Origin of the sequence: Streptomyces tanashiensis (assembly GCF_014648895.1) — a bacterium.
Classification (GTDB): Bacteria; Actinomycetota; Actinomycetes; order Streptomycetales; family Streptomycetaceae; genus Streptomyces; species Streptomyces tanashiensis.
In genome coordinates, this window is record NZ_BMRZ01000021.1 from 115,343 (window position 1) to 156,575 (window position 41,233).

General features: G+C 68.0%; 38 protein-coding genes and 3 pseudogenes (1 of these 41 only partly in view). 19 read left to right on the top strand and 22 right to left on the bottom strand.

All coding sequences use genetic code 11. The annotated features are described in order from the left end of the window. On the bottom strand, positions 1-24 hold the beginning of the coding sequence (locus IE237_RS36605; RefSeq protein ID WP_189806500.1) for a recombinase family protein. It extends 582 nt beyond the left edge of the window; only the first 24 of its 606 coding nucleotides appear in the window; it begins with the start codon at positions 22-24; its stop codon lies off the left edge, out of view. A gap of 167 nt (positions 25-191) precedes the next feature. Here IE237_RS36605 and IE237_RS36610 point away from each other — a divergent pair, with 167 nt between their 5' ends. Further along, positions 192-785 carry a phosphohydrolase gene (locus tag IE237_RS36610; RefSeq protein WP_189806543.1) on the top strand — a complete coding sequence of 198 codons (594 nt, stop codon included), beginning with the start codon at positions 192-194 and terminating at the stop codon, positions 783-785. A gap of 60 nt (positions 786-845) precedes the next feature. On the opposite strand, the gene IE237_RS36615 is transcribed toward IE237_RS36610, so the two are convergent. Together IE237_RS36615 and IE237_RS41090 are read right to left on the bottom strand one after the other, a co-directional pair. After that, positions 846-1,205, bottom strand: coding sequence for a hypothetical protein (locus IE237_RS36615; protein ID WP_189806501.1), 360 nt, complete (start codon positions 1,203-1,205; stop codon positions 846-848). A 71-nt stretch (positions 1,206-1,276) separates the two neighbouring features. After that, positions 1,277-2,152 carry a hypothetical protein gene (locus IE237_RS41090; protein WP_229843901.1) on the bottom strand — a complete coding sequence of 292 codons (876 nt, stop codon included), beginning with the start codon at positions 2,150-2,152 and terminating at the stop codon, positions 1,277-1,279. 250 nt (positions 2,153-2,402) lie between these two features. Here IE237_RS41090 and IE237_RS36625 point away from each other — a divergent pair, with 250 nt between their 5' ends. The 5 genes from IE237_RS36625 to IE237_RS36645 all read left to right on the top strand — a co-directional run bounded on the left by IE237_RS36625 (position 2,403) and on the right by IE237_RS36645 (position 5,890). Continuing rightward, positions 2,403-3,083, top strand: coding sequence for a site-specific integrase (locus IE237_RS36625; protein ID WP_229843902.1), 681 nt, complete (start codon positions 2,403-2,405; stop codon positions 3,081-3,083). Then, positions 3,080-3,541: a hypothetical protein gene (locus tag IE237_RS36630; protein ID WP_189806502.1), complete on the top strand. Its 462-nt coding sequence runs from the start codon at positions 3,080-3,082 to the stop codon at positions 3,539-3,541. Before IE237_RS36625 ends, IE237_RS36630 begins: the two co-directional genes overlap by 4 nt. Positions 3,542-3,567: 26 nt before the next feature. Beyond that, a complete protein-coding gene (locus tag IE237_RS41430; RefSeq protein ID WP_189806503.1) occupies positions 3,568-4,662 on the top strand; it encodes a tyrosine-type recombinase/integrase in 1,095 nt (364 codons plus the stop codon). After that, positions 4,659-5,057 carry a tyrosine-type recombinase/integrase gene (locus tag IE237_RS41435; protein ID WP_268253845.1) on the top strand — a complete coding sequence of 133 codons (399 nt, stop codon included), beginning with the start codon at positions 4,659-4,661 and terminating at the stop codon, positions 5,055-5,057. Before IE237_RS41430 ends, IE237_RS41435 begins: the two co-directional genes overlap by 4 nt. 242 nt (positions 5,058-5,299) lie before the next feature. Beyond that, positions 5,300-5,890 (top strand): ATP-binding protein, encoded by a 591-nt coding sequence (locus tag IE237_RS36645; RefSeq protein ID WP_229843903.1) that lies wholly within the window; start codon positions 5,300-5,302, stop codon positions 5,888-5,890. A gap of 203 nt (positions 5,891-6,093) precedes the next feature. Here the strand turns inward: IE237_RS36645 and IE237_RS41670 are convergent. The 6 genes and pseudogenes from IE237_RS41670 to IE237_RS36670 form a co-directional block, all read right to left on the bottom strand. Continuing rightward, positions 6,094-6,917, bottom strand: a pseudogene (locus IE237_RS41670) (Tn3 family transposase); the annotation flags it as partial. Between the two features lie 1,270 nt (positions 6,918-8,187). Further along, positions 8,188-8,388 (bottom strand): annotated as a pseudogene (locus tag IE237_RS41440) (DUF4158 domain-containing protein); the annotation flags it as partial. 13 nt (positions 8,389-8,401) lie between these two features. Further along, a complete protein-coding gene (locus tag IE237_RS41445) occupies positions 8,402-8,638 on the bottom strand; it encodes a DUF4158 domain-containing protein (protein ID WP_189806507.1) in 237 nt (78 codons plus the stop codon). Positions 8,639-8,885: 247 nt separating this feature from the next. After that, the gene (locus IE237_RS36660) at positions 8,886-10,325 is read right to left on the bottom strand and encodes a glycosyltransferase (RefSeq protein ID WP_189806508.1); all 1,440 of its coding nucleotides are present in this window, start codon (positions 10,323-10,325) and stop codon (positions 8,886-8,888) included. Positions 10,326-10,479: 154 nt separating this feature from the next. Next, positions 10,480-11,193 carry a SpoIIE family protein phosphatase gene (locus IE237_RS36665; protein ID WP_229843904.1) on the bottom strand — a complete coding sequence of 238 codons (714 nt, stop codon included), beginning with the start codon at positions 11,191-11,193 and terminating at the stop codon, positions 10,480-10,482. Position 11,194: 1 nt separating this feature from the next. Then, on the bottom strand, positions 11,195-12,310 hold the full coding sequence (locus IE237_RS36670) for a beta-ketoacyl-[acyl-carrier-protein] synthase family protein (RefSeq protein ID WP_189806509.1): 1,116 nt from the start codon (positions 12,308-12,310) through the stop codon (positions 11,195-11,197). A 137-nt stretch (positions 12,311-12,447) separates the two neighbouring features. On the opposite strand from IE237_RS36670, the gene IE237_RS36675 reads away from it, so the two are divergent. Beyond that, on the top strand, positions 12,448-13,389 hold the full coding sequence (locus IE237_RS36675; protein ID WP_189806510.1) for a phosphotransferase family protein: 942 nt from the start codon (positions 12,448-12,450) through the stop codon (positions 13,387-13,389). Between the two features lie 127 nt (positions 13,390-13,516). On the opposite strand, the gene IE237_RS36680 is transcribed toward IE237_RS36675, so the two are convergent. From IE237_RS36680 to IE237_RS36700, 5 genes are all read right to left on the bottom strand, one after another. Further along, the gene (locus IE237_RS36680) at positions 13,517-14,479 is read right to left on the bottom strand and encodes an NAD-dependent epimerase/dehydratase family protein (RefSeq protein WP_189806511.1); all 963 of its coding nucleotides are present in this window, start codon (positions 14,477-14,479) and stop codon (positions 13,517-13,519) included. 73 nt (positions 14,480-14,552) lie between these two features. Next, a complete protein-coding gene (ectB, locus tag IE237_RS36685) occupies positions 14,553-15,821 on the bottom strand; it encodes a diaminobutyrate--2-oxoglutarate transaminase (protein ID WP_440862302.1) in 1,269 nt (422 codons plus the stop codon). After that, positions 15,797-16,747 carry an ornithine carbamoyltransferase gene (locus IE237_RS36690; protein ID WP_189806513.1) on the bottom strand — a complete coding sequence of 317 codons (951 nt, stop codon included), beginning with the start codon at positions 16,745-16,747 and terminating at the stop codon, positions 15,797-15,799. The genes ectB and IE237_RS36690 overlap by 25 nt, the downstream gene beginning before the upstream one ends. A 342-nt stretch (positions 16,748-17,089) precedes the next feature. Beyond that, entirely contained in the window at positions 17,090-18,214 is a 1,125-nt protein-coding gene (locus IE237_RS36695; RefSeq protein ID WP_229843905.1) for an inosamine-phosphate amidinotransferase 1, read from the bottom strand. A gap of 48 nt (positions 18,215-18,262) precedes the next feature. Continuing rightward, positions 18,263-19,243: a TauD/TfdA family dioxygenase gene (locus IE237_RS36700; RefSeq protein WP_189806514.1), complete on the bottom strand. Its 981-nt coding sequence runs from the start codon at positions 19,241-19,243 to the stop codon at positions 18,263-18,265. Positions 19,244-20,125: 882 nt separating this feature from the next. On the opposite strand from IE237_RS36700, the gene IE237_RS36705 reads away from it, so the two are divergent. Together IE237_RS36705 and IE237_RS36710 are read left to right on the top strand one after the other, a co-directional pair. Continuing rightward, positions 20,126-21,148 carry a ParB/RepB/Spo0J family partition protein gene (locus tag IE237_RS36705; RefSeq protein WP_189806515.1) on the top strand — a complete coding sequence of 341 codons (1,023 nt, stop codon included), beginning with the start codon at positions 20,126-20,128 and terminating at the stop codon, positions 21,146-21,148. 424 nt (positions 21,149-21,572) lie between these two features. Continuing rightward, the gene (locus tag IE237_RS36710; protein ID WP_189806516.1) at positions 21,573-23,039 is read left to right on the top strand and encodes a hypothetical protein; all 1,467 of its coding nucleotides are present in this window, start codon (positions 21,573-21,575) and stop codon (positions 23,037-23,039) included. A 98-nt stretch (positions 23,040-23,137) separates the two neighbouring features. Here the strand turns inward: IE237_RS36710 and IE237_RS36715 are convergent, their stop codons facing one another. The 4 genes from IE237_RS36715 to IE237_RS36730 all read right to left on the bottom strand — a co-directional run bounded on the left by IE237_RS36715 (position 23,138) and on the right by IE237_RS36730 (position 27,165). Further along, on the bottom strand, positions 23,138-23,929 hold the full coding sequence (locus IE237_RS36715; protein WP_229843910.1) for an ABC transporter permease: 792 nt from the start codon (positions 23,927-23,929) through the stop codon (positions 23,138-23,140). A gap of 14 nt (positions 23,930-23,943) precedes the next feature. Further along, complete coding sequence (locus tag IE237_RS36720) at positions 23,944-24,780, bottom strand: ABC transporter permease (RefSeq protein WP_189806518.1); 837 nt, start codon at positions 24,778-24,780, stop codon at positions 23,944-23,946. Beyond that, on the bottom strand, positions 24,777-25,790 hold the full coding sequence (locus IE237_RS36725; protein ID WP_189806519.1) for an ABC transporter ATP-binding protein: 1,014 nt from the start codon (positions 25,788-25,790) through the stop codon (positions 24,777-24,779). Before IE237_RS36725 ends, IE237_RS36720 begins: the two co-directional genes overlap by 4 nt. A 304-nt stretch (positions 25,791-26,094) precedes the next feature. Beyond that, positions 26,095-27,165 carry a hypothetical protein gene (locus IE237_RS36730; protein ID WP_189806520.1) on the bottom strand — a complete coding sequence of 357 codons (1,071 nt, stop codon included), beginning with the start codon at positions 27,163-27,165 and terminating at the stop codon, positions 26,095-26,097. 392 nt (positions 27,166-27,557) lie between these two features. On the opposite strand from IE237_RS36730, the pseudogene IE237_RS36735 reads away from it, so the two are divergent. After that, positions 27,558-27,931, top strand: a pseudogene (locus IE237_RS36735) (transposase); the annotation flags it as partial. 400 nt (positions 27,932-28,331) lie between these two features. Here IE237_RS36735 and IE237_RS36740 read toward each other — a convergent pair. From IE237_RS36740 to IE237_RS36755, 4 genes are all read right to left on the bottom strand, one after another. After that, complete coding sequence (locus IE237_RS36740) at positions 28,332-29,015, bottom strand: FadR/GntR family transcriptional regulator (protein ID WP_189806521.1); 684 nt, start codon at positions 29,013-29,015, stop codon at positions 28,332-28,334. An 84-nt stretch (positions 29,016-29,099) separates the two neighbouring features. Beyond that, complete coding sequence (locus IE237_RS36745; RefSeq protein ID WP_189806522.1) at positions 29,100-30,131, bottom strand: ABC transporter permease; 1,032 nt, start codon at positions 30,129-30,131, stop codon at positions 29,100-29,102. Next, positions 30,115-31,671, bottom strand: a complete 1,557-nt coding sequence (locus tag IE237_RS36750; protein ID WP_189806523.1) for a sugar ABC transporter ATP-binding protein — start codon at positions 31,669-31,671, stop codon at positions 30,115-30,117. The genes IE237_RS36745 and IE237_RS36750 overlap by 17 nt, the downstream gene beginning before the upstream one ends. Before the next feature lie 95 nt (positions 31,672-31,766). Beyond that, a complete protein-coding gene (locus IE237_RS36755) occupies positions 31,767-32,810 on the bottom strand; it encodes a sugar ABC transporter substrate-binding protein (RefSeq protein WP_189806524.1) in 1,044 nt (347 codons plus the stop codon). A 388-nt stretch (positions 32,811-33,198) separates the two neighbouring features. Between IE237_RS36755 and IE237_RS36760 the strand changes: the two genes are divergently transcribed. From IE237_RS36760 to IE237_RS36800, 9 genes are read left to right on the top strand one after another with little or no spacing between them, the layout of a single operon-like run. Next, positions 33,199-34,050, top strand: coding sequence for a fumarylacetoacetate hydrolase family protein (locus IE237_RS36760; protein ID WP_189806525.1), 852 nt, complete (start codon positions 33,199-33,201; stop codon positions 34,048-34,050). Positions 34,051-34,061: 11 nt separating this feature from the next. Further along, complete coding sequence (locus tag IE237_RS36765) at positions 34,062-35,399, top strand: L-fuconate dehydratase (RefSeq protein WP_189806526.1); 1,338 nt, start codon at positions 34,062-34,064, stop codon at positions 35,397-35,399. Further along, positions 35,396-36,157, top strand: a complete 762-nt coding sequence (locus tag IE237_RS36770; RefSeq protein WP_189806527.1) for an SDR family NAD(P)-dependent oxidoreductase — start codon at positions 35,396-35,398, stop codon at positions 36,155-36,157. Before IE237_RS36765 ends, IE237_RS36770 begins: the two co-directional genes overlap by 4 nt. 2 nt (positions 36,158-36,159) lie before the next feature. After that, entirely contained in the window at positions 36,160-37,152 is a 993-nt protein-coding gene (locus IE237_RS36775) for an aldo/keto reductase (protein WP_189806547.1), read from the top strand. Next, complete coding sequence (locus IE237_RS36780) at positions 37,152-37,892, top strand: (Fe-S)-binding protein (protein WP_189806528.1); 741 nt, start codon at positions 37,152-37,154, stop codon at positions 37,890-37,892. The genes IE237_RS36775 and IE237_RS36780 overlap by 1 nt, the downstream gene beginning before the upstream one ends. Further along, positions 37,889-39,364: a LutB/LldF family L-lactate oxidation iron-sulfur protein gene (locus IE237_RS36785; protein WP_189806529.1), complete on the top strand. Its 1,476-nt coding sequence runs from the start codon at positions 37,889-37,891 to the stop codon at positions 39,362-39,364. The genes IE237_RS36780 and IE237_RS36785 overlap by 4 nt, the downstream gene beginning before the upstream one ends. Next, positions 39,361-40,011, top strand: coding sequence for a LutC/YkgG family protein (locus IE237_RS36790; protein WP_189806530.1), 651 nt, complete (start codon positions 39,361-39,363; stop codon positions 40,009-40,011). The genes IE237_RS36785 and IE237_RS36790 overlap by 4 nt, the downstream gene beginning before the upstream one ends. Continuing rightward, positions 40,008-40,319: an L-rhamnose mutarotase gene (locus IE237_RS36795; RefSeq protein ID WP_189806531.1), complete on the top strand. Its 312-nt coding sequence runs from the start codon at positions 40,008-40,010 to the stop codon at positions 40,317-40,319. Before IE237_RS36790 ends, IE237_RS36795 begins: the two co-directional genes overlap by 4 nt. Next, entirely contained in the window at positions 40,316-41,185 is an 870-nt protein-coding gene (locus IE237_RS36800) for an amidohydrolase family protein (RefSeq protein WP_229843911.1), read from the top strand. The genes IE237_RS36795 and IE237_RS36800 overlap by 4 nt, the downstream gene beginning before the upstream one ends. Positions 41,186-41,233: the final 48 nt, after the last annotated feature.

Genomic DNA, 41,233 nt, shown 5'->3' on the forward strand with positions numbered 1-41,233 from the left:
CGCGTAGCCGATGCGTTCGCTCATGCCCGGAGCGTACGATAAGCCCCCGCTCAGCGTACAAATCACCGGACACCTTAAATGAGACGCCGTCAGCGCAGGTCGATCTCTCCCGCCGGGCAAGATCATCATTGTTCGTTGGGGGTTCCTCTTACGGACGCAAGAGGGGGCGCTGTCAGTACCCTGACGCGGTGATGACCAACACCCACTTGTCGAGAGCCATGAGCGGCACCGTCAGTCCGCCCCTGCTCCCTCTGCCGGATCGTGTCGCAGAGCTTCTGTCGGAGCTGGGAAGTCCGCCGCGGCTGGCGGCCCACCTGCGCGCTGTCCATGACGTCGCGCACCAGCTGGTCGACTGGGTGGAACAGCGCTACCCCGCCGTGGTCTTCGACCGCGAGGCGGTGCTCTTCGGGGCGGCCACGCACGACGTAGGAAAGACGGTGCACCTCGCCGAGCTCTCCGGGCCCGGATCGGCGCACGAGGAGGCCGGGCAGGCTCTTCTGCTCGGTCACGGCATCAGCCCGGAGCTGGCGCGCTTCGCCGCGACTCACGCGTCATGGGTGGACGTGCGGGTCGGCCTGGACGACCTGCTGGTCAGCCTCGCCGACAAGATCTGGAAGAACAAGCGTGTTCCCGACCTGGAAGATCTCGTCGTGGCTCGGCTGGCCGAAGCGACTGGCCGGGCGGCATGGGAGGAATTCATCGCGCTCGACGGGGTTCTCGCCGACATCGGCGACGCGGCCGGCGAGCGTCTGGCGTTCCAGGCGTCCTTCCCGATCTACGCCTGAGGGCCTGGGGCTGCTGGGTCGCTTCAACTGGCAGGCCGTCGCTGCCCGGACGGTGCCGGGTCAGACGTCGAGGCGGTGAAGGATCTGCATGAAATCGTCGGACTCGATCAGACCGGTGAGTACCTGGGTCATGTTGCTGATGCCGGGATCGCGGACGATGAGACCGTCCGAGCACCAGAAGTAGCGGCCTCCCAGGGCTTCCCCGTTTTCGGCCCGTCTCGCCATGATGACCTCGACTTGTTCGAGGGTGATGATGGTCGCGCTCCAGCGGGATCCGTCCTTCAGGTCCACGAAGACGTCGACATTGTCCGCAGATTCCAGATCCTCGCCGGAGTTCGGCAGGAAAGCGGCTTCGAAGTGCTCAGTGCGAACCCGATACCAGGGCCCGTCCCAGCGGCCCGGCTGTGTGCTGTGGCTCATCGGGCGAGTGTGCCGGGCTGAACCGTGCAGCTCAACTGCGTTCTCCGGGCACCCCTCACGCCGGGTGTGGTTCACAGGTCAGGGTCGTACGGCGGGATGGTCCAGCGCAGTACCGCTTCGCCTGCGCGGGCTTCGAGGGTGGCGGAGTAGACCTGTCCGTGGGCCCGCTCTCCGCGGTGGCGTATGGAGTGGTCCCCGGAGTCCCAGCCGAGACCGAGCACTGGGCATCCGCTGAGGTCGATGGCACCCGCCAGCAGTGGGTGGCTCCAGCCGGCTCGGTTGAATCGGTGGAAGTCGGTGTGGGCGTCGACGGAGACCATCAGCCCATTGCCGGGGCCTTCTCGGGTCCAGGTTCGGAGCCGTTCGGCGACCGCTTCGGCCTCGGCCAGGGGGAGGTCGAGCCATCCGCGCGGCCCGTGGCCGCTGGAGTGCTGCGGGATGCGGTCACCGCCGAACTGCGCATGGACGGTGTCTTCGTACTTGCCCCAGTAGGTGACGTCCGCCAGGCCGTCGGTGGACTGTCCGTCCAGGCCGGTGAAGTCGTCCAGCGCCTGAGCGTCGCCGAGGACCATGCCACATCGGTCGACCGGCAGGTCGCCGAGCTGCACGGGTTCGCCGTCATTGGGGCCGGGCCACGGCAGGCCGAGGTCGACCTCCAGGACGGCGATCGTCGGTTCCCCGTCGAAGGGTGAGGCCGATGTCTGGGCCCGAACCCGCAGGGGCCGGTCTGCGGCAGCTGCTACAGCGATCGCCTCGCACATCCAAGCGGACGGCTCACTGTCCTCGGGTCCGTACAGGTGGCCGCCGCCGGTGGCTATTGCGGTCCGGGCCCGCTCGGACAGCGGTCGGCCCACCTGCGGCCAGTAGTCGATCCAGCCCGCCATCCCCAGCACGAGCGTCCCGGAGGGTGCGGTGACGGTGCCAAGGTCGACATCGGTCTCAGTCATCTGCTGATTGAACAGGCACGGAACCGAAAGGATCAAGGTGCCGTCGCGTCCGAGGTTGGCGTGGAGTGGTCCTGCGGGGTGCGCTGCTGCGGCAGGAGCGGGCCGAGGTGCAGGTGGCGGTTCATGTCCAGCTCGAACCTTCCGTAGATCTCCTTATCTGGACACCTTCGAGTGACGCCTGAACTGGCGCCGTGGCGGTGGAGGTGCGGGGTTCGTCGGGCCACCTGAGTGCAGGGTCGGGGAGGCCGGTGTGCGGGTGGTCAAGGAACGTGATGGCGGTGTCGTACGGCGCGTGCGGTTGGTCGACGGCGACGGTGAACAGGTCACGGCGGCCTGCCGGTTCCTGGATCATCTGGTCGACCGGGGCTTCTCGCCGCAGACGATCTGCGCGTACGCGTACGACCTGCGGGGCCTGTTCGCCTTCCTCGCTGGTGAGGGCACGGACTGGCGTGAGTTCCGGGGCCCGGATGCCTTGCGGCTGCTGGCGTTCTTGCGGCGGGCGCCCTCGCGCCGTCCGGCCCAGCGGCTGGGCCTGACGGTGGTGGTCGGCGGGCCGGAGGCGCCGGGCAGTCTGCTCGCTCCGGCGACGGTGAACCGGATCTTGGCTGCGGTTGCCAGCTTCCACGACTGGGCGGTGGTCGCCGAGGAGTACGACGGTGACTCCCCGATGCAGAAGCGCCTTGACCCGGCACCTTGCCCGGGTGCCGGACCGGCATCAGCCGTTCATGGGCCGCGCGAGCCGTCAGCAGCCGATGTGCCGCACGGTGACGGTCAGGCAGCCGCGGCGGCTGCCACGCCCCGCGGGATGCGGGAGTTGTCGCTGCAAAAGCGATTGGGGCACGCTTCGCCGGAGTCGACGAAGGCTTACACCCGCGTCTCCGACGAGGCCGTGCTGGCCGACTACACCCGCGCGCTGAAGAGCAACCGGTGACTGCCCTCGCCCTGGCACCCGCCCCGGAGCCGGACCGCCGCCGCCGGTGCCACGCGACGAGGGAGGAGTACTTCGCGTGGGTCCGTGCGACGTTCGCGGATGCTCCGGCGTCGGTCAAGTCTCACCGCTACTTCTACGACCGCTTCCTCAAGCACTGGCCGGACTTGGAGGACTGGTTCGCCGAGCCCCTGCTGGTCCGCCTGGACCTGCACGGACGCGATCCGCACGAGCCCGGCAAACGCATCGGGCCGTCCCACGAGGCAGGCCCCTATCTCGCCTACCTCTCGCTGGTGCACGGTCTCCGACTGAACGCCGACTACGTCCTCAGCCGCAACTTCGACAGCCTGTTCGTCCCCAAGGTCGCCGCCGGCCTCGGGCTCGACCTGGATCTGCTCGATTCGCTCTCGGCCCGCATGCTCCAGCTCGGTATGCGCCTGTCAGTGGCCGGTCCGTCCTGACCTGGACGTTCACCCGCCTTCTGCTGATGCGCGGCGATCCCGATCTGCGCGCGATCCGGCTTGGCGACCTCACCGCGCTCGCCGAGGAGATCAAGCGCTACTGCGCCCGGCCGGAGGCCGGGTTCGTGCGGGCCCGCCATGTCTCCAACGCACGCCGCCGGATGCCCATGGAGCAGCTCGCCGGGATCTACCAGAAGGCGTGCTTGACCAGGCTCCATGGCGTCCATGTGTTGCTGTTCAACATCGGACAGGTCCCCGAACCGCCGTTCCACGGCCTGAAAACCGCCGAACTCTGGCGAACCGAACTCACCCCTCCTGAGACCCCGCCGGCGCTCGCCGCTCCGGTGTCGCGCTGGCTGTCGGGACGGTTGCAGACCAGCGACCGCGCGGAGTCGGTCCGCCACTCACGCGACGCCTTCCGCTACTTCCTGCGCTGGCTCGCCCAGGCCCACCCCGACATCGACGCGATGACCCAGCTGGAGCGGCGACACGTCGAGGGCTTCATGACCCACCTGCATGAGCACATCAACGCCCGGACCGGACGGCCGCTGACGGCATGGTCCCGCTACACCTACCTCAGCCCGCAGCTTCAGTTCTTCCGCGAGACCAGCCAGTGGGGCTGGAGCGATGTCCCGGGCCGGCCCCTGCTCGGCCGCTCGGACATGCCCAAACTCCCCTCCGCACTGCCGCGGTTCATCCCCCGGGCCGAGCTGGGCCGCCTCATGGAGGCGGTCGAGGAACTCGAAGACCCACACCAACGTGCCGCTCTGCTTTTGCTGCGCTGGAGCGGTGCCCGGCGCGGGGAGATCGCACGGCTGACCCTGGACTGCCTGGACGCCTACCCCGACGGCTTTCCGCGGCTGCGGATCCCGGTCGGCAAGACCTACACCGAGCGCATGGTCCCCCTGCACCCCCAGGCGGCGGACGCCCTGCGTGAGCTGATCGACTCGGCGAAGGCCGCGAACGCCGCAGCCCGACATGACGCATGGGCCCAGCGGCCGGTCCGCTACGTGTTCATGTGGCGGGGCAAGCCCATGGCCGTCACTTCCTCTACGAGGACGCCCTGGAGATCGCCTGCCGCAAGGCCGGGCTCGTCGACGGCGACGGCAATCCCACCGTGACCGCTCACCGGTTTCGCCATACGGTCGGCACCCAGCTCGCCGAAGGCGGCGCCCGGATCCAGACGATCATGGCAATCCTCGGCCACCGCAACGCGCAGAGGTCCGCCACCTCCTCCCACATCGGCGATCCCGTCCTGAAGGAGCAGTACGAGAAGGTCATCGCCGCCGGCGGACGGATCGCGGGCCCGGCCGCGGAGGAGCTACTGACCAGCCGGATCGGCGAGGACACCCTGAACTGGCTCAAGACCAACTTCTTCAAGACCGAACTCGAACTCGGTCACTGCCTGCGGGCACCCGCCGATGGGCCCTGCGAGTGCGACCTCTACCTCCGCTGCTCGAAGTTCCTCACCACGAGCGAGTACGCCCCGCGCCTGCGGTCCCCGGCTCGCCCGTGAACAGCAGCTCGCCCAGGACGCCGTCGAACGCGGCTGGCCTCGCGAGGTCGAACGGCACAAGGCCATCGCCGAACGGATCTGCGGCCTCCTCGCCGATCTCGGAGAGAGCGCCGAGCCCGGCCCTGACGATCACTGCTGAGCGATTGTCTTCGGCAGCCTGAACAAGAGCCCCGAGGGATACTTGCCAGATGGATGGATCAAGGGCTTCTTGGGTCAACACCACACACGATTGGGCGGGCACCGTGGACGCGGACCATCTCGGTCAGATCCGCCGGGAATCTGCCCAGTTCGCTCCGGGCGGGCCGGGACACCTAGTTCTTGAGATCGTTGCTTATGCCGCTGACGAGGCAGCGAGCCGGGGCGGCGGACGGTGTGTGGTCACGCTGCATACCGATGGCTCGGTGTCGGTGAAGGATGACGGACGGGGCACCGACACTCGGGTCGACGAGCATGGCCGGGTGGTGAAGAAGCCGGTCATGGCCACGAAGGATCTTCGGTTCTTCGACTTCCCAGAGGCGGAGCGGCTTCCGGACGGACATCCGCGGCGCGGCATGTCCGTCGTCGCAGCGCTCAGCGAGTGGCTGATTCATACCAACCGCCGTCTCAACGGGTCCTGGAGCCAGCGCTATGAGCACGGCGTCCCGGTGACCGATCTGGTGCCCGTCGAAGCCGACGGGACCACGGGGACCTGCGTCCGCTTCCTGCCGGACGAAGCCCTGCGTTCGCGGTGGTCGTTGACCACGGGCGACCTGGCCCGTTGGTCCCAGCACTGGCCTGATCTGACTGCCCGCCTCGACGATCAGCGCGACAGCGGGGACCGGTCAGGCCCGTGACCACGGGCCGGCACGACCGCGCTGCACCGGAGAGAGCGGCCCGGTCGGATCCCGACCCGCGGTCCTGGTGCTCGGCCCCGGTGGCCTGGAGGCGGCAGGAGTCGGAGACAGTCTCGATCAGGGTGCACTTGAAGTTGAGCCAGCCCCGCGCACGGAATTCGTCCAGACAAGGGTTCACGTGGGTCCAGAAAAGCGGGGAGGGTCAGGTCGCCGTCCTTGCCAAAGAAAAGGTCGTGGTTGGCGGAGTTCCAGTTCTCCACCACCTGCAGGCCCTCGTGGATCTCCCGCCGCAGCTCGGGATCGGCCAGGTAGTCGCAGATGAACACCGTCCGCACCGCCCGGCCCAGTTCCTCGATCGCCCGGTAGGTCGGGTGCTTGGGGCCGCCCCGGGTGAAGCGGCGGAGCACCTGCTCGGCCTCCGCCGTGCCCAGACGCAGGGCGGTGGTGTACTTCACGATCTGGTCCCGACGAAGGACGCGCCGTGGGTGTCGGTGTACTGCCGGTCGACCACCATCTCGGTGCAGTGCCGCAGCATGCCCTCGATCATCGCCGCGACTTCGGAGGCCGAGCAGTTCTTCAGCTGCGAGTAGATGCATACCGACATCCGCTCGACGTGCCAGTAGATCATCACCCCCGGTCCCCGGTACCGCTGGTGCCACTCCGTCATGAAGTTGCTCGACCAGGAGCCGAACTTCTTGCTGTCCGAGGCGCACGAGGTGCCCTCGCCCCACCAGTCGGCATCCCGTACCGCGAAGGTGGCGTTCACCAGCTTTACCAGCGCCCCGTGCAGGTTGGTCCGGTTCACGAACAGGTGCCGGATGCGCCGCAGCACCGCCTCGCTCTCGCCGTGCTTGCCGGTGACCGCCACCCGCTTGATGCCCTTGTTGGTGCCCAGCGCGAACAGCACCAGCAGCAGCCGGCGCCGCAGGACCTCCCTGGGCAGGGCCTCCCGGGACGCGACCGAGGTGAACTCGCCAGTGAAGCCGGTGGCGAACTCGGCCTCCTTGAGGATGTCGATCAGGTCGATCGTCCCCCCAACGCCTTTCGATCTCGGCCTTCAGGGCAACCAGGTTCTCCGGCTCCTCCTGCTTACCCAGCGGGGAGACCTTGGTCCACGGCTCGCCGTGCTTGCGGGTGATCTCCGCCCCGCCCGTGGTGCCCCGCTTCAACGCGCTGTCGAACCGGGTCAGAGCCTCCCGGAGCTTCCTTTGCAGGGCATCGATGAACTCACCCGGGTCCAGCGGCTGGCGGATCGCCCCGTAGTGCACGTCCCGGTTGTCCTCGAAGTCCGGCGGCAGGTCGTCCTCCGGGTTGCGCCACCGGCTCGCGCCGGCCACCCAGATCTCCCGGCGCCGCAGCGCGTCCCGCAGGCTGACCAGCACGCACAGCTCGTACGGGATGCGCTCCACCCGACCCTTGTCGTCCACCACCGCCGCCCGCCACTGCTCAGGCACCACCCCGTCCAGCGGGACGCGCTCGGCCTCGTCGAAGTACGCCCCGTCCTTGATCGGCTGGTCCAGGTACCGCTTGAGCAGGTCGATCGCGTCCATCACCGGCCGGTAGGCGGTGTTATTGCACTTCAGCTCCAGCACCGACAGCAGCGGCGAGAGCATCCGCCGCCAGTGGTTGGAGTACGACGACCGCAGCACCGTGATGCGTGCCTTGTACCCGGCCTCGTTCGCCGCGGCCTCCGTCGCCAATGCCTTCAGGGTCTTCTCGCCGACCACGGGGAAGATGACCTTGCGGACCGTACCGCCCGGCTCGGCCAGCGCCGCCTCCGCGACCCGCAGCATCATCCCCTCCTTGCCGCGGACCTTCTTCAACTCCTTGATGAACTCGCCCTCGACCTTCTTCTCCGTCCGCGTGTTGATCTTCTGCACAATCTGGATGAACAGATCCACCAGCGAATCGGCGATCTCCGTCTGCCGCACGTGGCACAGCGTCGCCAGCAGCGTGTACCGAACCGAGTCGCCGGCCGCCAGCAGGTCGGACGGGTACTCCTTCGCGGCCCGCGCCCGCCACGCGGACACCAGCTTCTCCGAGACGTCCCCGAACAGCTCAGGCGGCAGCTCCAGCTGACGCACTCGCTGGAGCTTGTTCACCTCTGTCAGCAGACTCTCCAGGCCGAGCGCACCGGGGTCCGCCTTCAGCTCGGTGAAGAACGTCCGTCCGCCGCCCACGCTGCCCTCGCCGTCGTCTTCGGCGACCAGGTCGTCCAGCCGCGAGCGCGTCACCGCCGACAGCCGGTCCGTCGTCCGGCAGTACCGCTCCTCGAAGGTGTTCACCGCCGACGCCACCAGCCGGGTCACCTTCGCCGGCGCAGGCGGCTCCAGCCGGTCCTTGCGGCACCGGGCTGCCACCGCCTCCGCCAGCCGTTCCCGAGACAGCTCCACCCCGCACAGCTCCCCGGTCAGCCACTCCGCGAGCTGAGCCTGGTCCTCCACCGTGCACTCGCGGAACCCGAACACGCTCCGGATCTCCATCCGATGGCGGCTGATCGCCCGGCCCGCCCTAGTCGTACGCGGCGAACTCCTCCGGAGCCACCTTCACCTGCTGAGCCACGTACGCCACCGCCGACGCCGGGATCTCCGAGACGTTCTCCGGGAACCGGGCCTCCGCCTCGAAGAACTTCAGCAGCAGCGCGAATCCCACCCGGTTCGCCCCAGACTTGTTCCGCAGCCGCTTCTCGTCGTCGTCCAGCAATGTCCAGACCTCGATCAGGTCCTCCGGCTCCCAGTCCTGACGCACGCTCAACCCCTTCCCGATCACCACGAATGCCACCCAGGTGACGGGGCCACATCAGAGAAGGGACGAAAACGATCGAAGCCGGGACAACAGGCCCCCGGATCGACTACAGAGCGCTATTTGTCACTTCGCGGTAGCTTCGGGAGCACAGGGCCGGTTCGTGCGCGTCGGCAGCGAGGACTCGTTCGCTCCCGGCCGCCAGGCCACCGTCACCGAGCTGATCTTCAAGCTGGCCGACTGACAACCAGGCTCAGCCCGTCGACTCAAGTGAGAATGCGTACCCCTGCGTCACCAGTTTCCTCACAAGGCTTTCCGGTAGTCGGCACGTCTTCATGGAGGGGATCATCGTGACATCGCACGGTGTCGAGACTTCTTCGTCGACGTTGAAGCTTCGGTGTCCGCGATGCGGGTCGATGATGCTCACGACGTTGTCCGAGCAGCTGACCCACGGCGCCAGGGCGTAGCCGGACCGCTCATCGAAGCGGAGTGGCTTCTCCATGCCATAGGCCTCGAAGAAGATCTGCGCGACTGGATCCTCGTAGCCCGCATAGATCCTGCGCGCGCCGCCGAACAGGACCCTGTGTTCGTCGATGTGCTGTTGGATCGGCGACTTCTTCAGCGGCACAGGGGCGCGATCGGGCCGGCTGAGCATTTCCAGGGTGCGCACCGTCACAGCACCTTCCGAGAACGCTGCCCGTCCTCGCTCGATCGCGGCCTCCTCCACCACGGTCGACGACCTCTCCACCGCAGCCACTATGGCTCCAGCCAGTGCGGCAGGGTCCACGACCGGACCGAGGGTGGACGCGTGGACGGGCACCAGTGTCAGCTGCTGAGGAAACCACTCCTGGAACCCACGGTGGCCACCCCAGGATGTCGTCACCACCTGATGGCCGTTGACCAGGGACGCCAGCACGGATGAGCCGAAGTTCTCGTCGGAGTGCAAGGTCGGCGACACCAGGACGTGAGGCTCCTGATGCACGTCGTAGAAGACCCAGTCCCGAGGTTTGGCTCCGTGCCACGTCACCACGTCGTCCAATCCCAACGTCTCGGCGAGCCGTCGCAGGTACGTGCCGTAGTCGGGATGTTTGAGACCCATGTTGGGGCTGCCGAGATCGTCTTCACCGCCGTACACATCCAACGTCACCGTCGGCGCCCAGGCGTGGGAAGTGCGCATGACCCACAGGGCGAACAACAGGTTGTGCAGGTTCTTCTGCTCCGAGACGCGCCCGACGTAGGCCAACCGTGTGATCTCGTTCTTCGTACGCCGCTTCCCGCTGTTCACCTTGAAGAGGTCGACCAGGGGAAACGGAATCAGCTCGATCTGAGCCTTCGGGAAACAAGAACGGACCGTCGCCGCCTCCGCCTCGCACGTCACGACGAATGTGTCCCTCTCGGTGAGCACGTCCACGAGGGCGCCAAAGGCTTCGAACCCTTCGGGGCCGTCTCCGTGCACATAGAGCGTCATCGGCGCCGGCTCCTCCATCTGCGCGCGCAGAAGGAGTGCGGCCTTGACGGTCCCCGGCGTCACCGTGGTCAGGACAATGCGCTCCAACCGCGAAGCACGGGCATGGAGGCGCTTCTCCATCTCGGGCGGCAACGGGACGCACAGCGTGCTGACGGTCTTCCGATCGGACCGGCCGATGCGGTCCCAGACCCGCTCGATGGCGGGGATGATCTCCTGCAGGCTCAACCACCATTCCTTTTCCCTGGTCGTCAGCACTACGATGCCATCGCTACTCGACACGTGCCCTCCCTGAGGGTTGTCCCGTAACTGCAGGTCACGGGAGAGATGATCTTGCCGTTGTCCACCACGTCATGCTCGAGGGCTTCGGAAGGCGCCTGCGTCAGGTGCGGCCGATCACGATGGCGGTGGCGTCGTCCCTGACGCCGCCGGCCCCGGTCTCTGCGGCGGCCACCAGGGCGTCCGCGAGGGCCTGTGGTTCGTCCTCGTACCTGAGGGCCAGCGCCTCCATCGCGCCGTGCGGCACCTGGTCATGGACCCCGTCCGACGTGAGCACCACCAGGGGGGACTCGGTCCACGCCTCCGACACGGTGGCGACGACGGCACTCCGTACCGTCGTACGCACCCACCTCGCGGCCGGGCGCGGGATCTCGCCGGTGTACCCGCACAGGGCCAGTTGCTCCGCAAGGTTGTGATCGGCGGTCAGAGGCCGAAGTCGTCCACCCTCCAGGGCGTAGGCACGGCAGTCACCGACCCACGCGATACGGGTCTGGTCCCCCTCGGCGCGCGCCGTCGCGATCACCGCGACGGCGTCCGGCTCCGGCTCATCACCCGAGCCTCGATCGGCCACCAGCTCAGTACCGGTGAGAAGACCAGCGAGGCTTCCCCGGCGAGCCGCGACACGAGCGATGACCGTGGCCAACAGTTGGGCGACAGACGCGACTCGGCGACTGTGGCCGATGCCGTCGACCACGGCCGCAGCAGTGGTGCCGTCCTCCTGGACGTGGACGGCGACCGCGTCTCCGCTGGGGGCGGTGGTGCCTGCCCTCGTGGCTGTTCCGATGCGCACGTTCCCGTGGGCGGAAGCCATGGCCATCCTAGACAACCTCGACGAGCACGGCGGACTGGACGATCCCCACACCCTCGCTGAAGACAATGGCCAGGTCCCCCGTGGAAAGCTCGCCGTCCTTGATCGCGAAGTGAAAGGCCGCGATCGGGTCCGCCCCGCCCAGATGACCGATCTCGCGCCCTCGGTCCTCGCTGGATCGCGCGGGCTCAAGGTTTCCGAGGTACGGAAAGTACTCCTCTTCCAGCACTTGGCGTCCCCTGAAGGGCAGCACGATACGGGCCACTCGTTCGCGTTCGACGCCGGCATCGGCCAACACGCGCTCGATGGCGACGCCAATTCCGTTCCCGCGCATCTTCCAGGCTTCGTCGCGAGACAGGTCGGACGTCTCGTAGAAGGCCCGGGAGCGCTGCGAAAGGTTCACCGGAAGGCTGACCCCCTGACCGAAGACACGGGGGCCGCGGTGAACCCCTTCGAGGTTCGGCTGCGTATAGCTCACGGCCGCAAGCAATCGGGCGATCCCGCGCTCCCTGGACATGACCAGCGCCGCCCCACCGTCTCCGAATGGCGTGTCCGGGTCAACGGTCCACCGGTCGATGACCTCTTTGGGCTGCCAGCTTTCAGCGGCAGTGATCAGCGCGGCCCGATGTTCGACATTGCAGGTGAGATGAGCGGCAGCCCAGCGAATGCCGTTCACTACTCCATCGCATCCGTTCGACAACTGCGCCACGTCCCGGAATCCGCCCGCCCCGATTTCCCGCTCGAGCCACATCGCGGGATTCGACATCCGAGGGGACGGGTCCAGGACGGACGTATGAACGAACAGCCCGACGTCGTCGAAGCCGTGTCCCGACTCGGCCAGGGCCGCTTTCGCCGCGCGGGCGGCAAACGCGCCCGGAGGTTCGTCCTTCGGAGCAATGGTGACGGTGCGCTGCTCTGTGCGCGCCGCGAGTTTCGACGGATAACTGCCGTCTGCCACAGCCTCTGAAACCGGGACGGCGTGCGGCAGGTCCACAGCCGTCGCCGCGATAAAGATATTCTCCCAACGCGCCATGATGGACTCCGTCCACTTTATCGTGTGCGTTTCTGGTTGCATTTCTTCGGTCGGCCCGAGTTCCTCCACGGACAGTAGCAGGGGCTTCGTCACATCGCTTGCACAGTGAGGGAGTTGGGCCTGGACCCTGAAAGCCGCACCGACAAGCGGGAGTTGGGCGATCCGGGAGGCGCTTGCTTCTGCCGGCGTCTGCGTGATCACATGACACGGTGAATACATTCGATGAGGCGATGACTGTCCGACCGAAGACCCTGGCCTGGGTGAATCAGCACCTGGACAGCGGCGAACGGGTCGTCAAGACCGAGACCCTGCACGGCGGAATGACTGCAGAAATGCGCCGGCTGACTATCGGTACACGAGACGCGGTCACCCGCCACCTGGTGCTGCGGAGTTTCGTCGACTCGTACTACTTGGAGAATGCCGAAGAGTGGCTGAACAGGGAGGCCGGCGCCCTGACACTCCTCGCCGGGACCAGTGTGCTCGCTCCTGAGCTGGTCGCGCTCGACCCGACCGCCGCGCATTGCGAGTATCCCTCGCTGCTGATGACGCATCTGGAGGGCCGATCGGTCCTCGACGACGCAGGAGTCGAGACGCGCGCTCCCCTGCTGGCTCGTCAACTCGTGGCCATCCACGCGCTCCAGCCCGCGGAGCGCCCTCAGGAATTCAAGACGTTGACGACGGCCGAGTCCGTCGTCGTTCCGAAGGGCGGCGACGCGACCGCCTGGGCCGCGGCGATCGACGTGATCCGCAAGCCCGCACCGCCTTACGAAGGTCGCTTCCTGCACCGGGACTTCCAGCCCGGCAATGTGCTGTTCGACGTACCGCCTTCACGTCCGACGCAAGCCCGGATCACCGGCGTCGTCGACTGGTCACAGCCCTCCTGGGGCCCTGCGGACCTCGACGTCGCCCACTGCTGCACCAATCTTGCGCTGCTGCACGACCCGTCCTGGGGCCTGCGGTTCGCCGAGGCGTACGAGGAGGCGGGCGGGGCGCTGGCAGCGGCGCCGAGCGAGCGGCTGTACTGGCTGGTGCGGGATGCGCTGTCGTGCTCCGAGGAAGTCGAGCTGTGGGCGCAGGCCTACCAGGACGCGGGGAGGCGGGACCTCACGACGAGCGTCCTGGAACGACGACTGGACACCTATGTCACCGGCCTGATGAAGGCGCTGGGCTGACGCCGAAGGGTCCTGCGGTACGACCCTGATCTCAGGGTTCATCGTGCCCTCATCGCGCCGGCGAACGCGACGGGGGCACGATGACCGCACCATCCGGTTCCGTCGAGCACCGCCCCACGGAGGGGGTTCACGAGCCGATGAGGAGGCTGTCCTCCAGGAACCAGTCGATGGTCTTCTTGATCCCGGCTTCGATGCTCACCGCCGGCCGCCAGCCGAGGGACTGCTCGGCCTTGCTGATGTCCGGCCGACGCACGGCGGGGTCATCCTGGGGACGGGCAACGAACTCGATGGCCGAGGAAGAGCCGACGAGCCCGCAGATCAGCTCGGCGGTGGCGAGCACCGTCATCTCGTGCGTCCCGCCGATGTTCACCGGCCCCTGTTCGTCCTGCGCCCACAGGAGCCTGAGGATTCCCTCCACCGTGTCGCTCACGTAGCACAGAGAGCGGGTCTGGCTGCCGTCCCCGGCCACCGTCAAAGGCTCTCCGGCAAGAGCTTGGCGGATGAAGTTGGGGATCATCCGGCCGTCGTCGGCGCGCATGTGCGGTCCGAAGGTGTTGAAGATCCGGACGATCCGGGCGTCCAGGCCGCGTGCGTCTCGATGGGCGACGGTCAGCGCCTCGCTGAAGCGCTTGGCCTCGTCGTAGACGGCGCGCGGGCCCACCGGATTCACATGGCCCCAGTAGCTTTCGGGCTGGGGGTGGACCTGAGGGTCGCCGTAGACCTCGCTGGTCGACGCGAGCAGGAAGCGCGCTTCCTTGCTGCAGGCCAGGTCCAGGGCATGCTGCGTCCCCGTGGATCCCACCTGCATCGTCTCCAGGGGACGACTCAGATAGGCGACAGGGGACGCGGGGGAAGCCAGGTGGAGCACCGCGTCGACCGCGCCGCTGATCTCCAGGCCGGCCGTCACGTCGGCCCTCACCACCTGGAAGCCGGAGTGGCGGGCCAGCGGCTCGACATTGCGTACGGAGCCCGTACTGAAGTCGTCGACGCACACCACGGCGAAGCCCTCAAAGAGGAGCCGCTCGCACAGATGCGAGCCCACGAACCCGCCGCCGCCCGTGACCACTATGCGTCCCTCGTATTGCGTCATCACTCTTCTTTCCTTGATGTCGATATGCCGGAACTTCCGCGGCTGCTCCAGGAACAGATGACGGCGCCCCTGCTCAGACCTGCGTGACGAGGGCCGACTTCACGGATGCGTCGAGGATTTCCAGCGCGTGGTCGATGTCGCCGCTGGAGACGGTGAGCGGCGGCAGGAGTTTCACGACTCCACCGGCCGGGCCGCAGGTCTCCAGCAGAAGACCGCGTTCGAACGCCGCTGCGCTGATCCGGTCGGCCGTGGCGCCGCCGGCGGTCCTCAGGCCCAAGGCGAGGCCACGCCCACAGGCCGCCAGGCCTTGCCCGGGGTAGGAGGCCACGATCTGCTCGAGGCCTCGGGCGGCCTGTTCTCCCTTGGCCCTGGTGGACTTCTCCAGCTCGTCGTCGTTCCAGTAGAGGCGCATCGACTCGGCCGCGGTCACGAACGCCAGGTTGAACCCGCGGAACGTTCCGTTGTGCTCCGCCGGCTCCCACACGTCCAACTCGGGCCGGATCAACGTGAGCGCCATCGGAAGCCCGTAGCCACTGATGCTCTTCGACAGGCACACCATGTCCGGCTCGATCCCGGCATCCTCGAAGCTGAAGAAGGAACCGACACGACCACAGCCCATCTGGATGTCGTCGACGATGAGGAGCACGCCATGACGTCGGCAGACGGCGGCGAGTTCCCGCATCCACTCGGCGCGGGCGACGTTGATCCCGCCTTCGCCCTGCACGGTCTCCACGATGACGGCGGCCGTCCCGGTGAGACCGCCCGCGGAGGCCGCCAGCTGGGCCTCGATGTCCGCGACACCAAGGTGGTCCTCGTCGTAGGGCAGTTCCACGCAGTCCGCGAGAACCGTCCCGGCGCTGCGGCGGATCGCCGGATTGCCGTTCACCGAGAGGGCGCCCAGGGTCATGCCGTGGAACGCGTTGCTGAAGTGGGCCACCCACTTTCGTCCGGTGGCCTTCCGCGCCAGCTTGAGCGCCGCCTCCACCGCGTTCGCTCCGGCGGGACCGGGAAAGACGACCTTGTACTCCAGCCCTCGCGGAGCGAGGATCTTCTCCTCCAGCGTCTCCAGCAGGTTCTCTCTGGCCACGGTCCACATGTCGAGGGCGTGCGTGACCCCGTCGCTTTCGAGGTAGTCGACGAGCGCCCGCTTGAGAACGGGATTGTTGTGACCGTAGTTGAGGGTTCCAGCCCCGGCGAAGAAGTCCAAGTAGGGCCTGCCGTCCACCCCGTAGAGCCGGCTTCCCAAGGCCCGGCCGAACACCACCGGCCACCGTCGGCTGTAGCTGCGCACCTCGGAGTCGAGCCGCCCGGCGATACTCAAGACGACGCACCCGACGTCCACAGCAACGCCGCCGCGGCGGCGGACGCCTTGTGGTAGGCCTGCCGCTGCACGAGCGAAGTCACGCTGTTGCCGTCCAGGACGTCGGACGTCACCTCCTGGTCCCGGACTGCGGGCAGGTCGTGCATGAAGACCGCTTCAGCCGATCCGTTGAAGCGGTGCATCAATTCCTTGGTGACCTTGAAGCCCGCGAATCGCGACAGCCAGTCCTGATCGTGCCGAGCCGCACTCATCGACTGCCACCGCGTCGTGTACACCGCGTCGACCGGGTCCGGTGCGGCAGGCACTTCGTGGTGCTGGCGAACCATTTCTTCACCGCGTATGGCGTTCAGCGACTCGATCTCCTTCGCCGAGAATCCCGAGCCGTCCGGGCTGTAGACATCGAGGCTGCGGAAGGGCAGCTTGCAGACGAGCAGCGCCAGTGCCCGGGCGGTGTTGTTCACCTCACCCAGATAGGCCAGGCGCAGACCCTCGACGTCACCGAAGTGCTCACGCATCGCGCACAGGTCCGCGATCGCCTGGGTGGGGTGCTCCTCGTAGGTCAGGGCGTCGATCGTCGCCGGTACGTGCACCGCCAGCTCGGCCAGGTCGCGCTGCGGGCCGTTGGTGCGGGCGACGACGACATCGAGGTGGTTGGCCAGCATCGCTCCGGTGTCGCTCCAGGTCTCACCCGTGGAGACCTGGAGATCGGCCTGACCGAGATGCAGGACGTCGCAGCCCAGCGTCAGCGCGGCGCTCCAGAACGAAGTCCGGGTCCTGGTCGACGGTGCGGTGAACACCAGGCCCACCCTCGTCCCGGCCATGCGGCCCGCGAAGGATTCCGGCGCCTGTCCGTAGCGAAACGCGATCTCGCCGACATCCGTGATTTCTTCCGGGCTGAGATCCGCCAGACTCAGCAGAGGTCGCCGGTTCGGAAGTCCAGCAGTCATTGAATCCACCTACTTCTATAAAGGTTTGTCCCGGAACTGATCGGGCTGATGAGGCGTTGGTCGGCCATGGGTGGGGCGCACGGCCTGACACCCTCACGGGTGCTGCGGCCGTGCGCCTTGTCGGAGTCTCGAAGGCGGCCGCGGACCGGGTCCTGGACCACCGCTGCCGGCCATCTCCCCGGCCTGCCGCGAACGCACGGACAGTACGTCGTCGACGTCACATGGGGCGCCCGCCCGGGACCGCAGAGGCGCGGCCTCCGGGCAGGAACTACCGCTGCTCGACGAACCTCGCGGCGGCCATCGGTGCTGGAGGACTCCCACCCCATAGGGGGCTACGCCTCATCAGTCCAGATAGCGTTCGGGCCCGCCCTCGCGCACCGTGTCCAGCGTGACGCAGTGGAATCCGCCGCCGAGCACGCGCGAATGACGCAGCCGTCGCGGCACGACCGTGATGCCCTTTGCCTCCAGCGCCCGGATCAGATCGATCTGATGGGCATCGACGATGGCCAGCTCCGGACTGACCATCAGCAGGTTCATCCCCACCCAGGGCGTGCTCAGCGTACGCGTGAGCAGGGGTGCCACCGGCTCGTTGATCGGCGGGCACCAGATCACGTCCCATCCCCGCAGCGCCTCCGGGATGGTGTCCTGCTTCACGCGCTCGGGGTTGAGCAGCACCAGACCCGGCCGCAGGAAGCAGATCGTGCTGTCGATGTGTGTGCCCTGGTACAGGCCACGCAAGGGATGCACCCGGATGTCGCCCAGCAGCTGCAGGGTCGACTGCAGCCAGCGGAGGCCGATCTCGTTGCCGCTGCGGGAGACCTGATAGAAGACGTCCCGACCGAGCCGCAGGACGTTGGCCGCCTCGAAGGCAGGCTCCGCCTCGCCCAGTGTCGGGTTGCCCGCCTCGTCGGTGAGGAACAGCTCGTCCCGCAGCTGCGGCCGCGGAGCGCCCAGCCAGTGCGCACCGCGCTCCAGGTAGTCCTGGAACAGCTCCCTCAGATTGGACAGCTCGAAGTACCGGCCGCGTGACGGGCTCGGCGTCTCGATGATCGTCGAGCCGACGACCAGGGCGAGGTCGCGCGGGCAGTACGAGTGCCGGCCTCGGGTCTTCCAGCCGGGGCCGCCGAACTCCTGCTCGTGATCGGACGCGGGCGGTTGATGAACCACCACACCCATCTCGCGCAGCGTCGACACGAGATCGGCCAGATCCTCGTTCGTCTCCTCGATCACCCGCTTCGGGAACTGCCCGCCGACCTGTTCCCGTTCGGACGGTGAGAGTTCGGGGTAGTCGTTGAGCCAGGCCGAGAGGTCGGTCTGTGAAGGAACTCCGGCGCTCGTCGCGTCGCCGACGATGATCTCCCGCAGCGGACTGAACTCGTCCCAGGAGTTCACCGCCTTCGACCGGTACCCGGGTCGCGTCGCACTGTCGATGCCGAGGTCTGCTTCGGACTTCGTGTCCGGTAGCACTGTCATGTGTGTGGTCCTCCTGTGTCTTCTACGGCTCTTCTGGCTCGGCTACTCCGGTACGCGCGTGCCCCAGCGGCGGAACGTCAGGGCGCTTCCGCAGATCATGGTGCGCATCAGCCAGCGATCCGTTCCGTCGAAGCGCGCGGTGAACGGCGTGCGGGCATGGACGACCCGCTTGTTGTCGAAGATCAGCAGATCGCCCTTCTCCATCACATGGGAGATGGCGGCCTTGTCCAGCGCCACACCCAGCTCCCTCAGCGCGTCCGCCGCCTCGACGTCGGCCTCGTCGACCGGTTCCAGGTGGTGCGTGTCGTAGGCGATTTCCGGCGAGGCCTCCGATCCCGACAGGATCGCGAGAGGACGCATCGGCACGTCGTCCGGCAACACGTGCGCGGGGTCCGGCCGCACGTGGTAGCGCGGCTGACGGAGAACCGCGATCCGATCGCTCGAGAGGTCGACGTCCTTCACCTGGGCGTACTTGGACGCCGCAGAGGGGTCGCCCCTCAGACAGAGCAGGCCCGCGTAGTCGCAGCGGTCCTCGCGAAAGCTGTCCTCGCAGTGCCAGTCGAGCATGCCGGTGCTGCTCTGGCTGGTCTGGGTGAACTCCATCTTCCGCACCGGCACCATGTTCTGGACGATGCGCCCCTTGTAGAGGCTCGCGTAGTTGAAAGGCTCCCCGAGCATGACCGTCACCGCGGCGAGCAGCAGCGAGGCGTGCTGTGCCGGCCCGGGAGGCGGTGGTGCGTACGGGGCCGTCGCCGTCGCGGGAAGCTCTGCGCTGTCCGGCAGGAGCCCCCGCAGGAGGATCACGTCCCCCTCCGGGGCGTAGCGCCGGTACCCGATGACCTGGCGGCGCAAGGCGGCCGGCAGGAGCGAGTTCACTTCGAGCGCGTGATCGACGAATTCGTCCGGCGTGAGAGTTTCAAGGTCCCTGCCACCGACCAGCTTGCCGATCGCCGCCCAAAGCTCTTCGGCTTCGTGCGGCTGTATCTCGATCGTCGTTGTAGGCGAATTCGTTGTGGATTCCACTCCGATCCCCTCTCATTTCAGCGTTTCACACCCGAGCATGAATACATGGCGCTCACAGAAGGAAGGTGAAGAGAAGTTGCCTGCAACCGAAGACATCAGCGTATGCCGCCGCGAAAAGGGGACGCACAGTGCTCCCGCCGGCGTCCGCCGGTCAGCCATATCTTCGCTACACCATGACCCAAAGCGTTTCCCATTCAGGAAAACAATCAGCGGTAGTGATGTGTTGCGTGCTCGGCGTGATCAACATCTGAACATGCCCCGTCACGACATCGCAAGACCCGGCCGAGGCACACGGCTCCCCAGCGTGGAACACGATCGGGAATTCCGGGTACATGCCGCGGCAGTGCGGTGACGGGGCGCTGCGCCGGCCCCACCGGGAGGCCTTGGACAGGTGGGCGAGGGCGAGTTGGGCGGTGGTGATGTGGTCGGCGGCAGTGTTCGAGCCGGCGCTGCCCGGTCTGAGAAGGGCGGCGAGGGTACCGACACAGCTGCTCGGCATGTGCACCTGCGGAATTTCCGCGATTGCACGACCAACCCCGTGACATCTTGGGGAGCTTCCATGACCTTGTGCCGAAATAACCCCTTCTGGGTGACATCGTCAACGTTGACGGCGGTCGCGATGACGACCAGGGCCCTGCCGTCACAGTTCAGATGATGCCCGCCGCCCGCCTTCCGGCATCGGTTCGGGCAGCGCCGACAGCATCACATCGGTCCCGTCGGGCCCGGGCACCACAACGAGATCCCTTTACAAGCCCTTTAGACAACTACTCTGCAATATTCCGAGAAACAGAAGACCCATACGCCGGCCCGACCCTCCCGTTGACCTCATCCGAGTTCGTGATGCATGATCATCGATGGACGCACCAGTGAGGGAGTTACTTCATGGATATGCGTGAAATCGGGCTAACCTGGCATGACACCGAAGTCGTACTGAGGCAGTTTTCACCCAATGCAGATCTACCAGTGGTGGAACTTCCGGTCACTGAGCTGGTCCTCACAGAATCACCTCGTTCGCAAGGAATTTCCACAGCTCACGTCCACACCCTGAAGGAAACGGACGCTACGCTCCCCCCGATCCTCGTGCATCACGATTCCATGCACGTGATCGACGGTCTGCATCGAGTGCAGGCGGCCATCCTCAAAGGGAAGAAGAGGATCCGAGCCCGTCTTTTCAAGGGCAGCAACGACCAGGCCTACCTGCTGGCAGTAAAGCTTAACACTACGCATGGCCTCCCTTTACAACTGGCGGACCGCCGAAACGCCGCCTTACGCATACTCGACGTACACCCAGACTGGTCGAACCGAGCCATTGCCGAGGTCACCAACCTCTCCGACAAAACGATCGCGAAGCTGCGCGGTCAGAAATCAGGGGATTCCGAGAAGCAGAAGCACAGGATGGGCAAGGACGGAAGATCGCACCCCTTGGACGTCAACTACGGACGTCTGCGAGCAAGCCAGTTCATCACCGACCGCCCAGACGCCTCACTGCGTGAAATCGCAAAGGCCGCAGGTGTATCCCCGAACACCGCGAGAAGGGTTCGAAACAGCTTACGGGAGGGCGGGAATCCTCTTCTCGGGCCGGCCTCCACAAGCGCCGGCTCGCTCGTCGAAGCCGATACCAGGGACGGCTATCCGCCTTCCCCCGCGAAGGCTGTTCCGTCGATCCCTCATGACGTCCGACGACCGACCTGGTTCAAACTGAAACGCGACCCCTCCCTGAGGTCCACGGAGACGGGACGCTTCCTCCTTCGCAGCCTGAGCCTGCACGCACTTACCGCTGACACGTGGGACAAGCTGATCGAAACGATCCCTCCTCACTGCGTCAGCGCTGTGGCCGACGCCGCCCGCGAATGCGCTGCAGCATGGCAACAGTTCGCCGACAGGCTTGAAGACTCAGGGGATTAGGACGTTGACCGCGCCGCTTTCTGCCAGGGTTACTTCAGACCGCAATGCGGTGACCGTAGCTCCTGCCTCGACCTTGCGTATTGATGTGTCGTTTTCTCGTAGGTCCCGTCTCTTGAGGTCCGAAATGTGACTCTCGCCAGCGTGATGCGACGTGCATGCCGTCTGTTGTGTGCCGTTCTGGAACGCATCGGCCCCATGAGTGCCGATCTCCCGGTGGCTCGTCCTCGTCTGTTCGTTTCAAGGAGTCCGTATGACCCCCGCGATCGCCCATGAGGAAGAACAGAACCTTTGGCGCTCGGTGTACACAACCGCCGGCGGCTGGAGTAAGGACGGACTATTCGCCGACCACAGGAGCGCGGCCGCACCGGCTCTCGCTCAGGCGAGCGACACCCTGCTCTGTGTCCACCGGGGAGCCCGTCAGGGCGTGGAGAAGAACATCCCGCTTCGCTGGACGTCCCATACGCCGGTGGACGTCACGGGGCTGCTGGCCAAGGTCGACGAGGTGAAGAGCCGCTACAGCGAGAGCCTGTCGGCCGCCGACCGGGCATCCTTGGACGCGGACCTGGCCCAGGCCACCGCCGCGGTCGACGAGGCCCGCCGGTGGACTCCCGACGCCGATCTCGGCAACGGCAACCTCGCCTTCCACACCCCCGCCGTCGCCGCGTACGAGGGCAGCATCTACGCGGTGTACTACCGCTTCTGGGACGACGGCCGCGGCGGGCTCGGAACGACCTGCCGACCGGCAGGCGGCACATGGAGCAAGGTGAGGAAGCAGCGGGACGACCGAGGAATCGGGCCGGGACGCTGGCCGGGCCTGGCTGTCTACCAAGACCAACTCCACCTGGTCTTCGCCATCAATGCAACCGGCGAAGAACCCGAAGGCCTGGAGGGTGGGATCGTCCAGCACGCGACGCTCGCCGAAGGTGATGAATGGGTGCCTGTTCAGCAAGGGCGCGGCGGTGAGCACCTCGGAGTGGTGAACGCCGGCCAACGGGAGGCAGCGCAGGCAGCCACCATGCGGCCTCCGGGGAACTACGCCCTGACCGAGCACGACGGCCTTCTCCACCTGCTCTACCGCAAGGAGTACGACCTGCGCCTGTGGCACGCCACCTACGACGGCGACACATGGAGCAAGGCCATCGCCCTGGACGGCCTCACCAGCCGCCGCGGCGCATCCATCGCCTCGTACGACGGCAAGCTGCACGCCGTCTACCCTTCTCCGGACAGCGACCTGCTGCGCCATGCCGTCTACCAGGGTGGCAAGTGGAGCAAGGGCGAGATCATCGCCGGCCACGAGAGTCAGCACGACCCAGCCCTGATTGCCTACGCCGAGGCCGACGGCAGCCGGAGTCTGGTCCTGGTCCACCGCGGCCTCAACGCCTACGTGCCCCCGGCGCCGAAGCCCCATGTCCCGCCGAAGACCAACCTCACCCTCCACGAGAGCGTGAGCAGTCCGAAGGGCGAGGACTACTCCTCCTCAGGCGGCCTCACTCGCGCCGGCCACCAGATCACGCTTTACCGGGCCACCTCCAAAGAGGACGGCAGCCAAGGCATCGCGGCCCGCTGGACGGCCAACGTGCAGTACCAGCGGGGTCCTTTCTGGTACGACGACGACGGCTCCATCAGCGGCGAACTCCGGCTCCGTCACATCGACGACGAGGGAATCGGCTTCCTCGGAGCCCTGAGCGTCCAGGGCGACTTCAGCGGAGGCCGGTACGAGTCCACCAGTCTGTTCGAGGATCTCGCCCCCGGTACGTACGAGGTCGCCCTGGTCAACGGCCGCAAGACTCGCGGCTACTGGTCCAGTGTCGGCCCGGACCGCCCTGCCCACCACGCCGCTGCCGAGGTCGACCTCCACTCCGTCCGCACCACCATCACCATCACTGCCTGACCCGGCAGGCAGCAGGGCGACTGCCAGGGTCATCCCGGCGGCGACCAGATGGATCGAGGAACTCCTGGAGGCCCACCCTCTTCCCGCCGTCTCCCCGCTCAGGCTCCGACGCTTTGGTAGCCGCGCATCCGCACCCGCCACCACTTGTAAGCGGCACCGAACCACAGCACACCGATCAGGGGTGCGGCGACGGCCGCAGGGGCCGAGAGGTGAAGTGAATCGGTCTTGTCCAGGAGGACACTCGACGGGATGTACGCGACGACGGCCACGGGCAGCACCCAGGTGAGGCCCCACGTCAAGGCGCCGCCGAAGACGCGCGTCGGATAGGAGCCGAACATCAGGTAGATGTTGTCGACGAGTTGGCTGGCCGCCCACGTCTGCACGGAACGGAAGCTCAGGGACGAGACGACGACCGCGGCTGCTCCCTCGGCGAGGGCTCCCCCGACGACCGCGAGCACCAGGTACGCGACGCTGAGCGGGGAGAAGTCGATGTCGACCAGGTTCACGGCGATCGTGAACAGGATGACCGCAGCCATCACGTCGCCGATCACGTTCATCCGGAACCGACTGGTGATGATCTGGAGGAACGGATTCAGCGGCCGCACCAGGTAGCGGTCGAACCGGCCTTCGCGGATCGTGGTGTCCATGGACACGAGCTGGTGGAAGGGGACGACCCAGACGGCGTGCGCCATCAGGCGCAGCGAGTAGAGGAAAGCCAGCTCTCCGAAGTTCCAGCCGGCGATGGTGTCGAAGGTGCGCAGCACGGTCCACACGAAAGCGATGCCGCTGCCCTGGTAGACCAGGCCCAGCGCGAGCAGCATGACGAAGTTCAGCCGGTACTGCATCTCGCCCCGCACCGCCGCGCGGTAGAGCAGGAAGGTCATGCGCATACTTCCCACAGCCGTCATCCTCCCTGAACCACGATGCGGTGGAGCGCGCGCGACCAGATGAGTCGGACGGCGCCGGCCAGCAGGACGATCCACAGAAGCTGGATGCCGATCGCCTGGACTGCTTCGCTGCCCGCCAGTTGACCTCCGTACATGGCTACAGGGGTGAACGTCGTCGCCTGGAAGGGAAGGAGTTCGGCAACTGTCCGCAGCCAGTCCGGGAAGAAGTACAGCGGGATGAGCGCTCCCGCCAGGAACTGGCTGACGAGGGTGAAGAGCATGCCGAAGGCACCGATCTCGGTCGTCCAGAAGGCGCCGAGGCCGACGATCAGGTTGAGCAGCATGGAGATGCCGAACGCGAAGAAGAGGCTGAGCAGCCAATACCCGAAGGCTGCCGAGGAGGCGGGCGGCCCGAGCGTCCCGACGAGCGCCACGAGGGGAAGCGCCGCTGTCGCGAACAGCACCATGGACAGGGTTCCCCCCACCAGATGGGCCAGCATCTGCGGTACGAAGCCGGCGGGCCGCAGAATGTCGAAGGCGATGCGTCCTTCCCGGACCAGCGAGTACAGATAGGAACCGACGGCCAAGTCCTGCATCGCCCAGCTCTGGAGGTTGGCGATCGTCAGGTAGACCAGGACGTCCGCCAGCGCGACCCCGTTGACCACTCCCGCTTCGCCGTACAAGGCGGTCCAGACCTTGCGGAGGATGAAGATCTGGAGGATGACGACGGCCAGCATGAAGAGCGCGTTCTGACGGTAGGTCATCGCTATGCGCAGCCTGCCGCGGACGATCTGCAGGTAGGCGGGCAGGTTGCGGAGGGGGCCATCGGAGCATGTGGCCTGGCCGGCGTTCATACGGCGATCGTGCGGTTGCCGTACAGGGTGCGCATGACGTCCTCCAGCTCGGGTTCCACGAGCGAGAGGTCGGTCACGGGACAGCGGCTGGTCACCGCCGAAATGATCTCCTGGGCGGAGATCCGGTTCGCCTCGAAACGTATTCTCAGCGTCGGCCCCTCGTCCGCGATCACGTCGCCGGGGACTTCGGGACCGAGTAGTTCGGCGGCCCGGGCTGCTGTGAAGCCCGAGGCCAGCTGCACGACCAGCGTGCGGTGGGGCGCATAGGTGGCCTTCAGGTCTACGACGCTGCCGTCGTAGAGGACCCGCCCCTTGTCGATGAAGACGACACGGTTGCACAAGGCCTCCACATCCACGAGGTCGTGCGTGGTGAGAACGATGGTGGTGCCGCTCTCCCGGTTCATCTCGGCTATGAAGTCGCGCATCCGGTCTCGTGCCACGGCGTCCAGCCCGATGGTCGGCTCGTCCAGGTACAGGATCGACGGTTCGTGGAGCATGGCCGCGGCCAGGTCGCCCCGCATGCGTTGGCCGAGGCTCAGTTGGCGGACCGGCCGGTCCAGGAACGGGCCCAGGTCGAGCAGATCGATGAACCCGTCCAGTCTGCGGCGGTAGTCCGCCTCGGACATCCGGTACATCTTTCCCAGCAGGGTGAAAGAGTCCACGAGAGGTAGGTCCCACCAGAGCTGGCTGCGCTGGCCGAACACGACTCCGATGTGCATCGCGTTCTTCTCCCGATCCCGCCACGGGGCAGTTCCGTCAACCTCGATCAGACCGCCGGTGGGGACGAGTACCCCGGTCATCATCTTGATGGTCGTGCTCTTCCCCGCGCCGTTGGGGCCCAGATAGCCGACAAGCTCGCCATCCGACACGGTGAAGTCGACGCCGTCGACCGCCCGAACCTCGTCGTACTGCCGAGTGATCAGGGTCCGCAGGCCGCCGAACGCGCCCTCGTAACGACGCGGGCGCCGGTAGTACTTGGTCAGTCCCTCTGCTCTGATCAACGTCGGCATGCGACATCACCAAGCCCAGGAGCGAACGAGTAAGCGGCCGGGACGATGCAGTCGTTACGTACGGAAGCGCGGCCTGACGCCTCACGAATACCGTCCAGAGTCCGGAGCTTACGAGTCAGCGAGCGGGCCCGTAGGCCTTTCCTCCCCTTGCACGACGGAATGACGAGACTCATCTCCATTTTGTGCGCCTTCTATGCTATGCGTGGGCGGGTCCGCGGGAGCAGGCCCGCGCCGAGGACGAGAAACCAGGTGTGCACGACCTGCTGAGGAGGTCCTATTTGATCGACATCAAACAGAACCGCCGCTATACCGGTGCGTCAGCCGCAGCCGATGCACCGTGATCCGCCCCAGCCATTGCCAGGTGGTGCATCAGGGGTCGAGCTTCGTGAAGCTTGTGCCATTGCACCACTGGAATGAGGCCGCCTACTCCAAGGGTGTTCAATGCCGCCGAGCGGATATGGCTCACTGGCGTCCACCCGTGGGGACGCAATCGTTCGCTCGCGACGCCGAGCAGATAGGCCACGGCCCAAAGCTCACGGGCGGCGGACAGGCCGATGAGTCCTGCGACGTGCCGAGCCGCGGGATCACTCCTGGACCACTCGTCCCAACTGGAATCGACCCGAGCAGTGTCCAGGCCGAGCGCATCCTCGGCGTGGCGCCATGGTTTCCGTTGCCACACTCGGCGGTCGGCGGATTCTTTCTCCAGCACAAGAACGTAGGCTGCGCCCTCTCGATAGAGAGGAACGGCGTTCAATCCGGTGAGCACGTCAGAACCTGGTCGATCAGAGATTCCATAGCTGCACGCAGACCGCCATCTCTCAGCAGAGTTTCCGGCGATGCTTTCTGTCCCCTGATGCTCAATCAAGTTGGGGATCGACAACAGGACGGGAACTTGATGTCGCTGCAGGTAATCCAGCATCACCGCATCGTCCTCGGGGCGCGTTGAAACAAGAGAACGTGCTTCTTCGGAGAAACGGGCTGCGTGATCCACCGGCAACATCAGAGCCAAGGTCGGAGTATATATTTCATCTATTGCCGACACCCACCCAGCGCCGGCCATTGCACCCAGACGGACTGCCGCACCGTCGGGTCCGTCCCAATTCGTATAGAACGCTACGGCCGATCGAGGAAACCTTACGGCCGCCGATCGTGCAACGGACAGCAGATCAGCCGATGGCACGACATCATCCTGGAGTACGAGATGGTGAGTCGAGCCTTCTTCACATGCCGCCCATGCTTCGACGCTCGTACGCAGAGGATTGGGCGCCCCGCCGGGGTCCGGATCCACGACCACCGTGATATCGCCGCCAAGCAAGCCGACCAGGTTTCCTGCCATAGCGGAACGGGCCGGGTGAGTCATGATGGTTACGCTCAAGTGAACCGTTGTCACTAATCAGCCTCGACAATCGAACTAGGGGCACGTGGCATCCCATCGACCACATCGACTGTTCTGGTCAGCGGGCTTTCTTGGCGGACTTCGTCGCCCATACGTTTTCAAGTAGACCGTTCATATCCAGTTCCTTATTTCCGTTACCCCACCAGAGGCTTCACGCTTTGTCTACCCGTGCAGGGTGCACACGTGCCGCCGGCAAGAGAAGGAAACGGCCTCACGCTCTCGTCGCACGTGCACGTTCCAGCCGAAAGGAAGAGCCCATGACAAACCAGGTTTTCCACCCGAAGAAGGACCCAACAGCGCCTGACAGGCGAATACAGCACCCCATTTCCGGCATAGGTAGGCATCTCAATTGGCCCGGTAGGGTGGGAGCCATGGCGGGGATCGTTGAGCGGCTGGTGCCGGATGAGTTGTGGGAGCTGTTCCAGCAGGTGGTGCCTGAGGCCCCTTCGCGGCCTCAGGGTGGTGGCCGGCGTCGGCATGGCGACCGGGAGGTGCTGGCCGCGATCGTGTTCGTGGCGAGCTCCGGGTGCGCGTGGCAGCAGTTGCCCGCCGCGTCGTTCGGACCGTCCGGAGCCACGGCTCACCGCCGGTTCGCCGAATGGTCGAAGGCAAGGGTGTGGGCCCAACTGCATCGCCTGGTCCTCGACGAACTCGGCTCACGGGGTGAGCTGGACTGGTCGAGATACGCGATCGACTCGGTGACCATGCGCGCCGCGAAGAGGGGGTCCTGACGGCCCCGAATCCACCGCCGCTACGCACGCACAGCCGACCGCTTCCTCGCCTTCACCGGCATCGCCTGCACTCTCACCTGCACTCGCAGGCTCTCCAAATGAGATGGCTTCTCAGCATCGCCGTGGGCTGCCGGGGAGAGGTCGCACTCTCGGTACGCACACGGTAGGAGCCGCCGCTCCAGCCGGTATGTCGTACCGGCCAGGAAGGGCGGCCCTCCACTCCAGGATGCGCGGCCGCTCCATCGCCCAGAGCCCGACGGTGGCACCCCCACCACCATCCCGCGCAGGTATGCCGCCCAGGCCTGTGCGGTCGCGCCCGCTTCGGACTGGCCAGGATCGACCTTCACCTCCACTCCCGCGCCCGACCCCCTTGGGCTCGGTGGCGCAGCCTCGCAGTGCAGCACCTGGCGTCGGTCACTCGGCCGGCAGGCCGGATGCCAGCCAGTCCTCCACCGCGGCGACGTGCACCATGCTGGCAGCGGCCGCGAGTTGGGCGTCGCCCGCGGACAACGCGCGCCAGATCGCCTCGTGGTCACGGTGGGCCTGTTCGCGGGCCGGGGCGTCGTGGGTGCCGCGGACGATGCGGAGGCGCTGTGTGTGCGTCGAGAGGATGCCGAGGAGTGTCGAGAGCACCGGATTGCCCACGGAGTCGGCGATCGCACGATGGAACTCGATGTCCAGGGCGACAAACGCCTCGATGCCGATGCCCTCCTCCGCGCTCCGGTCGAGGATGCCGCGCAGCTCCTTCAGTTGTCCGTCCGTGAGGCGGCCGGCCGCGAGGGCCGTGACCTGCGGCTCCAGCAGCCGCCGTACCTGGAGGAGTTGGCCTGCGCTGTGGCCGTGGGAGACGTCCGCCGCGAAAGCGAGGGACTCCAGGAGCAGATGGGGCTCCAGGCCGGACACGTACGTGCCGTCGCCCTGCCGGGAGACGAGGATCCGCATCGCGGTGAGCGCCCGGACGGCCTCGCGCAAGGAGCTGCGGGAGAGGCCCAGCCGGCCGGCCAGATCGGCCTCGTTGGGGAGGCGGGCGCCCGGTTGCAGAGCGCCGGAGACGATCATTTCCTTGATCTTCTCGATGGCCAGGTCGGTGACCGCCATGCTGTGGTTCTCCTGAGGTGTGCGCCGAAGCGGCGTCGCCCGTACCCGAGGGACGGACAGCGCCGCTTCGCAGGGGGCGGATGTCTATTCCTGCTTCTCGCCGGAGACGAAGCGGGAGATGATCAGCGCGACGATGATGATCGCGCCGTTGAGGAACTGGTTCCACAGCGGCGGCACTCCGGCGAGGGTCATCACGTTGACCACGAGCTGGAGCGTGAGCACGCCGGTGAGCGCGCCGAAGAGGGTGCCCCGGCCGCCGTTGAGGCTGACGCCGCCGATGACGGTGGCGGCGAAGACCTGGAAGATCCAGCCGTTGCCCTGGTCGGCGGAGATGGACCCGTAGTGCCCGGTGTAGAGGATGCCGGCGAAGGCGGCGATCAGACTGCCGAGGATCAGTACGGTCCACACGACGCGGTCGACCCGGATGCCCGCGGCGCGCGCGGCCTCGGAGTTGCCGCCGATCGCGTACAGGGCGCGGCCGTGGCGCAGCCAGGCGAGCGCGCTGCCGGTGACGAGGAACAGGAGAGCGCAGATCCAGATGGCCGCGGGCACGCCGAGCCAGCTCGCGCGGCCGAGGTACGTGAAGGAGCCGGGCACGTTGACGATCGACTGGCCCTCGGAAACGGCGACCTGGAGGCCCCGGAGCAGGGTGAGGGCGCCGAGGGTGACGATGAAGCCGTTGAGGCGCAGCTTCAGGATGAGGAATCCGTTGACGGCTCCGATGGCCGCGCCGACCAGCAGGCACAGGGGGATCGCGGCCCAGTCGGGGAACAGGCCGAGGCCGTTGAACCGGGCGCCGTGGTCAGGCAGGACCAGCCAGACGGCGATGACCGGGGCGACGCCGATGGTGGACTCCAGGGAGAGGTCCATCCGGCCGGAGATCAGGATGAGGGACTGGGCCAGGACGAGCAGGCTGAGCTCGGTGGCCTGCTGTGCGACGCCGAGGAGGTTGTCGGAGGTGAGGAACGCCGGTGACACGGCGAACCCGATGACGCACAGGACGAGCAGGACCGGTACGAGGGACAGGTCGCGGTAGCGGGCCAGGGTGAAGCGGCGCTCCGCGGGAGCGGGAACGGCCGCGGTCGGGACCGCGCGGAGCTCAGTGGTGGGAGACATCTGATTCCTTCGTGTGGTTCAGGCCGGTCATGCCCTCCATGGCGGCGACGAGCTGTTCGTCGCTCCAGCCGTGCGGGAACTCGGTGACGACGCGTCCGTGGAACATGACCAGGACGCGGTCGCACACCCGGAGGTCGTCGAGCTCGTCGGAGACGATCAGGGCGCTCCTTCCGCTGTCGGCGACCTCGCGGACCGTGCCGAGCAGGGACTCCTTGGACTTGACGTCCACGCCGTTGGTCGGGCGGACGGCCACCAGGACGTGCGGCTCCGTGGCGAGGGCGCGGGCGATGACGACCTTCTGCTGGTTGCCGCCGGACAGGTCGGAGACGGAGGCGGAGGCCCCGGGCGTCTTGATGTCGAGGTCGGCGATCATCCGCTCGGCGAAGGCCCTGGTCCGTGAGGGCAGCACCATGCCGAAGGGGCCGAGCTGATCGGTGACGGTGAGGGTGGCGTTCTCGGCGACGCTGCGCTCCGGGACGAGTCCCTGGATGTGCCGGTCCTCGGGGACGAAGCCGATGCCGGCCGCGAGCGCGTCGGGGACGCGTCCGGTGCGGACGGGACGGCCGGCGACCGTGACCGTGCCGGAGCGGGGCCGCCGCAGTCCGGCCAGGGTCTCACCGAGCTGGACGTTGCCGCTGGCCGCCGCTCCGGCGAGCCCCACGACCTCGCCCGCGCGTGCGGTCAGGGTGACGTCGTCGTAGACGCCGGTCAGGCTCAGGCCCGAGACGTCGAGGAGCGAGGTGCCGTCCGCGGCCGCGCGGCCGGCCACCGACCAGGCGGGCTCGGTGCCCCGGCCGCTCTCACCGGTCATCGCCTCCACCAGGGCCTGCTGGTCGAGCTCGGCCACCGGGGCGGTGACGATGTGCCGGGCGTCCCGGTAGACCGTCACCGTGGAGCAGAGCTCGTACACCTCCTGCAGGTGGTGGGAGATGAAGAGGAAGGCGACGCCCTGCCGCTGGAGGGCGCGGAGCTTGTCGAAGAGCCTCTCGATGCCACGGGCGTCGAGCTTGGCCGTGGGCTCGTCGAGGATGATGAACCGGGCACCGAAGGAGAGCGCCCGGGCGATCTCCACGAACTGCCGCTGCTCGACGGTGAGGTCCTCGGCGCGGGCGGTCGGGTCGACGTCCACGCCGTACTCGGCGAGCAGGTCGCTCGCGCGGTGCCGCAACCGCTTCCAGCTGATGGGGCGCAGCGCCCCGGAGCTCTGCCGGTCGAGGAAGAGGTTCTCCGCGACGGTCAGGCCCGGGATGATGGTGGAGCGCTGGTAGACGCAGGCCACCTTGGAGCGCCACGCGTCGGTGTCACCGGGTGAGGGCGCCGGTTCGCCCTCGAAGCGCAGGGTGCCGGTGTCGGGCTGCTGCAGGCCGGTGAGGATCGACACGAGCGTGGACTTGCCCGCGCCGTTGCGGCCGACGAGGGCGTGGGATTCGCCCGGTGCCACGGAGATGCGTGCGTCGCTGAGGGCGACCGTGGCGCCGAAGCGCTTGCTGATCCCGTCGGCCTCGACGACGGGGCCCCGGACGGGGCTGGGGTCCGCCATGGCGGGGTGGTCCTTTCGGCTGGAGCGGCATGCGGTGGGACCGTGAGCGGCGGCGGAGGGTGGTCGGCAGGCCGCCGCTCACGGGGTCCGGGGGACTACTTGCCGACGTTGTTGCCCCACAAGGCCTGGTCGTCGACGTTCTCCTTGGTGATCAGGGGGGCGGGGAGCTGGTCCTCGAGGCCGTTGGGCAGGGCGACGATCGTCGACTGGTGGTCGGTCGGGCCGGGCTTGAAGGTCTTGCCTTCTGCGGCGGCCTGCGCGTAGTGGAGGGCGTACTTGGCGTAGAGGTCCGCGGGCTGCGAGACGGTGGCGTCGATCTTGCCCTCGCGGATCGCCTTGAGCTCCGCCGGGATGCCGTCGTTGGAGACGATGCTGATGTGTCCCGGCTGTCCGGCGGGCTTGAGCAGGCCCTTCTGCTGGAGCAGGGCGAGGGTGGGCTGGAGGAAGACGCCGCCGGCCTGCATGTAGATGCCGCCGAGGTCCGGATGGGCGGCCAGGGTGGACTGGAGCTTGGCCGAGGCGACGTCCCCCTTCCAGTCGGTGGCGAGCTCGATCACCTTGATGCCGGGGAAGTTCTCCTTCATGCAGGCGGCGAAGGCCTCGGAGCGGTCGCGCCCGTTGATGGAGCTCAGTGCGCCCTGGAGCTCCACGACCTTGCCCTTGCCCCCGAGCTGCTTGCCGAGGAACTCGCAGGCCTTCGTGCCGTACGCCTTGTTGTCGGCGCGCACCACCATGTAGACGTCCCCCTTGTCGGGACGCGTGTCGACGCTGACCACCGGGATCTTCTTCGAGGCGAGCGTCTCCAGGGTGGAGGCGATCGCGCCGGTGTCCTGCGGGGCCATGACGACGGCCTTGGCGCCGGTGTTCTGGAAGACCTGGACGTTGGCCACGAGCTTCGTCACGTCGTTCTGGGAGTTGCTCACCGGCAGGGTGTTGAGGCCCTGGTCCTTGGCGTCCCGTTCGATGTACTGCGCGTAGGAGTTCCAGAAGTCGGAGTCCGCGCGCGGCAGGTCGATGCCGAGCGCCGGCTTGCCGCCGGAGGAGGCCGCGTCGCTGCCGCGGTTGCAGGCGGTGGCGAACCCCGCCAGGACGGCCACGGCGGCGGCCGTGGCCGCGATTCTGGAGGAGCGAGGCTTCATCGTGGTGATCTCCTTGGCTGGGGTGCGGGTGCCCTTGAGGGGGTGGGGAGCCGGGGGCGTGATCCGGCGATGCGGAACGGCCGGAGATTCCCGAGTCATCGGATGGCTCCGGGCAACGAGGACCTTACGAGTCGGAAACGCGACTGACAAGAGGAGACCTCGGATGAATTGCGAAGCCGCCTTTCCAAGGACCTTGGCGCGGTCGCCGCTTGCGGGCACAGGGATGCTGACCTGTGACGGAGCCGCCTGGACATCCCACGCAACCGACAAACATCGGATGACTCCTTGCGGTGAGGCGAGGGAGGCTCGTATGGTCATGCCGCCGCGGATTCATCAGATGTGTCGGCTTGAGGGGCGTGATCCCCAAAGCGACGACAGGAGACGAGACATGAAGCTGATGCGTATCGGCATGCCCGGGGACGAGACCCCGGCGGTCCTGGACGAGGACGGCACCACGTTCGACCTCAGAACCCTCACCACGGACATCGACGGACCGTTCCTCGCCTCGGGCGGGATCGACCGCGTCCGGCGGGCGCTCGCGGGAGGCGAGCTGCCGCGCCTCGACGTCACCGGCCGGCGGACGGGGGCACCGGTGGCCCGGCCCGGCAAGGTGGTGTGTGTCGGTCTCAACTACCGCGACCACGCCGAGGAGACCGGTGCGCCCGTCCCCGAGCGGCCGGTGGTGTTCATGAAGGACCCCTCCACCGTGGTGGGCCCGTACGACGACGTGCTGATCCCGCGCGGGTCGGTCAAGACCGACTGGGAGGTCGAACTCGCGGTCGTCATCGGCCGTGAGGCCCGCTATCTGGAGAGCCCGGAGGAGGCGGCCGGCCACATCGCCGGGTACGCCGTCAGCCACGACGTGTCCGAGCGGGAGTTCCAGCTGGAGTTCTCCCCCCAGTGGGACCTCGGCAAGTCCTGCGAGACCTTCAACCCGCTCGGCCCCTGGCTCGTCACCCCCGACGAGGCGGGCGACCCCCAGACCCTGAGCCTGAGCCTGGCCGTCAACGGCGAGGTCCGCCAGAACGGCCACACCAAGAACATGGTCTTCGACGTCGCGCACCTCGTCTGGTACCTGAGCCAGTACATGGTGCTGCGCCCGGGAGACGTCATCAACACCGGGACCCCGGCCGGCGTGGCCCTCGGCCTGCCCGGCACCCCCTACCTGCGCGCGGGTGACACCGTCGAGCTGTCCGTCGACGGCCTCGGCACCCAGCGCCAGACGTTCATCAACGCGTGAAAGGCACCGAGTTGTCCGCATCCGCAGCGCGGATCACCGCCGTCGACACCTACGACATCCGCTTCCCCACCTCGCGGGAACTGGACGGGTCCGACGCCATGAACCCCGACCCCGACTACTCCGCCGCCTACCTCGTCCTGCGCACGTCCGCGGGCGACCACGAAGGCCACGGCTTCACCTTCACCATCGGCCGCGGCAACGACGTCCAGGTCGCCGCCATCGACGCCCTGCGCGAGCACGTCGTCGGCAGGAGCGTCGACGAGCTGTGCGCCGACCCCGGAGACCTCTACCGGGCGCTCGTCGGAGACAGCCAACTGCGCTGGCTCGGACCGGAGAAGGGGGTGATGCACATGGCGATCGGCGCCGTCGTCAACGCGGTCTGGGACCTCGCGGCCAAGCGCGAGGGCAAGCCGGTCTGGCAGTTCCTCGCCGACTCCGACCCGGAGTGGCTGGTGAGCCAGATCGACTTCCGGTACATCAGCGACGCGCTCACCCGGGACGAGGCCCTGGAACTGCTGACCAAGGGCAGGCAGGGTGCGGCCGAGCGCTCCGCCGGCCTGCTGCGGCAGGGCTACCCCGCGTACACCACCTCTCCCGGCTGGCTGGGCTACTCCGACGAGAAGCTCACCCGCCTTGCCGAGCAGGCCGTCGCGGACGGCTTCACCCAGATCAAGCTCAAGGTCGGCGCCGACCTCGACGACGACATACGCCGCTGCCGCGCCGCCCGGGAAGCCGTCGGACCGGACATCCGCATGGCGATCGACGCCAACCAGCGCTGGGACGTCGACCAGGCGATCGAGTGGACCAACGCGCTCGCCGAGTTCGACCCGTACTGGATCGAGGAACCCACCAGCCCGGACGACGTCCTCGGCCACGCCGCCATCCGTCGCGGCGTCCATCCGGTCAAGGTCGCCACCGGCGAGCACGTCCAGAACCGCATCGTCTTCAAGCAGCTCCTCCAGGCCGGCGCCGTCGACGTCCTCCAGCTGGACTCCGCCCGCGTCGCCGGCGTCAACGAGAACCTCGCCATCCTGCTGCTCGCCGCCAAGTTCGGCATCCCCGTCTGCCCGCACGCCGGCGGCGTCGGACTGTGCGAACTCGTCCAGCACCTGTCGATGTTCGACTACGTGGCGCTCTCCGGCACCACCCAGGACCGGGTCGTCGAGTTCGTCGACCACCTCCACCAGCACTTCCTCGACCCGGTCGTGATCGACCGCGGACACTACCGGGCCCCCACCACGCCCGGCTTCTCCGCCGGCATGAAGCAGGCCAGCATCGACACGTACACCTTCCCGCACGGCGCCTTCTGGGTCGCCGACGCGGCCGAGGACACGGAGGGACGGGCATGACGACCGAACTCGCGGGGCTCACCGCCCTGGTCACCGGCGGTGCCTCCGGCATCGGCCTCGCCACCGCCCGGCTGCTCGCCGACCGCGGAGCGGACGTCGCCGTCCTCGACCTCGATCCGAGCGGCGTCCCCGCCCCCCTGCGGGGCTTCACCGCCGACGTCTCCGACGACGAGTCGGTCCGCCGCGCCGTGGAGGCGGCAGCCGAGATCCTCGGTGGCATCGACATCCTGGTCAACAACGCCGGTATCGGGGCCGCCGGTACCGTCGAGGACAACCCGGACGCGCAGTGGCACAGCGTCCTCGACGTCAACGTCCTCGGCGTCGTCCGCACCACCCGGGCCGCCCTGCCGCACCTGCGGCGATCGGCACACGCCGCGATCGTCAACACCTGCTCCATCGCCGCGACCGCCGGACTGCCGCAGCGCGCGCTGTACTCGGCCAGCAAGGGCGCGGTGCTGTCCCTCACCCTCGCCATGGCCGCCGACCACGTCCGCGAAGGCATCCGGGTCAACTGCGTCAACCCCGGCACCGTCGACACCCCGTGGGTCGGCCGCCTTCTCGGCGCCGCCGCCGACCCCGCCGCGGAGCGCGCCGCACTCGAAGCGCGCCAGCCCACCGGACGGCTGGTCTCCGCCGACCAGGTCGCCGCCTCCATCGCCTACCTCGCCTCCCCCGCCGCCGGCAGCACCACGGGCACCGCCCTCGCCGTCGACGGCGGCATGGCCGGACTGCGCCTGCGACCGGAGCCGAAGCCTTGACCCTGGACCAGAACGCACTCGGTCGCAGCACCGTACGGGTCACCGAGCTCGCCTTCGGCGCGGCCGCGATCGGCAACCTGTTCACCGCCGTCACCGACGCCGAGGCCGAGCAGGCCGTCCACACAGCCTGGGACGCGGGCGTACGGTACTTCGACACCGCCCCGCACTACGGCCTCGGCCTGTCCGAACGGCGCCTGGGCGCCGCCCTGCGCTCCCGCCCCCGGAACCAGTACGTCGTCTCCAGCAAGGTCGGCCGCCTCCTGGAGCCGACACCGGGAGCCCCGGGCGACGACCTCGCGAACGGCTTCGCGGTCCCCGCCACCCACCGCCGGCGCTGGGACTTCAGCGCACGGGGTGTACGACGGTCGATCGAGGGAAGCCTGGAGCGGCTCGGCCTCGACCGGATCGACATCGTCTACCTCCACGACCCGGACGACCACGCCGGGCCGGCTCTCGACCAGGCGTACCCGGAGCTCGACCGGATGCGCCGCGAGGGAACCGTCGGCGCGATCGGCGTCGGCATGAACCAGGCAGACCTCCTCGCCCGCTTCATCCGCGAGACCGACCTCGACGCCGTCCTCCTCGCCGGCCGCTACACGCTCCTCGACCAGGGCGGCCTCACCGAACTGCTGCCCCTCGCCACCGACCGCGGCGTGGACGTCGTCATCGGCGGCGTCTTCAACTCCGGCCTGCTCGCCGACCCGCGCCCCGGCGCGACGTACGACTACACCGCCGCGCCGCCCGACCTGCTGTCCCGGGCCCTGGACCTCAAGACCGTCTGCGAACGTCACGGGGTGCCACTGCGCGCAGCCGCCCTCCGCTTCCCCCTCGGGCACCCGGCCGTCGCGAGCGTCCTCGTCGGCACCCGCAGCGCCGCCGAGGCCCGCGACGCGGCCGCCATGCTCGCCCACGCCGTACCTGACGCGTTGTGGGCGGAACTCAGGGAACGCGGGCTGCTGCCCGTGGACGTCCCGACCCCCGGGGAGGCGAGCTGATGCGCGTCGCCCTGTTCCTCACGTGCTTCAACGACACGATGTTCCCGGACACCGGTCGGGCCGTGGTGACCGTCCTCGAACGGCTCGGCCACACGGTGGACTTCCCGCTGGAGCAGACCTGCTGCGGGCAGATGCACTACAACACCGGCTACCGGCCGGAGGCCGTTCCCCTGGTGGACCGCTTCGCGCGGACCTTCGACGGGTACGACGCCGTGGTCACGCCCTCCGCGTCCTGCGCCGGCATGATCCGCGACCAGCACCCCGTCCTCGCCCGGGACCACGGATCCGCCGCGCTCCAGCGCCAGGTCGCCGAAGTGGTGCCCCGCGTGCATGAGTTCACCGAGTTCCTCGTCGACGTGCTGGACGTGACAGACGTCGGTGCACGGTTCCCGCACCGGGTCGCGTACCACCCCACCTGCCACTCCCTGCGCGGCCTGCGACTCGGCGACCGGCCGCACCGGCTCCTGCGTGCGGTGAAGGACATCGAGCTCGTCGACCTGCCGACCGCCGACGCCTGCTGCGGTTTCGGCGGCACCTTCGCCGTCAAGAACGCCGAGACGTCGAGCGCCATGCTCGCCGACAAGACCCGGGGAGTCCTGGACAGCGGTGCCGAGGTGCTGTGCGCCGCCGACAACTCCTGCCTGATGCACATCGGCGGCGGACTGTCCCGAAAGGACAGCACCGTACGGACCATGCACCTGGCGGAGATCCTGGCGCAGGACGAAGGAGCCGGACGATGAGCACCCCTGGTGACCGCGGAGTCGTCTGGCTCGGCTCCCCCTCCTTCCCCGACGCCGCCCGCGAAGCGCTCAAGGACACCCAGCTGCGCGCCAACCTGGCCCGGGCCACGTCGACGATCCGCGACAAGCGGCTCGCCGTCGCCTCCGAGCTGGACGACTGGGAAGAGCTGCGGACGTCGGCCGCCGCCATCAAAAGGCGGACCGCCCGCCATCTCGACCACTACCTGGTGCAGTTGGAGGAGTCCGTCACGGCCGCCGGAGGCACGGTCCACTGGGCATCCGACGCCGCCGAGGCCAACCGCATCGTCACCGACCTCGTCCGGGCCACCGGCGAACGCGAGGTCGTGAAGATCAAGTCGATGGCGACCCAGGAGATCGGCCTCAACGAGCACCTCGCCGACGCCGGGATCACCGCGTACGAGACCGACCTCGCCGAACTCATCGTCCAGCTCGGCGACGACCGCCCCTCCCACATCCTCGTCCCCGCCATCCACAAGAACCGCACGGAGATCAGGGACCTCTTCGCCGCCGAGATGGGCCACTGGGGAGAGCCGGCGCCCGACGGCCTCGGCGACGAACCGGCCGAACTCGCCGAGGCGGCCCGCCGCCACCTGAGGCAGAAGTTCCTCACCGCCAAGGTCGCCGTGTCCGGCGCGAACTTCGCCGTCGCCGACAGCGGGACCGTCGTCGTGGTGGAGTCCGAGGGCAACGGCCGGATGTGCCTGACCCTGCCGCAGACCCTCATCACCGTCATGGGCATCGAGAAGGTCGTCCCCACCTGGTCCGACCTGGAGGTCTTCCTCCAGCTCCTGCCCCGCTCCTCCACCGGCGAGCGGATGAACCCGTACACGTCCACCTGGACCGGCACCACCGACGGCGACGGACCGTCCGCGTTCCACCTGGTTCTCCTCGACAACGGCCGCACCGACACCCTCGCCGACACCGTCGGCCGCCAGGCACTCGCCTGCATCCGCTGCTCCGCCTGCCTCAACGTCTGCCCGGTCTTCGAACGGACCGGCGGCCACGCCTACGGATCGGTCTACCCCGGCCCGATCGGCGCCGTCCTCACCCCCCAGCTCGTCGGCGTCGAGAACGCCGCCTCCCTCCCCTTCGCCTCCACCCTGTGCGGCGCCTGCTACGACGCCTGCCCGGTGAAGATCGACATCCCGGAGGTACTGGCCCACCTGCGGGCCGAGGTCGTCGAGGCCGAACGGGCGGACCGGCGCGCCCCTACCCCTGAGGCCCTGGCCATGAAGGCCGCCGCCACCGTCCTCGACTCACCGGCACTGCTCGGCGCCGCCCAGAAGGCCGCGAGCCTCGGCGGCCGCGCCCTCGCCCGGCGCGGCCGCATCGGCCGCCTGCCGGGACCGCTGCGCGGCTGGTCCGACACCCGGGACACCCCCGTACCCCCGGCCGAGTCCTTCCGTACCTGGTGGCGCAAGAACCGCTCGCAGAACGAAGGGGAACGATGAGCAGCCGCGACGCCGTCCTCGGCCGCATCCGTGCCGCACTCGCCGACGTCCCGCCCGACGAGACACCGGACGACGTGCCCGTACCCCGCGCCTACCTCCGCAGCCACACCGCGCCCGGCGAGGATCTCGTCACCCTGTTCGTGGAACGGGTCACCGACTACCGCGCCACAGTCCACCGCACCGACAAGGCCGGACTGACCGGCGCGATCGCCGCCGCACTCGCGTCCCGCGGTGTCGACCACCTGGCCCTGCCGAGCGGCTTTCCCGTCGAGCTGCTGCCTCCCGGCCCCTGGACCTGGCACAGGGAACCGCTGGACGTGTCCGACGTGGACGCGCTGCACGGGACGCTCACCCTCGCGGCGGCCGGCATCGCCGTCACCGGGACCGTCGTTCTCGACACCGGTCCCGGCCAGGGCCGCCGCAGCCTCACCCTGATCCCCGACTACCATCTGTGCGTCGTGTACGCCGAGCAGATCGCCGCCGACGTCCCCGACGCCCTCGCCCGGCTCGACCCGACCCGGCCGCTCACGTTCGTCTCCGGGCCTTCCGCCACCAGCGACATCGAACTGAACCGCGTCGAAGGGGTCCACGGCCCCCGCACCCTGGACGTCATCGTCGTCGACCCCACCCACCCGGAGAAACCATGAGGATCGCCCTGCACACGCGCGTCCGCGCGGACCGGATCGAGGAGTACGAGGCCGCACACCGGGAGGTGCCCGAGGAACTCACCGCCGCCATCCGGGCCGCGAGGGTCGACTCCTGGACGATCTGGCGCAGCGGCGGCGAACTCTTCCACCTCCTCGAATGCGAGGACTACGCCCGCCTGCTCGCCGAACTCGAACACCTGCCGGTCAACGTCGCCTGGCAGGCGCGTATGGCCGAGCTCCTCGATGTGTCCCACGACTACTCCGAGCACGGCGCCGGAGCCGGACTTCCGGTGGTGTGGCAGCTGTGACCGACCGGCAGATCATCGACGCGCACCACCACGTCTGGGACCTGACGGTGCGCCCGCAGCCCTGGATCACCGGCGAGGCGCTCGCGCCGCTGGCCCGCTCCTTCTCGGCGGGCGACCTCGCCGCCGAGGCACGAGCGGCCGGAGTCGCCGCCACCGTCGTCGTCCAGACCGTCTGCGTCCCCGAGGAGACACCCGAGCTCCTGGCCCTCGCCGCCGAGAGCGATCTCGTCGGCGGCGTCGTCGGCTGGACCGACCTGACCGCCCCCGGCATCGCCGACGCGATCGCCGCCCTGCGCGAAGGACCGGGCGGAGACCGGCTGGTGGGCGTCCGCCACCAGGTGCAGGAGGAGAAGGACCCCGGCTGGCTGCTGCGGCCCGAGGTACAGCGCGGGCTGGCCGCCGTCGCCGACGCCGGTCTCGCCTACGACCTCGTCGTCACACCGGACCAACTGGCCGCCTGTGAGACGGCGGCGGCGCGGCTCGACGGGCTGACCTTCGTCCTCGACCACCTCGGCAAGCCGCCGATCGGCAGCGGATCCCTCGAACCGTGGGCCGCGGCCGTACGCCGCCTGGCCGCCCTGCCCCACACGGTGTGCAAGCTCTCCGGCATGGTCACCGAGGCCGCCCCCGGCGCATGGCGGGTCGAGGACCTCGCTCCCTACGCAGACACCGTCCTGGACGCCTTCGGCCCTCGGCGGCTGCTGTTCGGCTCGGACTGGCCGGTCTGCACGCTCCAGGCCTCCTACGGCGAGGTGGTCCGCACCGCCGAACGCCTCACCGCCCGGCTGAGCCCGGCGGAGCGGGACGCGGTCCTCCGCGGCAACGCGGTCGATGTCTACGGCCTCGGTCCTCACGCACGGGAGTGACCTATCCTGCACGGACCACCATGCGAGAGAGGCGAGGTCGTGCCAGTC

Excerpts from the sequence above, each read along its gene's own strand:
- IE237_RS36715 (WP_229843910.1), bottom strand. The coding sequence starts at position 23,929 with ATGCGCATGACCTTCCTGCTCTACCGCGCGGCGGTGCGGGGCGAGATG.
- IE237_RS36745 (WP_189806522.1), bottom strand. The coding sequence starts at position 30,131 with ATGTCTCCCACCACTGAGCTCCGCGCGGTCCCGACCGCGGCCGTTCCC.
- IE237_RS36750 (WP_189806523.1), bottom strand. The coding sequence starts at position 31,671 with ATGGCGGACCCCAGCCCCGTCCGGGGCCCCGTCGTCGAGGCCGACGGG.
- IE237_RS36720 (WP_189806518.1), bottom strand. The coding sequence starts at position 24,780 with ATGAACGCCGGCCAGGCCACATGCTCCGATGGCCCCCTCCGCAACCTG.
- IE237_RS36665 (WP_229843904.1), bottom strand. The coding sequence starts at position 11,193 with ATGGCCATGGCTTCCGCCCACGGGAACGTGCGCATCGGAACAGCCACG.
- IE237_RS36760 (WP_189806525.1), top strand. The coding sequence starts at position 33,199 with ATGAAGCTGATGCGTATCGGCATGCCCGGGGACGAGACCCCGGCGGTC.
- IE237_RS36705 (WP_189806515.1), top strand. The coding sequence starts at position 20,126 with ATGGATATGCGTGAAATCGGGCTAACCTGGCATGACACCGAAGTCGTA.
- IE237_RS36780 (WP_189806528.1), top strand. The coding sequence starts at position 37,152 with ATGCGCGTCGCCCTGTTCCTCACGTGCTTCAACGACACGATGTTCCCG.
- IE237_RS36755 (WP_189806524.1), bottom strand. The coding sequence starts at position 32,810 with ATGAAGCCTCGCTCCTCCAGAATCGCGGCCACGGCCGCCGCCGTGGCC.
- IE237_RS36790 (WP_189806530.1), top strand. The coding sequence starts at position 39,361 with ATGAGCAGCCGCGACGCCGTCCTCGGCCGCATCCGTGCCGCACTCGCC.
- IE237_RS36725 (WP_189806519.1), bottom strand. The coding sequence starts at position 25,790 with ATGCCGACGTTGATCAGAGCAGAGGGACTGACCAAGTACTACCGGCGC.
- IE237_RS41090 (WP_229843901.1), bottom strand. The coding sequence starts at position 2,152 with ATGACTGAGACCGATGTCGACCTTGGCACCGTCACCGCACCCTCCGGG.
- IE237_RS36680 (WP_189806511.1), bottom strand. The coding sequence starts at position 14,479 with ATGACGCAATACGAGGGACGCATAGTGGTCACGGGCGGCGGCGGGTTC.
- IE237_RS41430 (WP_189806503.1), top strand. The coding sequence starts at position 3,568 with ATGCGCGGCGATCCCGATCTGCGCGCGATCCGGCTTGGCGACCTCACC.
- IE237_RS36795 (WP_189806531.1), top strand. The coding sequence starts at position 40,008 with ATGAGGATCGCCCTGCACACGCGCGTCCGCGCGGACCGGATCGAGGAG.
- IE237_RS36785 (WP_189806529.1), top strand. The coding sequence starts at position 37,889 with ATGAGCACCCCTGGTGACCGCGGAGTCGTCTGGCTCGGCTCCCCCTCC.
- IE237_RS36740 (WP_189806521.1), bottom strand. The coding sequence starts at position 29,015 with ATGGCGGTCACCGACCTGGCCATCGAGAAGATCAAGGAAATGATCGTC.
- IE237_RS36690 (WP_189806513.1), bottom strand. The coding sequence starts at position 16,747 with ATGACTGCTGGACTTCCGAACCGGCGACCTCTGCTGAGTCTGGCGGAT.
- IE237_RS36615 (WP_189806501.1), bottom strand. The coding sequence starts at position 1,205 with ATGAGCCACAGCACACAGCCGGGCCGCTGGGACGGGCCCTGGTATCGG.
- IE237_RS36610 (WP_189806543.1), top strand. The coding sequence starts at position 192 with ATGACCAACACCCACTTGTCGAGAGCCATGAGCGGCACCGTCAGTCCG.
- IE237_RS36675 (WP_189806510.1), top strand. The coding sequence starts at position 12,448 with ATGACTGTCCGACCGAAGACCCTGGCCTGGGTGAATCAGCACCTGGAC.
- IE237_RS36770 (WP_189806527.1), top strand. The coding sequence starts at position 35,396 with ATGACGACCGAACTCGCGGGGCTCACCGCCCTGGTCACCGGCGGTGCC.